Origin of the sequence: Planktothrix serta PCC 8927 (genome assembly GCF_900010725.2) — a bacterium.
GTDB classification, from domain to species: domain Bacteria; phylum Cyanobacteriota; class Cyanobacteriia; order Cyanobacteriales; family Microcoleaceae; genus Planktothrix; species Planktothrix serta.
This window is the reverse complement of the sequence record NZ_LR734877.1, coordinates 389,156-430,011: the sequence shown is the minus strand read 5'-3', so window position 1 is coordinate 430,011 and position 40,856 is coordinate 389,156. Positions and strand designations below refer to the sequence as shown.

The following is a 40,856-nucleotide window of genomic DNA, read 5'->3' as shown; positions in this document are numbered from 1 at the left end:
AAGGGAACAGGGAACAGGGAACAGGGAACAGGGAATAGGGAATAGGGAATAGGGAATAGGGAATAGGGAATAGGAGGGAATAGAAAAAAGTTATTACCCACCCGATCAAGTATTTGTAGCAAACATTAAAGGATTTCATATTAATAGAATTAAGCACCCTAAGTTTTTTTCCCTAATGCAATCATCATTGAACCTGCGACTACAAAAAAGGCTCCTGTTATCGCAAAAAGGGTTAAATTTTCAGGTTTAATTAATAGGGGAAATAATACCGCAATAATATCAACAGAAATTAAGGTAATAATGGGAGCTAAGGCTAAAACCGCACTCACCCTGGACGCTTCCCAATGTTCTAAAGATTCCGCAAAACAACCGTAAGCAATTAATGTATTGAGTCCACAAAATAGTAAAATTAAGAGTTGAAAGGGGCTGAGGGTAAAAATTGCTGTGGGTGTTGCTATCGGTAAATATAAAATTGTGCAGCTTCCATAAATAAAAGCCATAACTTGAGAGGAGGAAAGTTGTTGCAATAGTTGTTTTTGAACTAAGGCATAAATCGCCCAACAAATAGCCGCCGCTCCTAAAATAAAGCTCCCTAATAAATATTGATTAGAAGCCGTGACTAAATTCCGTAATTGTTCATGGAAGAACAAACTAAATCCTAATGTGAGAACCCCCAAACCTAACCATTGCAATCGTGTATAATGTTCTTTAAAGATAACTAACGCCCCTAACCCCATTAAAACGGGAGACAGTTGAATTAAAACTTCGGCATTTGTGGGGGAAGTTAAGGCTAATCCTTGTAAAAATAGCACATAGTTAGCGGCTAAAAATATTGTGGCAATTCCTAATAGACCCCAAGGCATTAAACGCCACTTTTGAACATCAGGGAGTTGTTGACGAGTTGTTAAATATCCTCCTAACAAAACAAAAGCAATTAAAAATCGATACCAGGTCACAGTATAAACATCTAAAGCTTGTAAAATAATGGCTAATCCTAATGGTAGAATTCCCCATAAAAATGTTGTTAATAGAGCTAACCCTAACCCTAACCGCCATCGCCCTGAAGTTGAATGAAGTGGCATTGTATAAATTTGAAAGAAGCCCCTATCATTATAATATAAAAAACAACGAGAATCAGATACACCCAAAAACTAAGTTTTTCTAACCATACCCGCGCCATTTTTTTAACTGTAGATGTCACCACAAAGACACGAAGACACTAAGGAAGAGATAAAGGAAGTATTTAAGCTTGATAAACAAAATCATATCCCCTTAATCATCTTTTTTCCTTTCTTTGTGTCTTTGTGTCTTTGTGGTAACAATTCCAGAAGCCAAACACCCTACAGTAAAGTTAATAATTCTGCTTCAGATAACAGGGTAATTCCTAAATCTTGAGCTTTTTTGAGTTTAGATCCCGCTTCTTCTCCTACAACAACATAATCAGTTTTTTTACTCACTGAATCTGTTACCTTTCCACCAGCATTTTGAATTAATTTTTTGGCTTCATCCCGTTTTAAACTGGGTAAAGTTCCTGTAATTACAAAGGTTTTACCTGTCAAGGATTGAGATTGATTAGTTATATTATAATCTATTTTTTCGGAATTGGCAAGCTGTAATTCTGCTGTTTTTAATCGTTCAATTAATTCTTGATTTGCGGGAAGATTAAACCATTGATAAACAGAATAGGCAATTTCTGGCCCAATTCCATAAACCCCTTCAATTTCTGAAGCGGATGCTTGGGTTAACTGTTCAACGCTCTTGAATTTTTGCGTAATTAATTCTGCGTTAACACTGCCAACATGACGAATACCTAACCCATATAATACCCGTGACCAGGGTTGTTTTTTAGAAGTTGCGATCGCCTTGACAATTTTAGTGGCTGACTTCTCTCCCATGCGGTCTAAAGTCATTAATTTGTCAATAGTTAATTCATATAAATCTGCTACAGAATTAACTAATTTTTTGCTAACTAATTGTTGCACTAATTTATCCCCAATACCATTAATATCTAACGCATCTCTGGAACACCAATGAATCAAAGATCCTTGTAAAATTGCCGGACAAGACTCATTAATACATCGCGTCACCGCTTCTCCCACAGGCTGTACAACGGGTTGACCGCATTCGGGACAATGGGTAGGCATTTCAAAGCGTTTAGCGTCCTTGGGGCGCAATTCTAATAAGACTCTCAGCACTTCGGGAATAATTTCCCCGGCTTTGCGTACAATTACAGTATCACCGAGATGCAAATCTAACTCAGTAATGCGATCGCGGTTATGTAAAGTTGCTCGTTGAACCGTAGTTCCAGCGAGTAAAATCGGGTTAAGTTCTGCAACGGGTGTTAACGCCCCAGTTCTCCCCACTTGTACGGTGACAGATTTTACTTGCGTCGGGGCTTCTTCTGCGGGATATTTATAAGCGATCGCCCACCGGGGAAATTTCTGAGTAAATCCTAATTTTTCCTGTAGGGATAGAGGATTAATTTTAATTACGACTCCATCGGTCATATAGGGTAAATTATGGCGTTTTTGATCCCAATATTCACAATATTTAATTACATCTTCTAAGTTAGAACAAAGTTGACGATTTGGATTAACTTTAAACCCCATTGTTTGCAATAATTCTAAATTATCCCATTGGGTTTTAGAGGGAATAATTTCTACATTATCTCCTGAAGAAATATGTAAAGTATAAGCAAAAAAATCAAGCTTCCGTTGGGCGACAATTTTAGAGTCTAATTGTCTTAAAGTTCCGGCTGCTGCATTTCTAGGGTTAGCAAATAATGATCCTCTTTCTTTTTGTCGTTCTTGATTAATAATTTCAAAAGTGGTTAAAGATAAAAAGGCTTCTCCCCGCACTTCAACGATAGGAGGAGGATTTTCTAACTCTAATTTTAACGGAATAGAACGAATTGTTTTAACATTTTGAGTAATTTCTTCCCCAGTTATTCCATCTCCTCGTGTTGCGCCTCGCACTAATATTCCATTTTCATAAGTTAATGCTAAGGCTGAACCATCTATTTTTAATTCACAAACATAAGTCGGTAATTCTGAGGAATTTGTGGCTATTTTTTGCCCTCGATCTTGCCAAGTTTTTAACTCATTAAAATTAAAAGCATTATCTAAACTATACAGAGGAATATTATGTTTAACGGATTGAAATTGGGTTGCTGCTTTTTCTCCGACCCGTTGCGTCGGACTATCAGAAGTAATTAATTGCGGATATTGTTGTTCTAAATCTTGCAATTCTCGATACAATTGATCATAAACAGAATCCTCCATTGTCGGAGCATCCAAAACATAATATTCATAACTGGCTTTTTGCAATAATTTTCTTAATTCTTCAACTCGTTGCTGAATTTCTGGGGTAAGATTTTTCATAGTTAACTCCTCAAACTTTTTCAAATATAGCAACCGCCACAGTTAGGACATAGACTGATACTTACACCTAGACAGTTAACTCTTTTCCTCCCTGTTCCCTGTTCCCTGCTATAATAGAGATCAAAAGGAAGGTCAATTGATTAACCTCCCTTTGTCAATTAAGAATTATCCTTTTTCCTGTCTAGTCTCAATTTCTACAAATTTAAGTTTGTTAGTTCACTAAAAACTAACTGTTTTTGCTCATTGACAGTCCCGTCTTTATTCTGATCCGTTCGACTTCCACCATTGTTTTCAGTGGGAAATTGATTAATTCCTTGTAAAATTCGAGACTCATTTTCCACTTGAAATACATTAGCGTAGAGGTTAGCAACAACCTGCTTTCCTTCTTGGGTGAGTTCCAAATATTTGAGAGCCGCCGGAATATAAGGAAATACACCATTCCAATAAAATTTAGCGTAATTTCGGCGTAAATCACCAGGGGTTTTATACCCTAAAACTTTGTTTGTTCCCACTTCTTCAAACTCATAAAATAAGGAACTAATCTTTTTCAAATAACGCGGATCACTGAGTTGACCAATCAAATCAGCGGCTCTTGCTAGTCCTGAATAGTTTTGTCGATCTTGGTGAGTTTCATCGGCGGGAACTGGAAAACGAGTTAATTCAATATTGCGTTTAATTTGTTCCGCATCGATTAAATTATGACCCCCAAATCGTTCATCAATCACTAATTTTCCGCGATCAACATGATAAGGTGTTAAACTGGCTGAAGTGGCTCCAACAGAAATCGAAACAATGCCATCTCCAATTCCGGTTGCATATAAACCAATAGCTTCTTGATCCTGACGACAAACCCCTTTAACATAGCCAATATCATGACACAGTAAGGAAATAATAAAATGTAACCAGTCTTCTGTCGTCACCCCCCCTTCTCGAATATGTTTTCCGCGTAAAATTTCCTGCCCCACTAACGTCACTAACATGGTATGCTCAACGTTGTGGTAAAGGGCATCACAATTCGCTATATTTTCCAGAGCCATTGTTCCAGCCCAAGCGATAATTTCAGGGTAGTTTGGTTTAAACCCTCCGTAAGTGCGACGATATCCCGCTTGCAATTGTTGAACAAAGGCATCAATTAGAATGGCTGTGGCATTAAACATAATTATCCGTGGGATAAAGAATTAGAGATGTCAATTCGGGTGCAAAAGAGTGCAAGATTTGGGGTAGTTGATTGGCAAGCCCAGAGTTTTGCAGTAAATTTTATTGAGAGTCTCAAGGTTGATCCTATTATATTCGACTTATCCCTGATCTTGGCATCGGTGAGTTTACGGAATTAGAGTCATGAGCGCTGTTCAATTTCGCCATCTCAAAGGTTCAGACAGAGGAGAATAAATTGGTAAAATTTTAAACAAACCCAATTCATTGTTAACTAATTATGACCTCCGCATTTGATCCCGACTTAATTTTCTTATTATACGACCAAACCCTTCCTGGGGACACCTTAACCAATGATACAACCGGGGGGAGTAGTACCGTTACGGGGGGAAGTGATGGAAGTAGTACCGTGACCGGAAACGAAATTCCCCAAGTGAGTGATACCTTGGGAGATAGTTTGAATGGAACCGATGCAGCCGATATTATGCGAGGCAATATAGGAGATGATAGTTTGTATGGTCGGGGGGGAGGCGATACCATTTTTGGTGATGATGGAGAAGATTTGATTGATGGTGAAACCGGAAATGATTATATTAATGGTAATCAAAGTCGGGATTCTATTTTAGGGAGTGAAGGAAATGATACCCTGTTTGGAGGGAAGGATAGTGATACCTTATATGGAGGGAATGGACAAGATTTTTTATCAGGAAATAATGATAATGACCTGTTGATAGCAGGTAGTGATTTGATCGGAACTGATGATAATAATAACACCCTGTACGGCGGAGCGGGTGATGATTGTATCGTTGGGGGAAATAGAGATGATTTGTTATCGGGAGATCGAGGTCAAGATATTTTAGTCGGCGGTGAAGGACAAGATGGATTTTTAATTTCTGTTAATTCTGGGAGTGCTAATCAAGCTTTTGTTGATGTCATATTAGATTATAATGAAAATGATGATTTCTTTTTTCTACCGTCAGACTTAACTTATGGTCAATTAGAATTTGAAACAGGAAGTGTTAATGAAATTAACGGTTTATTGATTCGCACGGATGATGTCAATAATCCCACTTATTTAGGGTTTATTTCTGGTTTTACAGGAAACTTAACATCTGGAGATTTTAAATCTCTCTCTTAGTTAAAATTTGAGGGAATAATCGGATAGAATAAGGATTTCATAGAGAGTATTCAATAGCATAATGTACGGGTTTCTCAACCTTAATAAATCTGCGGGTTTAACCTCCCATGACTGTGTGGCGCGAGTGCGTCGAATCTTACGATTAAAACGAGTCGGACACGCCGGAACTCTTGACCCAGCAGCAACGGGAGTGTTACCTTTGGCTCTGGGAAAAGCCACTCGTTTATTACAATTTCTCCCTTCTAAAAAAGCCTATCAAGCCAGAATTCGATTTGGTGTTACGACCGCAACTGATGACTTAGAAGGGGAAATATTAACGAGTCAACCTGTACCCGATTTACAGCTAGAACAAATTCAAGAAATTCTTCCTCAATTTAGGGGTAAAATTGAACAGATTCCTCCGCTTTATAGTGCTATTCATGTTCAAGGAAAACGATTATATGAGTTAGCTAGAAAAGGAGAAAAAATAGAGGTTCCGAGTCGGACAGTAGAAATTTTTGATCTGAAAGTTTTAAACTGGTATCCGGGGGAATTTCCAGAGTTAGAAATTGCGATCGCCTGTGGTTCAGGAACTTATATTCGCTCTATCGCTAGAGATTTAGGCGCTATACTGAATTCGGGTGGAACCTTAGCTAATTTAATCAGAACAGAAAGCAGTGGTTTTTGTTTAGAAAATAGTTTAACCTTAGAAACCTTAGAAACCCAAGTTCAACAACAAACTTTTTCCCCCTTATCTCCTACCCTACCTCTAAATCATTTAACAGCAATTACCCTGATACCGGAATTAGCAAAACGTTGGTCTCAAGGACAATCAATTGCTGTAGATTCTGAAATAATAGAACCTCATCCTGTTAGTGTGTATGATCAAGAAAACCAACTTTTAGGAATTGGAAAATTTACCGAAACTCCCGATCAAATTCTCCTCAAACCTCAAGTTGTTCTTACGGGAAATTAACCCACTTTATAATATGAAAATTCTATTAATTGCCCTAATTCGAGGCTACAGATTCTTAATTTCTCCCCTGTTTCCTCCCGTTTGTCGCTTTCATCCCACCTGTTCCCAATATGCTATTGAAGCCATCGAACGATTTGGAATCATTCAAGGGAGTTGGTTAGCGGTACGACGCATATTAAGATGTCATCCCTATCATCCAGGAGGGTATGATCCCGTTCCTCCCAAACCCGAAGATTAGGCCGTTAATGAGCCAAAAAAAACGGGGTAGACTAGCTACCCCTAGAACTAAATTATAGCAAGTTCAGACTTAGAATAGTTCAAAGTCGCTAGCTGTTAGAGTAGGATTATTGACAAATGTAGCTACTTCTTGGGCGGCTCCACCAGTGACGAAGTATAACTTGCCGTTTTCGGAGTCATAAATCAGTCCAGTAGTGGTACCGACGTTAGCAGTATTGAAGTTAGCAATCACTTGGAATTCACCAGCTTCTACACTGACGCCTAGAGATGCGAACTCAGTAGTAGATAAGGCGATCTTGTCACTTCCCGATGTGAAATCAACTACTACGTCAGCATTGTCACTGCCAACTTGAGTAAAGGCAAATTTGTCACTTCCGGCTCCACCGGTTAAGTTATCATTGCCTTTGTCTCCAGTAATGAAATCATTATCGTCTCCACCATTAATCACATCATTTCCTTGGCCACCATAGATGGTGTCGTTTCCGGCTCCACCATAAAGTTGGTCATTGCCTTCTTCGCCCCAGATGACATCATTGCCGTCTCCACCATCAATGACATCATCTCCGTTTCCACCCGCAAGGATGTCATTACCCGTACCACCGGAAACCGTGTCGTTTCCGTCATCACCATTGATGGAATCATCTCCATCACCACCATAGAGCAGGTCATTGTTAGCACCACCATAGATTAGGTCATTGCCACCTAAACCATAGATTGTGTCGTTTCCGGCGTTACCGTAAAGTTCATCGTTGCCACTGCTACCATAAATCAGGTCAGGGCCATCGAACCCATAAATGACAACAGGATTTGCGGCTCCAGCAGAGAGAATATCTCCTGAACCCTTACCTTGAATAATTTTGGTATCAGCTGTACCTGAAATAATATTGGCTTGACCTTCTACACCATTGAGGGCAACCCCGCCTCCGGCTAGTGGTACTGTTGTTACATCTGGAGATGTTACTATTTGAGACATTCAAGTTCTCCTCACGTGAGTTTAATAATGTTAGCGTTTTGATTTTTCTGGGATTCTACAATAGGAACTTCGTTACTGGTCGTCTTAGAGATGATTAAACTCCAACTCACCAGTGATTCCAGTTGAGTCATGAACACCACGTTTAGTTTATCCTAAAAGGAATAAACAATCTAGTGTATCCTAACCTAAAAAAGGACATTGCTGGTAATAGGGCAAACTCCATCTCTATAGATACAAAAAACGATTGAGCATCACCCACTGGAAACCCTTGTAGTGAAGCCAACCTCTCGTCAGTAATGAGTAAAAAAATATCGTATCAGCTTAACAGAAGTGTCAAGAAAATAGCAAGAGATTGAGAAATTTTTGTCTGGGGGTTAAAGGGACAGAAAAGAACTATAACATCATCTCACATCTTTTGGATCGTCTGTTCTAGGGAATAAACCCCTAAAAAACTAGCGATCGCTTGATGTGAAAACCACCAACCTATGGCCAGATGGTAGAAAATGAGCCCTGGATGCTAGTGATCCCTGACACACCCTCGTTTAGAGCGATCTTCTTGACACTGACCCCAAACTAGAGCCGAAACGAACGCGAGAACAATCTAGCTATCATTGACTCACCCCAATCCTTAGAAGTTCCCAGAAAATTATTTTTATATTGGAGAAAATCGAATCCCTGGATCTGAATCGGCTAAAATGCTTGGAGTTAAACGAATCAAGAGCAATTGATCACAGAAGTTGATTGTCCTCATCAAGTCCAGTAGATTCGGCAACTCTTTTGAGGATAATTCGCTCTTAATCATCGAAAATTTTGGGTAGAAACCCCTAACTTCTAGGACGGCTTTACATTAATTTGAACTGGGATTAGAATAATTAAAGCCACGATGACCTTAATTGACGGGTGAGATTCCCAGTGGTGGGACGCTCTAGTTAAAGGGCGTTTAACCGAAATGGTTGAACCGGTGTTGAAAACCTAGTTCTAGCCCCCACAAGCAGAAACAATTAAGCGAGTGAGTGAAAAACGACTTAAAAGTAGGCTCAGACCCTTCGGGGCGAGAGAGTAGAGGCAATTGGCATCGTAGGATCGCACAACACTAGAACACGCCTAAGAAGGNTAACAGGTGTTAACCCAACAAATTATACTTATTATGATGATAATAGTTGGGATAATAACAGTTCAGATGATTATTATCAAACGTATCCCGTAACAGGTATTACTTCAACGACAACTTGGGATACTGTGACAGGAACCCATTGGGATGATGTCTTACAAAATCCTCAATATCAAGAGAATTTACTTGAAGCTTTTGACGAGGAATATTATCGACAAAGCAATCCTGATGTTAATTTAGCTATCACTCAAGGAACCTTATCTTCAGGTTTACAACAGTATATTTATTCAGGAGAAACAGAAGGACGTTCACCGAATCAATACTTTGATGAATCCTACTACTTAACTACAAATCCTGATGTAGCTAATGCTGTCCAAGTTGGTGCATTCAGTTCAGGTTTTGAACATTTTGTGATGTCAGGTGCTGAGGAAGGACGAAACCCCAGCACCCAATTCAACACAGGATTTTATTTAGCACAGAATCCTGATGTTCTGCAAGCCATCAACAGTGGAGTTGTCAGCAATGCGTTTTCTCATTATACCCTGCATGGTCAGTTTGAAGGTCGGATTGCAACATCAATTTAAACTGAATTAAATTAGACACTCAATAGAAACCTGATTTCCTCAAGAAATCGGGTTTCTATTATTAACATTCAGTTAGGAATTAATCTTGAGGACTCGCGTTAAAAAGGCAAATTCATCAGCAATTTCTTCAATCATTTTATCGGTGGGTTTTCCAGCACCATGTCCGGCTTTAGTTTCAATTCTAATTAATACTGGATTTTCCCCAATATGGTTTTCCTGTAATGTCGCCGCAAATTTAAAACTATGGGCGGGAACAACTCGATCATCATGATCTGCTGTCGTAATTAAAGTTGCGGGATAAGCAATTCCTGGCTTTAAATTATGCAGAGGAGAATAGGCATATAACGCTTGAAATTCTTCGGGATTTTCCGGTGAACCATAATCAGAACACCAGGCCCAACCGATGGTAAATTTATGGAAGCGGAGCATATCTAAAACCCCGACCGCAGGTAAGGCTGCTGCAAATAAATCCGGGCGTTGAATCATACAAGCTCCCACTAATAGCCCCCCGTTACTTCCGCCAATAATTGCTAATTTCTCGGCAGAAGTATAGCGTTTTTCTATTAACCATTCGGCGGCACCAATAAAGTCATCAAAGACATTTTGTTTCTTCAGTTTCATTCCCGCTTGATGCCAATCTTCTCCATATTCTCCCCCTCCTCGTAAATTTGCGATCGCATAAATTCCACCCATTTCTAACCAGACTAAACGACTAACCGAAAAGGAGGGCGTTAGAGAAATATTAAATCCCCCATATCCATATAAAATTGTAGGGTTATTTCCGTTTAATTCTACCCCTTTTTTAGCGGTAATAAACATCGGAATTAGGGTTCCATCTTTACTCGGATAAAAAACTTGTCGAGTTTCGTAGTCGTCGGGATTAAAATCAACATTAGCTTGGCGGTAAATTGTACTTTCTCCTGTCACCAGATTGTATCGATAAATGGTATTAGGAGTGGTAAAACTGGTGTAACTGTAAAAGGTTTCGGTATCATATCGTTTCCCTCCAAAACCACCCGCCGAACCCAGTCCGGGTAATTCAATTTCTCGAACAAATGACCCATCTAAATTAAAGATTTTAATTTGACTATGGGCATCTTTTAAATAATCCGCAATCAATTGATTATTTAAAATGTTAACCCCTTCTAGGGTTTCTGGAGCTTGGGGAATAATTTCGGTGTGAGTTTGGGTATTAATATTAATCGCAATCACTCGACTGCGAGGCGCATCTAAATCCGTTGTAAACCAAAAATTTTCTCCTTCATAATCAATAAAACTATAGCTGGCTTTAAACTCAGAAATGAGTTCTATTACGGGAGAATTGGATTGAGTTAAATCTTGATAAAAAACCAGATTTTTAGATTCAGTTCCCATCCAAACGGAAATAATTAAATATTTGCCATCTTCGGTGACAAAGCCGTTAAATCCCCATTCTTTATGATCAGGACGTTCATAGATTAAGGAATCTTCAGATTGAGGCGTTCCTAAACGATGGTAATAAAGTTTTTGGAAATAATTGGTTTCTTCTAAGGGTTTTCCCTCCTGGGGTTGATCATAACGGCTATAATAGAATCCTTGATGATCGTGTGTCCAAGATGCGCCCGAAAATTTAACCCATTTTAAATGATCGGATAAATCTTCTTGGGTATTAATATCTTTAACCTTCCATTCTTGCCAATCAGAACCCGAAGTAGATAACCCATAAGCCATGAAATTTCCATCTTCACTAATTGCTATTCCTGATAACGCAATCGTTCCATCAGCAGATAGGGTATTTGGATCTAATAAAATTTTTGGTTCTGCATCTAAAGACTCTAAAACGTAGAGAACACTTTGATTTTGTAGCCCATTATTTTTAAAATAGAAATAGCGAGTTCCTTGCTTAAAAGGAATCCCATATTTTTCATAATCCCACAGTTGAGTTAGGCGATTTTTTAGGGTTTCTTTGGCTGGAATTTGATTCAAATAAGCAAATGTAACTGCATTTTGAGCTTCAACCCATGCTTTCGTTTCTTCTGAGTCTAAATCTTCTAACCATCGATAGGGGTCAGCAATGGTCACACCATGATAATTATCAACTTGATCACATTTTTGAGTTTGAGGATAGCTGAGAATTTGGTTCTGTTCAGACATGAGGTTAAACAATAAGAGTTGAACGGTAAGGTAGGATGCGTAAGCGTAGCGTCACGCATCACTAGATGCTTTATGAATCATTAAATCCCGGTCAGGGACGGGTTTTGATAAATTCTTTTTAGGGATTTAAGATAGACTCGAACCCGCCCCTACTGATTCTATTATAATTCAAAATGAGCATTAGGATTAAACTAAATTTATGATCAATCAATACATTAGTTACAGTCCAGCTTACACGATTGTTCCGACTTATGACTGTTTTAATCGCTGTAGTTATTGTAATTTCAGAACCCATATCGGTGAAAGTCCTTGGTTAACGTTAACAGAAGCAGAAAAAATGTTAAAACCGCTTCAAAATCAAGGAATTATTGAGATTTTGGTATTAAGTGGAGAAGTTCATCCGAATAGTTCTCAACGTTTGGCTTGGTTTCAACGAATTTATGAGTTATGCGAATTAGCAATATCCTTGGGGTTTTTACCTCATACCAATGTTGGGCCGTTAAGTTTTACAGAAATGACCCAATTAAAACAGGTGAATGTTTCTATGGGGTTAATGTTAGAACAAATTACCCCTAAATTATTAGAAACGGTTCATCGTTATGCCCCTAGTAAAGTCCCTGAATTGCGGTTACAACAGTTAGAATGGGCAGGAAAATTAAAAATACCCTTTACAACGGGATTATTATTAGGAATTGGAGAAACTTCGCAAGACAGGAAAAACACTTTAAATGCGATCGCAACCGTTCATCAACGATGGGGACATATTCAAGAAGTAATTTTACAACCCCACAGTTTAGGAAGTCAGCAAATAGGACAGAGAGACAGTTTTGAGTTGCAGCAATTACCGGATATTATAGCGATCGCCCGTTCTATTTTACCTCCTGATATTAGCTTACAAATTCCCCCTAATTTAGTCAACCATCCTGATATTTTATTAGCCTGTTTAGACGCAGGAGCGCGAGATCTCGGCGGAATTGGCCCCCGTGACGAAGTGAACCCCGATTATCCCCATCCTGATCATCAAACCTTACAGGCAATTTTAGACCCCAACGGCTGGCAACTGGTACGACGTCTACCTGTTTATCCTCAATATGATGCTTGGGTATTTCCCGACCTGCAAGGGATTGTGAGCAAATGGCGAAAAAAGCTTGCAATTTCACAAACACCTGTGCTATATTAAATAACTGCATGGTCGTGGCGGCATAGCCAAGCGGTAAGGCAGAGGTCTGCAAAATCTCCATCCCCGGTTCAAATCCGGGTGCCGCCTTTAAAAATAAATCTAATTGTAAATTGTCTGTTGTTTCGCCCTACGAAGCCATGCGGTATCAAGACATCATCACGATAGAACCTGGAAAGCGAGGAGGTAAACCTTGTATTCGTGGAATGCGAATCACTGTTTATGATGTGCTGTCTTACCTAGCTTCAGGTATGACCTATAAGGAAATCCTGGATGATTTTCCTTATCTCACTCAGGAAGATATTCTTGCTTGCTTAAGTTATGCGGCTGACCGAGAACGACAAACATTAATGATTCAAGCATGAACCTACTGTTTGATCAAAATCTGTCACCTCGATTGGTCAATCGTCTTGCTGATTTGTATCCTGACTCTCAACACGCTTCCTTTATTGGTTTAGATCAAGCAGACGATCGCGTACTGTGGGAGTATGCAAATCAACATGGCTTTACTGTTGTAACCAGAGACTCTGATTTTAGTGAGTTGAATGTCTTGCGAGGATTTCCACCAAAAGTGATCTGGATTCGACGAGGTAATTGCTCAACAAATCAGATTGAAGAAATTTTGCGATCGCATTATCAAGACATCATCCAGTTTTACGAAGATCCTGCTCTTGGAGTGTTAGCGCTATATTAGTATAGTTTTACCGTCCTATCCCACTGGATTTGCTCACTATGTCTGGGTTACAGTTGTAGGTTGCAGGGATAAGTTGCGATCGCCTATCCCTGACGTTAAAGCTTTTTAAGATTAACCCAATAAAGTTTGCAGCCTATAGTGCTAAGAAGGATAGAATGCGATCGTGAAATATGTGTTATGCTATCTCATAAAGCAATTGAATAGCTCGGTGTTCAACATATATTCATGGACACGTATAAGCAGGTAGCTGAACCTAATGCAGTTGCTAAGGCAAGGTTTGATAGGAACTGTGCCTTGATTTACCTTGACTTTCAAAACGCACTTGCTCCAGCCGAAAGGCGCTGTGTGCGACGCATTACTGCTTGGGCAAAAATATACTTTGTTGAGTTTTATAGAGGTAGTCCTGTCTTCTTAAGTAAATCAAATTACATTGCAAACAACGAGAACTTAAGCAGTGACGTAGGTTTGAAGCGTGAGTTTGCTGACCCATACCGCCTTCAAGCGTCAAATCCAAAAGTCAAATCGCGGCATCATGTAGATCCACTATGGGATAAGGAAACTCACGATAAGTGGGTTGAAGAGCATGAGTTAGAGGTGCGTCTATTTTGGGCACGAAAAAAATACTTAGATCTTGGTGATCCGGAAGATATAGCAAATGTCAAGGCAAATTATGAATTGTTAGGGATTGAACCTTTTTCCAATTCTGAAACAATCAGACGTGCGTATCATCAAGAAGCTAAGATTTTTCATCCGGATCAAGGTGGAAATGCTCAAAACTTTGCATTGCTCGAAAAAGTCTACAGAAATGTATTAGATAATGCAGTTAAAAATGAGAATAAGCTTTTAATGAAGCAAAAAGTGTAAATGTTTGAAGTTCATTATTTTTCTGATAATTCAGTAACTTTCTCAAGAAATCTAATTGCGCTTAGTGATCTCTTAACGGTACTAGGAATTAGGCAGAAGGCTCAGTATCAAAATATAATTAAACGCCACGAAGAGCGGCTATCCCAATTTCCTGAAGAAGCATATACCAATGATCTTGCCCCTTTTGGTCGAGAGAAAGAGATTTTTGTAAGTGGGAACAAGCGAAAGTTTATTAATCTTCGCCAATCTATTATTTGTGTTCACCAAGCAATTAATTTAGGAATAATTACTAGCCAATATGGATTCAATTTCTTGCAGTGGTACGCCTATATTGTTGAGAGTGGTATAGAGCAATGGTATGTTGAAAAGTCTGAAGAGGCTCTTCAAGATAGCTTAATTATGTTAGCAGGCTATGGAAGAATCGTCATTCGGCAAGAGGTGACTATTCTCGATAATTTATCGGATTCTGATAAAAAGACTCGACGTTTTGATCTTGTTGAGTTTGATAATCCTAGAAAAGCCGTTAGAATCCGAGAGCTTAAGAAACATACAATTACAATCAATCACGTTCGAGAGGCGATAGAAAAGCGACGCTATTTGGAACTTGCAGTTCAGAAATACCCTGGAAAGCAAGTAGACTTTATCTTTTGCAGTCCTGCTGGAATTGAAGATAGTGCCAGTAATTTTATAGACCAATTTGAGAATATCTACTATGAGGAAATGCAAGAGTTAAGCCTACGCTTATACCTGAATGCTTTAGATCATACCCCTATTGAAGGCTGGACATATTTCCAACGAAATATATTTAGTAAATTCCAAAATATTTTGCCAGAGCAAAAGCTTCTACGAGCCGCAGAAGATGTGAAGCGTCAGAAAAGAAAGTAGTTTTTTAACTTAATAAAATTCAATCATCTGCTTTATCAACTGATAAACAGACGCTCTTTGGTTACAGCCGCCACAAGTAACAGGGCAGTCTAACTATTATTAGGCTGAAAAATTATGGCTATCCGTCAGAACTAGATGGATAGCAAAATCTTTCAGCCTTGTTCTGCGAGATAAACAATAATATTGAAACCAGCATTTAGAAAAAACTCCTCTATCTGTCGGCTTGTCCAATATTCAACTTGGCGTTCATAGACAAAAGTTTTGGCTCCCATACATTGCTACTACCCTAATTTAACTTCGCTATTGAAAGATAACTCACAAATACTGCTACAACCGAGGACTTAGCCACATAAAGTAGGTAACGTGAAACCAAACATGACTCGATTGAGCGCTCGCATTGTATCCTTCAACTTAATGCGATCGCCGAACGTTCTAGTGCAGCCCAGTTGTTAGACAGTGACCTTAATATGGGCGACCATCTTGTGCGTTAAAGCCCATTCACCATTCGGCAATTGTGTTGCTTTAAGATCGTCATTTGGGAATTCCACCTCATCTCCCTCAGTGCGATCGCCAATTTCAAGATAGGTTACATTTTCCTCAGATCGATTAATCAGTTGATGGGCGATACCTGTCCCTGCCTTAAATCCATAGCAGTCACCAGGATGCAAAACGAATTCCTCTTCGCCCAGTACCAGCGTTGGGCTGCCTTCCAATACCAGGATAAATTCTTCTTGCTTTGAGTGGCTGTGAGCAAGTGCAGAAATTGCACCCGGTGAGAGATGGGTTAAATTAACTCCAAAATGAGTTAACCCAAAATACTCACCCAGTTTTCGCTTTTGTCGTCCCTTCATAAGGGAAGCATAAGGCTCTGGGTATATTGTCTTACCGAGCGGCGCTGAAATCAATTCTGCTGAAATTGGGGATTGCTTCACAACTCATCCTTCCTTACTATGTAATGGTTGAGCGGTTTATATCGTTACGTTGTGTCCTAGTTTTGCACGAAACTGTTCTAGGGGAGAAATCTTTTGACTTTTGGATAAACTCTATGGGGTTAAACGTAGGGATTCAAGTGGGATGAAAAAATCAATATATCATTTTTTCCTGTTTTTTTGTTGTTCATATCTTTTAAGGTTTGGGAACATAATTTAAAACTAAAACCTCATCTATTTTACCTCGTTTGAGAGCATTAGAGTTAATACTGCGGGTTGCAGAAAGGATTTTTATTGTTTCTTTATAATCTTTATACAAATCCAAGATAAAATCTGTGGCTGAATTACTTAACATCACATTACATCCTTTTTCGGTTAATTCATCAACCACTTGTTTTAAACGTCTTTGTTCATTTTGATTAAAGCCATTAATATCATATCCCGTGAAAGAAGCGCTATTAGAAACGGGATCATAAGGAGGATCAAAATAGACAAAATCGCCTTTTTTGGCATCTTTAACAGCTTCAGCAAAATCACGATTTAAAAAAGTTACTGTATTTTGATTAAAATAATCGTTAACTCCTCTTAATACCGCCTCGTCTAATATATTCGGATTTTTATAACGACCAAAAGGAACATTAAAATGTCCTTTAGAATTAACTCTAAATAATCCATTGTAACAAGTTTTGTTTAAATAAATAATTCGAGCAGCTTTTTCGGCTTCAGAAAATTTACTATACTCTTTTAAACGATCCCTTTCCCGCAGATCATCATAATATTCTTTGGAATTTTTCGCTTTGTGATCTTTTAAAATCTCAATGAGTTCTTCAACATCATCTTTAATCACTCGATAACAATTAATTAATTCCCAGTTACTATCATTAACAATTGCTGTTTTGGGTTGTAACTCAAATAAAAGTGCACCTCCTCCTAAAAAGGGTTCATAGTATGTAGCTTTACCTATCTTTTTAGGAAGATATTTTAGGATTTCAGGTAATAATTGTCGCTTCCCTCCTGCCCATTTTAAAAAAGGTTTAACTAGGGGATTTTTTTGCACAGTCACAGACTAATAATTCCTTAAAAATTTAGGATCATATTCTATTTTAGATCGAATTGAAATTTTAGTCAATATATTTTATTCAAAATCTGCTAGTAGCTTCAGGTCTGAAGGTTTATAATTAGAGGAAGCCAAGCGACCTGATGGTATTTTATTAGATTTGTCCAGCTTGATATCGATAAGTTGACAACCTTGATTCAACCGAGAAGAACTAAAAATTATTGATTTTGGGATTTCTACTACCTTCACCCGTGAAAATCCTACCCTGAAAAATCCGAACCTTTTGGAAGGAACTTTAGCGTATATCTCACCCGAACAAACCGGACGGATGAACTGTTCATTAGATTATCGTACTGATTTTTATTCTCTGGGTATCACCTTTTATGAATTGCTAACCGGACAGTTACCTTTTAAAACTGATGATGCGTTAGAGTTAGTCCATTGTCATATTGCTAAACAACCGATTTCTCCCCATGAAATTCAGCCGGAAATTCCGATCATTCTTTCAGATATTATCATGAAATTAAAGGCAGAAATAACAATCAATTCTATTCATTTAGAACCCCTAACTTTAGATGCAGTATTGTTTATTTAGAAAACGATCGCGCCACGGGTGCGTTTACCCATGATCGCTTAGAAATATTAAAACTTTTATCCGCCCAGGCTGCGATCGCCATTGAAAATGCTAGACTCTATGCAAATTTAGCAGAATCTCATCGAACTCTGGAAACAAAAGTCGAGGAACGTACCGCCGAGTTAGCGATCGCTAAACAAAAAGCAGAAGCCGCCGCCGAAGTGAAAAGCACCTTTTTGGCGAATATGAGCCACGAATTGCGATCGCCTTTGAACGCAATTTTGGGTTTTGCTCAACTGCTTCTGAAAAGCTCAACTTTAGTCCCAGAACATCAAGAAAAGATTCGGATCATTCTTCGCAGTGGAAAACTTCCAGTTTGATAAAATTCTAGCATTGCTGGGTACTCCTAATTTTAAATAGACTAAGAAAGTGCTATTATAAGAGAATAATTCCCTGATCAAACACTTGATTTTCTGTGTCAATTGCCTGAATAACCATTCGATCTGGATAAATCTCAATGGCAGTAAATCCTAATATTGAGGCGGCGGTTGCTGTCCACTCTGAACTTCCGACAGGGCGAATTGCTGCACCTCCATTTCCACTTGTTAAATACGTTGTTTCATCAATTGGTTTTGTGCGTTCATAATCATGTTCATGACCATTCATATAAAGTTGCACCCCATATTTTTTAAACAACGGGGTTAATCGATTCATCAATTCTGGGTTAACCCCATAAACCCCAGAAGAATAAATGGGATAATGACTATAAACGATTTTCCAAGCAGATTGACTATGTTGCAGTTGGTTTTCTAACCAAGGCATTTGTTTTTCCCAGTCAGCATTTTCATTAGCATCTAAAACAAAAAATTGCACCGGGTTATATTGAAAAGTATAGTAACGACCTTTCATATTAAATAAAGGATAAGTGACTTGGCGATCGCCATTTTCTGTTCTAATATCGTGATTCCCTAAACAAGCATAAAATTTAACTCCTTGTTGGAGTAAGGGTTGATAGGGTTTCTCAAAAACTTGATTAATTTTCTCAATTTCGCCGTTTATATAAATATTATCTCCCAATAAAGTTACCACTTGAAAAGGATGGTTTTGATGATAGCGAAACATGGCATTAGCGACATCATATTGTCCCTTTTCTCCTGTTCCTGCATCTCCAATGGTGACAAAACGAAATAGCGGTTTAGGGTCAGAAATCTCTGCGATCGCCGGATCTACCCCCAAAATTTTTTGATGCGGAGGCTCGGAAACGGTCAAAAAACCCTTCTTGATTTCCCACCCAACAACACTAGAAGCACTCAGACCCATTAACAATAGAAATTGACGGCGATTCAATGACATAGGAAGGAAAAAATTAACCGATTATATGATTATGTAGAATAGTACATTTTAGGGTGCTAGACAATCATTTATCGGCTGTGCGGCACACCCGCGTTTGCCAGAATCCAAGTCTTAAGTGCTATAGCGACTGCTATAATCGCTAAAATTTTAGCCTGAAGTTGACAGCGATGGATGGTAGTTCACTCCTACTTTTGGTGACAAAATTAAAAACAGGGAACTTTAGAATTTCCTAATCGTCTATTTTTAGGTTTTGATGATTGACTATATCAAACTTTAATAATAATAATCCCTCTTTAGAAAGATGCCATATCTCCGTGTAAGTACGGAGAATAAAAACGTGATTTTTGTACAAAATCCCTCACCATTCTGTAACGAGATGTAAACAAAAATGAATAAAATTAACCTAATTGTTGAGACTTGTTTAGAGACAGGCTATCTAACCGTAGATGCCGAAGAACGATTGCGTAAGCTTTTGCAAACAACTAAATATGGGATAGAGGATTTTCAAGCTTTTTTAAAGTTACAAGAAGCTGTAATTGAAGGATTAGTTCGTCAAGAATCGCGCGAATTAATCCTGCATAATAGTGCTATTTGTAATTTATTAATTTCTTAGCAATTAACCTCAATTTTCATCGAATCAGATCACCCTAGAGGTTAGAGGAAAGGGTACAAAATGAAATTCAAAGCTTACTGTTAACTGATGTTCCCCCTTTTCTATTAAAAACTCAACAACAAGATTGCACCTCTCCTCTTTTAACACCTAATGCGATCAGATCGTTCTAGATTTAAGATTTAGATTTAGATTTAACGTTCCGACTACTAAAATAGGTTTTAAAAATATCATGGGCAATGGGAGCCGCAGAAACCGCACCATATCCTCCCCCTTCCACTACAACAGCGATGGCAATTTCAGGTTTATTTGCAGGCCCAAACCCAACATACATCGCATTATCGGGCTGTCCAGGGATTTCAACTGTTCCCGTTTTTCCACCCGTTAAAGGAATAGTCCCGTCATTTAATCCCCGTCCTGTTCCTTTTTTGACCACATCAATTAATCCGGCGCGAATTAAATTCAGGGTGGATGCAGAAATTTGAGTTTTAATCGGTTTGGTTTCAGATATATTCGTTTGAGACATTAATAAATGAGGTTGAACTCGCCACCCATTATTTGCTACCGTAGAAATCATTACCGCCAATTCTAAGGGCGTTACTAAGACTAAACCTTGACCAATTGCCATCGTAACTGTATCCCCCAAATACCAAGGTTCTCCATATAATTTTTCCTTCTCTTTGGGGGTAGGAATTTGCCCATAATTTGCCCCATCCAACCCCAATAAATCCAGATTAATCGTTCCTGCAATTCCCAATTCTTTTCCCCATTTGGCAATATTTTCTGCTCCAGTTTTCACCCCAACCTGATAAAAAAAGGTATTACTACTAAAAGCTAAAGCATCTTTAAATCCAATCACACCATAACCTTTTCCATGTTCATGAAACGCAATTCCACCAATTTTAATCGCTGAAGAAGTTGCGAGTTTAGATGTAATTGAAAATTTCCCCGATTCAATTCCGGCGGTTGTCGTCACAATTTTAAAGGTACTCCCCGGAGGATATCCTTGTAACGCTCGATTTAATAAAGGTTGTTCCGTGCTTTGTAGTTGTTTCCATTCTTGACTTGTGACTTGATCTGTAAATACATTCGGATCAAAAGTCGGCCCACTGGTTAAGGCTAAAATCCCTCCGGTTTTAACATCTAAAACTACAACTGCACCTCGACGATTTGCTAAAGCTTTTTCTGCCGTTTTTTGTAAGGCTAAATCTAAGGTTAAGCGAATAGATTCACCTTGTTGGGGAGGTTGAACTCCTAACTCTTGAATTTCCTGACCCTTAGCATCCACTTCAATTAATCGATTTCCCCAAATTCCCTCTATTTTAGAATTTGCTAATTTTTCAACTCCTGTTTTTCCGACCATCATTCCCATCGGATAATCGGGATTTTGTTTTAATTCCTCTGATGTTGCTTCACCAATATAACCTAAAATATGAGCCGCTAAATTTCCATTCGGATAACTCCGTCGAGATTCTCCCCGAACTTCAACACCGCGTAAATTTTCCACTTTCTCCGCTAAACTAATAAACATTTGAGCAGAAAGATTCGGACTAACTCGAACGGGAATTCGAGATCGATATCCGGTTTTTTCTAATTTTTCAATAATTTCAGCAGCCGGAATATTTAAAATAGATTGGAGTTGTTCAACGGTTATTTTCCATTCTTCAGGAGATTGTTCTTGGGGCCATAAATATACCGAACGAGATAATTGACTTCCGGCTAAAAAATACCCGTTTCGATCTAAAATTAACCCTCGTTTAGCCGGAACAGGAATCAGACGTAAACGATTATTTTCAGCCCGAATTCGATGATATTCTCCCTGGAGTAATTGCAGCCGAGCCAGTTGAATCCCTAACCCACTAAAAAAACAACCGATTAATAATAATAAAATCACACCTTGGTGAAGGCGGCGACGTCGAAGGGTTAGATTTTGGGGTTCTGGGGTGACAGCATAATGGGATTGAGCCGGAAACAGGGATTCGTTAGCCATAGTTGAGAAATTTTTAGATAAAACTTCATTATTCTTAATTCTTCATTCCTGTTTTTTGCTTTAAAATCAGAATAAACCGCTACGTTTTAATTGGGGTCAGACGAATGAGTAGCAGTCATCATCTCGTTTTTCCTCCCCAGAGTTACTCTTGGGAATGCCTTACCACCTCTGAGGTTTTAACTCAACAGAACCCTCTAAACCGTGATTTCAATAGAGGGGATGATTTGCTGGTGTTTCTAGCATTACAAGCTCTACAACGACAAGTTCCTCCCCGTTTGAAATGTTTTGATGATTTTGCTCCCGAAATTCAACGAGAAATTTCTAACTATTTTGGCAGTTATCAACAAACTTGCTTTCGGGTTGATCAATTGTTACTGAATCTTCAAAACCCGAATTCTATTACTCAATATTGTCAGCAAAGTTCCCTGGGTAAAAAACTTCCCAATGCTTTATATGTTCATTATTCAGCCTTACCTGAACTCAATATTGTGTTAAGACTCTATGAACAATTAAGCCGTTTTTATTTACCTCCCTTAAAACCCTTTACCCTAATTAAATTTCATACGAATCAACCTGTTATTTCTTATTTATTTTATCCTGACTTTGATCTGAATCCCCATCCTGCCTTAACAGCCAGTTTTCAAGTGAATGTCAAAACGGGAAACGTTAATATTATGGATTATTCTAATAGTAATAATCCTCCGATTTTACATCGAAAAGAAACCTTTATTACTCCCAATTATCCCCATTATCAAAAATTTACCCAACTCACCGAAACAGAAGAATCCCTAGGATTATTAACACCTCGAAAAACTTCATCCTATTCAGAATTTCTCAACTCAGAAACTCGTCTCTATCGAACCATTGGAACTCAAAAAGGTTGGCAACAACACTTAGACAAACATGGGGTAGAAATTCAAGATCATCGGGTGATAAAATTTTCAGAACTTACGGAGAATTTAACCCCCCTAAATTCTGAGGATTCTTTACAGTTTTTACCCAAAATTGAACGTCATCGAGCCGCAATTCCGCGTAAAAATTTATCTCGTCCCGTTCGTTTAGCTTTGGAAGCCGAATTGTTTCAGGAACACGCCACTTTTTTTGATTATGGCTGTGGATATGGGGGAGATATTCAACGGTTAGCTGAACAGGGATATACGAGTACCGGATGGGACCCTTATTATTCTCCCCAGACTCCTCGCGTTGAATCAAATATTGTTAATATAGGCTATGTGATTAACGTGATTGAATGTCAAATAGAACGACGGGAAGCGTTAATTCAAGCTTGGAATTTAGCTCAATCCGTGTTAATTGTAGCAGCACAAGTGTTAGTTGATACCCAAGAAAAAGGAATTATGGTTTATGGAGATGGGGTAATTACTAACCGCAATACCTTTCAAAAATATTATCAACAGGAAGAACTCAAAGTTTATATTGATCAGGTGTTGAATGTTGATGCAATTCCTTTAGATTTAGGGGTTTATATTGTTTTTCGGGATGAGATGGAAGCCGAAAAATTTCGCGCTTCTCGCTTCCGATCTCGGTTAACTTCTCCCCAGGTGCGTTTAAACGTTAAACGGTTTGAAGATTATCAAGAATTACTGCAACCCTTAATTGAATTTGTTAGCGATCGCGGTCGTTTACCTGTAGATTATGAACTTCCAGAAGCAGACCCAATTAAACAGGAATTTAGCAGCTTAAAACGAGCGTTTAAAGTGATTTTACAAGTCACAAATCCCGATGAATGGGATGCGATCGCCCATAAACGTCGTCAAGATTTACTGGTGTATATTGCCTTAAGTCGATTTGGTCGTCGTCCTAAACTATTTCAACTTTCAGAACAAATGAAAAATGATATAAAAGGTTTATTCGGCAGTTATATAAAATCTTGTAATTTGGCAGATTTAATGTTATATACTCTTGGTGATCCTAAAATTATTGCTAACCATTGCCAAAATAGTGCAGTAGGTCAAAAACGAACCAATTCCCTCTGGATTCATATTTCAGCGCTGGAAAAACTTTCTCCCTTACTGCGGCTCTATGAGGGATGTGCTAGTCAAACTTTGGGGCGTCCTGAAGGTGCAAACTTAATTAAGTTTCATATCAAAACTCCCAAAATTTCCTATTTATTTTCTCCAGATTTTGATATCGAAACCCATCCCACCCTGAGTAGCTGTATGCAAATTGATCTGCGGGATCTTCATGTCAGCTATCAAACTTATGATGGCCCTAATCCCCCAATTTTGCATCGGAAACACACCTTTGTCACCCCGGAGTATCCTCACTATCAACAGTTGGTGAAACTGAGTGAGCAAGAAGAAAAATGGGGACTATTAGATAACTTTAAGTTGATTCAAACGCGCCTGAATTGGTTAAAATGTTTAGAAGACCATTGTGCAGAAATCAGGGGTTATCGTGTCTACTGGCGTACCGATGCTGATCCTTATCGGGTTAAATTATTGCGTTCTGCTCGTCGGACTCGAAAGAAATTACAGTCCTCTGACCCATAAGGATGTTTTTCAGTTTTTCATCAGTACAAACTTCAGTTTCTAGTTAGGGTAACACGAATTAAGTAAAATATTAAACAATGGACATTAAACAATTACTAGAAAAGTATAATCACGGGGAAAGGGATTTTCGGGGCGCTATCTTAATTGGAGTACAACTTAAGGGCGTTGATTTAAGTAGTGTAGATTTAAGCGGTGCAAATCTAATTAATGCTGACTTACAAGAAGCAGATTTAAGCGAAGCAGATTTAACTGGAGTTAACTTAATTAATGCTAATTTGAGTGGTGCTGATTTAAGTGGGTCAGATCTCAGCCGAGCTTATCTCAATGGTGCTAAATTAGTCGGTGCTTATCTCAATCGCGCTCATTTAATTAATACCTATTTAAGTGGAGCAAATTTAATTTATACAAAACTGATTGGGGCTAATTTAACAGGAGCTAATCTCACCAATGTTAAATTAATTAACGCCAATCTTACCCGTGCAATTTTGACCAATTCTAACCTCACAGGTGTTAATTTAATTGGTGCGGATCTCAAAGGTGCAACGCTCTTAAATGCGGATCTCAAAGGTGCAAATTTAAGCGGAACCTTAATTGATGAAACCACCGAACTGAGTGAGAAATGGCGACTGGTTCAGGATATTGTGACTCAAGGAGGTATTGAACGAGATTTGAGTTATACAGATTTGAAAGAAACTAACTTAATTGGAGCCAATTTAACCGCAGCTAATTTAACCCATGCTGATTTAAGTGGTTCTAATTTAAGTGGAATTTATCTTACCAATGCTATTGTAGAAAATGCTAAATTCTTAGGTGTGGTGGGACTTTCCCCAGAAGCTAAACTTAACCTAAAACAACGAGGAGCCATATTAGATTAGCCATTCCGTAGGGTGCGTAAGCCTAGCGCACGCACCCCCTAGCCTAATATGATAACAACGCCAAACTTTATTAGCTGGTAGAATCTGCTAAAATCTCTAAAAACTCACCAGCACTTACAATAGGAATTGTGATTTTTTCTCTAATATTCAGAAGATCCGTATCACCTGAAATAATAAAATCAGCAGCCACTAATTTAGGGCTTGCTGAAAAAAGGGGAAAAGCCAGAACAGGGGGAGGAGAAGACAAGAAAAAATGAATCAGGTGCAAGGAATGGGTGTAAAATAGCCCAAAAACCTTGCAGGAGTCGGGGAAAATGTACCGTAAAGACGAACAACCAAGGACACCAGCAGAAGAATTCAAACTGCCATTTGAGGGAAAACTCTCAGAAGAGAATCGCTGGGTAATCATGGCCCAATGGATACCGNACACCCATTCCTTGCACCTGATTCATTTTTTCTTGTCTTCTCCTCCCCCTGTTCTGGCTTTTCCCCTTTTTTCAGCAAGCCCTATGTATTTTAGCTTTCTTGACTCTAATTGTTTCAAAAAAGTCCGATTATTTCCATATCCAGCATCTACTAATACGACTCCCGGTTTAGACCCTCGGCTTAGGCATTTGTCGATTAACTTCAATGCTAGGTCTGGCTTTTTAACGAAATCTGAATCTTGCTTTCCTCCTGGTAATGAACTCGCGTGTTGATACAATTCCACATCTAAAGGCAGACTTTTTACCCCATCATATAAGTGGGTCGTTACCAACACGATTCCATTATCGGTTTTGCCGATTTCTCCTATGTATTGTCTTCCAATCCCCGCCGTTTCCTTACCACTTTTTCGGTGTCCTGAATCATCAATTATTAAAGTAAATCCTTTCCTGACCTTTGTTTGACTGCATTGTTGCATGATTTGCAGTCGTCGCTCGTTGACTTTCTCTGCGTCCCAGGTTGCTTCTGTCAAAAAATGATGCAATTGGTGATAAACCACACCTACTGCGTTATTTGACATCTGAGTTAAGTTTTTTCGTTCACTTTCGCCCAATAATCCGCCTAAATAGTGCCTAAATCCTCTTTTTTGAGATGGATTGCTCAACACCGGATCGAACCTAGCACACCATTTCTCAAAGCATGGTGGCATAGCAGATGGAGTGGTTTCTTTCATCGAAGCCTCTCAACGTAGAATACTTACCCTGTTGTAATTATAGCCGTTTTATTTCTCTTTTTTGTTTAAGTCCCGCTAGTTAATCATTCGTTTCCTTTTCTGTTACTTATTCAGCAAGCCCTAGTTAATTGAATAAATGCGTCTTGTTTAGATTTACCCAGATGATAATCTGAAGCATTACAAATGCTAATGTGTCCCCCCTGCCGGGTCACTATTTTCCAATATTCATACGGAATATTATTAATAATGTAAGGGTGATGACTTGTGGCAATAAATTGTAAGGTTTTATTTTCGTGAATAAGGTCATCAGTCAATATGTCAATACAATTTATCCCTAAGCTATTCTCAAATTCATCAATCAATATTACCGAACCTTCATTGGCAAGAAAAATTTCACTAATATGAATAATTGTGCGTAACATACCAGAAGACATCCTATCTTCTCTAATCCATTTGTGGACAGCTTTTTGTTTGATATAAATAACAGGAACATTGTCAGAGATTTTTTTTAGTACATCATCTGTTTCAAGTGATTCAATCTTGATATTTTCTACTTGTGGGAAAATTTCAATAAATGTCGATCTAATTTTATCAAAAATATCTAAGTTATTTTCATAAGTCAGATACATTTTAGTCCTAATATCTTCATCACTATTTACTATATTCTCTAAAGTTTTATACTTGCTTTTAAGAGAATGCAAAGATTTTTCCTGAATTCTAAGGGGGAAACCACCGTGTCTTGTGTGGTCACGATATTCTATTTTATTTAAGGCATCAAAGGCTTTCTTAATAATAGGTTCTTCTTTAAAAATATATATTATTGATTGATGGGAAGAAAGTTTGGGCATGGGGCTATTTCTAAACTTTATTTCTTCTTGGTTTCGCTCACTTAAAACTTCATTTTTTGAACTGAGTTTCTCATAAATTAATGGTGGTTTTTCTTTGTCATCTTGGTTTTCTTTTTCAGCATAATCAAAATTTAGTTGATTTTTTTCAACAGTAGCAAAGCTACCTTCCCAAACAAATTCAGTCCCATCTACGGTAGAAAATATGATTTCCCATTCAAACCCATTTATAGCTTTTCCATTTGCAATACGTCTTAAATCGATAATGGCACGTAGAATTTGGGTTTTACCTGCACCTGATATACCAACTAAAAGGATTAAATTTGATGAAAACTTGATTTCATTAAAATCCCAACCCAAAAAGTTATTCTTTACTCGCAATGAAATAATCTTCATAAATTTTAAAATTTTTGCTTAGATCTCTAAGTAACTTTAAACAAACCTATATTAAGCGAAAATTGCTGATGTTTGCAAACTTACCTAATCAGGTAATTTTTTTTACCGGGAAAACACAACTATATCTAAAACGCTTGTTCAATCGCTCGATGTGCTAATTCAATTTGTTCGACCGCATCAAGATAAGTTAAAATGGCTGCATCCCAGGATAACCGTTTTTGCATTCGGTTTAAGATCATTTTTCCAAACTCATGCACAGTATCAAAGCGTTGCAATCTGAGAATTCGCTCTGCAACTTGACAAAAATCAGGCTGGGGATTTTCAATCACTTCAACATCTGATAAAAGTAGCGATAAAATCTCGCTTCCCATATCAACCTTGACGGTCATTCCTACGGCCGTAATTCGACCCCAAAATCCATTCCATTTCCGTTGAGGAATTCTCTCTTTCGGTACTAAAGGAATTTTAATCATCACCCAAGTTCCAATGGCGGGAGTGAATTCTTGTTGAGTTGTTTTAATATCATCGGGTTTGTCGGTTAGGGATTGATTTTCTGCGGAAGTTGGGGATTGTGAATCGGGTTCTGCTTTCATATCAATGGGGTTAAAAATTGTCTGTTCTTTGAGCAAAATTTTAGCTTGTTTGGGGGTTTTTATCGCTACACGCCCTTTTCGGTAAGTTCTGCCACAACCTAACCCCACAATCGCTGCCACAATATTCTCAGTCAGTTGCATTTGTTTTCCATTCAAATTCAGATTAAACCTCGCTAATGGAAAATTTTCCATTGAAGGGTGTTGAGGGTTCTGGGATGAAACTGTAATTTCTGAGTCGGAAGTTCGTGGCGTAGTTTGACAAGCGTAACAATTTCTGAGTTTGCGGGCGAGGGGTTCTACAATCATGCCTTCTCGAATTTTCTGCACCGTTGTCTGTTGGCGCTGACGGTTTTCTGCAATCAAGATAAATAATTCCTCGTCTTCGCTTTCAAAGTGACAGACTTGAACCGGAGCTTTTTCCCATCCCAACGCCAGCAAGGTTCGCCAACGCCGATGACCGCTAATAATCGTTCCATCGGTTTTGATCAGTAAGGGACGAACATATAAGGTTTGTTTGTGAATGGCGATCGCTTAAATAATTAAGATGTGCGTGTTCTCCTGTAGAAATTATAAATAAGCGATTTTCTTGCTGTGCTTTTGTAAAAACTGTTGAATGATTTCCTCGATTTATTAATAATATTTCTGCTAACTTTGCCCAAATATTAACATAGATTGAAGAAATATTCACGGGGGTTAAAACCCCCTGAGTCGGTTTTCATCTCAGGTCTTTTGTCTTTTTATTCCTGTTCCCTGTTCCCTGTTCCCTGTTCCCTGTTCCCTATTCCCTGTTCCCTGCTATAAAAAGAATCTCGACGTTGAATAAATTCAAATCCTCCATCTTCGGTTAATTGCATAATATTTCCTCTCCAGTTAATTTTTCGGGGTAGAAATAGGGTGATAATAATCTGAATCGGGAGTAAAATTTGAACCAGGATTAAAACAATAATCTGGGCTTTTGGGGTTGCATTTCGCAGATAGTTTTGATTAAAATAGGTTAAGATTGCATAATTTAAACTAAAGTAAATCAGGCTATAAATTAAAGCAGAGACAGAGGGAAACAATAAACTGTACAGGAAAACGATAAACGGGAACATTGTGGGCAAAAATGCCATTAAATAAAAAACGATTAATTCTGGAATAGAGGAAGATTTTAAAATCGAGGCTTGGGGGAAAATAAACCAGCGTGTGATCAGGTTAAAATAGTGGGTAGAATCTTGAATTTGGGTACTAATTCCATGACAAACGGGAGTTTGAGCGAGTTGATAACCCTGTTGGCGAAAATGTTGAGCGATCGCATAATCATCAACAATAAATTTATCTAAATCCGTAAATCCATTGACTTTTTCTAACACCTCTCGTTTGATTACAAAAAACATCCCATTAATCGTAAAGGGATTAATTAGATAAGTATAGGGAATATAGGTGAGTAAGTTATTCCCATTCACGACACTGGACACTAACGTTGACCAAAAATTAGAAAAATTTACATAATAGGGTAAACCAAAAGCAACGCCAATCTCCGGTTTTTCTAAATAGGGAAGACACTGATCAAAAGCTTGATTGGGTAACAGGGTATCATCGTCTAAAACGGCAATAATATTACCTGTTGCTTCCTTCAGTCCAGCAATCAGTTTAAACATTTTGGGACTAATTTGATTGGGAGATGGAGGTAGAGAAATTAATTTAACGCTAACATCGGGATAGGTTTCTATCAGTTGACGACATCCCAACTGTGCAACCGGATCATTTTGATCAATTAACCAAATAAATTCTAGTTGATAGGATGTTTTTAAGGCTAAATTGTGACTCAGACAGTCCCATAAGGTCGGATCACCGCTTAAAATCGGTTGCAGGATCGAAATTTGATCAGATTCACTGGGGAGGACAGATTCAGACTCAAGTTTTGCCCTTTGAAAAAACTGTTGAATTAAAATCCATTTAATCACCCGTTCTGCTAAAATTACTAGCCCTAAAATTAGGATTAAGTTATTGATCATTTTTCTTCAGCTATTAATTAATTTAAGTCGTAGGGGCGGGGTTATCCCGCCCATTCCCGTCAACCGTCAACCGTCAACATTCAACCGTCAACATTCAACCCTTTAATATTCTAAAACAATTCCCCCAACGGAAAACCCGGCGGAGGTTCCTAATAGCAGAATGCGATCGCCTCGATGAATTTTATCCTGTTGAATGGCTTCATGGAGGGTCATCGGAATTGAGGCGGCGATTGTATTTCCGTGATTAGGTGCGATCACCATCCATTTTTCTTGAGGAATATTTAATCCTTTGCGAATTAAACCCATTGCCATTAAACTCGCTTGATGGGGAATCACGAGATCAATATCCGCTAAAGTTAATCCCGCAGGTTGTAATAATCGTTCTAGAAATCCGGGTAAAATTTTAGAGGCTAAACGGTAAATTGCCCGACCTTGCATTTTAAATAAAAACCGATCAATATTATCAGAATATTCACGGGGATGATAGCGATTTCCTCCAGCTAAACATTCCGATAAATCTGCACCTTGACTATAGGTTTCTTGGCGAGAACAGATAATTTTTGATCCCTCCTGGGGGTCGGTTTTGCCAATAATTGCGGCGGCGGCACCATCCCCAAATAAGGTACTCGTTTCTCGATCTTTCCAATCCACTGCTAGGGCAATTTCTGTGGCGACTAATAACACCCGTGAGTACCGTCCCGCATCTACTAAATAGGAGAGAGTATCTAACCCGACAACAAAACTTAAACAAGTTGAATTAATATCAAAAGCTGGTATTCCTGAAGACTCCCCTCCTAATTGTTTTTGAACTAAAGCCGCAGTACAAGGAATAGACTGCTCAGGAACACTACTGGTACAAACAATACAATCAATATCACTTAAGGCTAATCCCGCAGCCTCTAAAGCCATTGTAGCCGCCATTGCGCCCATTTGAGAAGCTGTTTCATCTTGGACAAAATGACGGACTTTGACCCCAGATTTTTTTTCAATCCAAGCCGCTTCAATGCCTAATTGTTGTCCTAATTGTTGGGCTGTAACTTGATTTTTAGGCAAGTATTTTCCGGTTGATAATAGTTTTACCTGTCTAGGTTTTACTGAGTTATCAGGTAATCGGGAATTATCAAAGTTTTTTGTACTGAAATGGGGAGAATTATTGAGGGGGGTGCGGCTAATCACCATATTCTTATTTACTCTGGTAATATTTCTAAATCCTAACATTATTTTTTTGATTTTGAGAACAATTTAAAGATTCAATTTAGATTTTCCCAGATCACTCCTGATCATCCTCGATCTGAGGCCTAGAAATTTGGATTGCGGTGGATTGATCCGATCTAATCTTTTGCTCCCATCCTGCTTAATTATATTGCCCAAAATTCGCTCCAGTCTCTACCGGAAGAAGGTAAAATATCTTCACTTTTAACCTAGTAGCCCCTATCTGATTACAAACGGCTGTTTTCGGGACGCCTCCAATCCCGTGCATTGACAACAAGACCGTTTTGCCCACGAGATCTAAAATTACTCTAGGAGTTGTCTTCTGAGATGAAAAGCAGATTCGCATAGAATCGGCTTTTCAGTAGTAGGGGGCAGGAAAACCCAAAATTCTGAAAATTAGCTCATAAAACCGAGAGGATATGCTAGAATCAAACTATAGAGTTGTTTAGTTTTTTAGACTAATTACTCAACACAGAATAGAGGCATTTTGAAGGGTGCGGGAAATACTCAGGTGTACAACTCAAAATTGTTCCGACTTTGTTGTCCCATCCCCGACGATCCTCTCCAGTTGATCCTTGATTCTGAATGTCAATCAATAGAAATCAACACCCATTGACAGGATCACAATTGAGAATCAAGCTGGAATTCAATGTTAATTTATTAGGTTAAATCTGATATGGTACCCAGAGAGTTTTTAAAGAGTGTAGCCACGAGAGTTGGGATTTCCGACAATGAACTGGAAGTGATGGCACGGGCAATTCAAGGCGAACCCATGACCGCGATTTCTAAGCAATTAGGCGTTCGCAAGGATGCGTTGCAAAAACGCTTAGGAGAAGTGTATAGGAAGTTAAACATTACGGGTGCTGGCCCTGGAAAGTTAGCCAAACTTCAACAACGCTTACTGGCGGAATATCAATCGGAAGGCAATCAGTCCGGTGGACAACTCAATGGCCAATCCGGTCGCAAAAAGCGGTCTATGGGTGGCGTTGACTCTCAAGGTTTCAGCAGTAACGTTCAAATTGATTGGGGAAACGCACCGAAAGTGGGGCTGTTTTATGGCCATTCAGAAGCCCTGACTACGTTAAAACAGGGATTAGTCACAGAACGCGCTCACCTGATGATGATGCAGGGGATCGGTGGGATTGGAAAAACCGCCCTAGGGGTGAAATTAGTCCAGGAAATTGCCCCGGACTTTGACCAAGTGATTTGGCGATCGCTGCGAGACAAACCTTCGCCGAGTGAATTTATTGCCTCAGCCTTTCCCGCTTCTTCTAAAACGCCTTTGGATTGGGATGACTCCGAACAAATCGCCGAATTGCTTAAAACCTTATCCGATTCTCGATGTTTGTTAGTGATTGATGAGGTAGAACATATCTCAGAATTGGGACATAAAGATATCGCCTTCAAAAGTTATGAATCCTTGTTTCAACAAATTAGCGAATCTTCCCATCGCAGTAGCGTTTTATTAATCGGTTGGGAATTTCCCGATTCGTGGCAAAAATTCGCCTCCAAACCCGTTGTGCAGTTAACGGGGTTATCGGAACAAGACGCCCAACAAATGGTGCTATCCGGTCAAGATACCTTCTATTTGGATAGTAAATTCCTCTCGGAGTTGATTCATTTATGTGGTGGCAACCCCTTAATTTTAAAATTATGGGCGGCTAAAATTCCTGACTTGACTGTGGGAAATCTCACCAAATTAATCAAGCAAAATACCTTAGTTTTAGAAGAACTGGTGCGTCAGCATCTACGCTCAGATCAGGAATTATCAGAGCTGGAAATTCGGTTAGTCTGTTGGTTGGCTGTGAGTCCAAAACCCGCAACCTTGAGTGAGTTAGCAACGGATTTGATCCTCTCAGAACAATCGGCAGAAGTGCAAATGTCCTTAGACTTTTTAACCGAGCGATCGCTGTTAGAAACGACCTCCAGCCACCCCATTGCTTATACCGTCAATACTAATTTCCGCAAAGAAATTTGGTATCAGTTGATGGGCAAATCCTTTAATGAACTGGGTTATAAACACTATTTAGAAGGAGAATTCCAATCTGCTAAAACCCATTTATTGCAAGCTGTTCGCTATCATCCCACCTTAAGTGCAGGTCATTATAATTTGGGTTCTACTTATGAGAAACTCGAACAGTTTGAACCCGCTAAAAAACATTATCAAATTCTAGTCGATGTTGACAATAACCGGGCAGCACAAGCGGCGGTTAATAATTTAGCCCGATTGGAAATTTTAGATGGCAAAACCAATGAAGCCATTGATAAACTAGAAAAAACCTTAGTTCAGGTGAAGGATAAAGGAGTCAGAGCCACTTTACATAAAAATTTAGGCTGGGCTTATTTCCTGCAAAATAATCCGAAACAAGCTGAAGTCGAGTTACGTCAATCCTTAGAATTAAAAGAATCTAACGCCGTAGCTTACTATATTTTAGCTCAAGTTTTAGAAGCCCAAAACCGCAATAAACAAGCCTTAGTTTTTTGGAAAACCGCTTTAGAACAAGACGAAACCGATCAACAATCTAACGGTGTTACCTGGCGTTTACCGGAATTACTCACCTGGCGAATGATGGCTCGTCAACGGTTACAATAAAGATAGTTAGGAAGCGAGGACGCGGGTACTTTTCCCCTTGTCCTCCTCTCCCCTACTCTTTAATTAGGCGGAACAATGGGGTCATGATCACCATTTTTATAAATTCGAGACAGAATTAAAAAAGGTTGGCAAGTATCAGATATTTTAACAATAGAATTTACACCCCCACTTAGACCCGCAGTTAGACCCGCAGTTTCAGAAAATTCGGGTAAGAAAATACCCCCTTTAACCACACCAGATAATAGAAGAGTCAACATAAATTTCTAGTCTCCACTAAAGTCAAATACAGCAAAAAAATGTTCAGCACAAACTGTTCTGTTACTTTGAGCAGATCTGTATAGACTACGCGCAGCAGAAATTGAGGAAAAATCCGGTAAATATAGAATTATGCCTAGAAATTGTCTGCTGGTAAAAGGGGAGACAAGATCAGGAATGGATAAAGTTGAAAGATCAGTGGTTATTGGGTAGCAGATTGAAAATAGCAGAGCAAACTCATAAATAAGTTTGAGTCTGATAAATCTATTATACTGCAATTTTCTCTACACTCGATAAATCCATCGGATCAGATTTGCTTAATTCCGGTTCTGTGTTTTTCAGGTGATCTTCTAATAACTTCAAGTTGCGAATATTAGATTTATAGAACGCATCAAAGATGTCCCCAATTAAAGGAACTGTTCCTAATATTCCTTCAAACATTATATTAAAAACCATCCAACCTAAAACTGAAGTGGGTAGCTTAAACCGAGTGGCTAAAAAAATTAAATAACCTGAAAAAGCAGTATCAATTACATCCCCAAAACCCGGAATTAAACCAATAATCGGATCTAAACCAATCCGAAAACCTAGGCCCGGAATCCGAATCGAAGTATCCATTAAACGGCTGAGTTTACGGATACGGTTTAAAGTGGCTAAACGTTGTGTTGTATTCATAATTTCATCTTGACAAGCCCACAAATAAATGTCTTATATCTTGGGATATAATTTTTACCCCAAATGAATACCCCTATCTTTTGAAAGATTCACTTTTACCACTTCTCCTCTACCTTCTTAAATACAGTTAAACTTTGAAAAGAGGTAAAATCATGACCGCAGAACAAACTCAACAAAAACAACCCGATGCTAATCAGGAAATTCAAGAAAAAGACAAGGCATTTTTACAAAAAGTCATGGTTGAGGGAGGTCTTTCTGATCTCTATGATGCCAGAGATATTACAGAAGTTGTCTTTCGGGTGATGCGCGATGTGATGAGTACAGAAACCGCCGATCACGTTGCTGAAGAATTGCATAAAGAAGTGATACCAACTTCCAATAAAAGGCTACAAATGGAAATTGCTGAGTTGTGGCAAGATACAAATCCTATTGTCGGTTTTTTAAGCCGTATTCGTCCGCCATTGAAAGGGCCTGGTTTATCAGGAATTGATTCTGAAAAATTCCTGATTCGTGTTGCTAATGAAGGCGGTTTACCGCCAACAACGAATGCAGAAACCGTAATTAAAGCCGTATTTTCTGCTACAAAAGCCGAACTTTCTAAAGAACGGATTCAAGAAATTACAGGGTGGCTTCCGGGGGATATTCAACAAATTTGGAAGCAAGCCTAGGGGTGGGATGTAGGGGAGAAATACAAAATCCTCCCCATCTATTACCTAGAAAGATAGATTTATTTTCCTAGGTAAATCCCACCTTATGTAGAGGTCAATTGATTTTTGCTGAAACAGAATAAAACTAAGGATTGCGAGAACGTGTGATAGTTTAACCTTGCTTGATTGAAATCAAGATTATAATTAAAAAAGGAGTCAATTATGACTGGACAAATGTGTTGGATACCCCGGCTTGGAAGTAATGGAACAACAGTTCTACATCTGCGACTTGATGCCAATAAGCCTTGGGTTCCTTATTATTTAATGGCTAACTTCTCTATTCCTGATTATACGATTCCCGGTGGTTCTAAAGGGTGGGCAACCTATCAAAAATTATTCAAAGCAGGTTGGACATTAGAACCAACTCCCCAACCCAATTTCCAAGATCAACAAACACCAAAAGCAGCTTAAGGATGTTAAATCTTGATAAATTTATCAACAGGCTACGCCTGGGGGCGAGAGAGGTTTCCCCCAGTTTTTCCCTTGTTAAAATAGCTTAGAGTTTTGTTCTTTTTAGCCCAAAGTTTATTGTTTTAATAATATGAAAAATTTCCTGAAAAAAATATATTTAAAATGGAAATTCTTCTGGGGCAATTTGATTTATTTAACCTACACCCCTCAAGCTATCTTATATTCTTATAAACGCGATCGCGCTGACCGTAATATTCCCCCCCTACAACCCCATTCCTCAAAAACAGGAGAAACACCAGGGAAATTATTAAGAGCAGAAAATACAGAAACAGGCACAATATTTTATTTTGAAAAAGCAGAGTTAGAGCTTACATTTTTAACCGATGATTTCGTTAGAATCACTTGGAAACCCAGCGTTTTACCCTATCCCTATGGCATTGAACGTCAGGAATGGGAAACCATTAACCCCCTTTTAAATCAACTTGAAAATGCTTGGACAGTTACCTCCCCAAACACAACATTAACGATCCAGGTTCAAGATCAAGGTCATCTGAAATTTTTCGATCATCAACACCAATTAATCCGCGAAGAATATCCTCCAGAAAAATTAGAAGAACAATGGATACATCGAGCTAATTTACGCTCGGAAGAACATATTTATGGTTTAGGAGAACGTGCATTTCCCTTAAATTTACGATTAGCCAAAGAAGTTACAAAAAAAGGGAAACCCACCGCAGAGCCGAAAAAATTTAGAATGTGGAATTTTGACGCAGCCGGACAATATAGCCCCGGTTCTGACCCCATATATTTATGTATTCCCCTATATTTAGGATTACATGAACAAGGCAGTTATTTAATTTTTTATGAAAATCCTTATGAAGCTATTTTTCAATTTTCAGACACAGCAATAGCCAATTTTAGCGGCGGTGCATTGCGCTATTATTTCACCCTTGGTTCTGTTCCTAAATTAATCAAAAATTACACTGAATTAACCGGACATTCTCCCCTTCCTCCCCGTTGGGCATTAGGCTATCATCATTCTCGTTGGGGGTTTGGAACTGAAACCCAAGTTAGAGAAACCTATCGCCATTTTGAAAAAAATGATCTGCCATTAAGTGCCATTCATCTTGATATTGATGTCATGGTAGATTATCAAGCGTTTACGATTGATCCTAAACGATTTCCTGACTTACAACGCTTTATTCAAGAACTCGAAGTACATGGGGTAAAATTTATTAGTATTCTCAACCCCGGAGTTAAATATACTCGCCATAATCAAATGTTTTTACAGGGGCAAATTCTTCATGCTTTTTGTAAATATCCCAATGGTGAATTAGTAATAGCTCCTGTATGGCCGGGATGGACAGTTTTTCCTGATTTTACTCATCCAATGGTACGCCGTTGGTGGACACGACAATATTTATATTTATTAGAAGTTGGAGTTGGTGGGTTTTGGCATGATATGAACGAACCTGCGGCTTTTATTGCTTGGGGAGATCGTTCATTACCAAAAGTAACTCGTCATTTTGTTGAAGGTCGAGGCGGAGATCATCGAGAAATTCATAACGTTTATGGAATGTTACAAACCTCCGCCGCTTTTGAAAGTTTACGTCAATCTCGACCCCATCAACGCCCTTTTATTGTATCTCGTGCAGGGTGGGCAGGTTTACAACGTTATGCGTGGGTTTGGACGGGGGATATTGAGTCGAGTTGGGCGGCTTTACGTCAAACTATTTCAACCGTTATTGGGTTAGGATTATCCGGTATTCCCTATAGTGGTTCAGACACCGGAGGTTTTCAAGGAAACCCTAGCGCAGAATTGTATTTACGTTGGTTTCAAATGTCGAGTTTTATGATGTTTTATCGGACTCATTCTTCTAATAACGTGGAACATCGAACCCCTTGGATATATGGAGAACCAACGTTAAATATTTTACGCGAATTCTTGAAATTACGTTATCGATTAATTCCCTATATTTATACCTTAACTTGGGAAACCCATCAAAAAGGATATCCCCCAGTGCGTCCGATATTTTGGCTTGATCCAACGGATAGTAATTTATGGGGTATTGATGATGCGTTTTTATTAGGGAATGCTTTAATGATCTGTCCGATTTATGAATCTGGAATGCGATCGCGCAGTGTCTATTTACCTCAAGGAGAATGGTATCATTTTTGGGATGATCAACAATTAACAGGTTCCCAAACCGTTGAATTCGATGCTCCTTTAGAACGAATTCCGCTATTAATAAAAGCCGGAAGTATTATTCCAATGGAAGAGGGAAAAACATTAATCTTACATCTCTATCCAACCCGTGATAAAACCGCTCAAGGAATATTATATAGTGATGAGGGAGATGGATATGAAACCTCAAGAATCGATCAATTTCAACTTCAACCCAGTTTCACCTCAGCAACAACCAATCAACTACTTCCTAACTTACTAGCCGAAACTGAGCCAAATACTATTGAGTCTTCAGGAGATGGGATGAAGGAAAACGGAAATTCAATGACATTGACTTGGGAACAACAAGGGGATTATCCCTTTTCATATCATCAAATTCAGTTACAATTACATGGATTTAATTTACAAAAAGCCTGGATTGATGAAATTGAAATGACTTGTGAATATAATAGTATAATTTGCGATCGCCCTTTTCAACAAGCTCGTCTAATCGCTACCCTCTAAAAAGTAGGGTGCGTAAGCGCAGCGCACGCACCAACTAAAAATGTTAACTTTTACTCAGATAAAATAGGAATCAATCGTTGCTCAATTTCATCAATATAGTCTGTTAATCCTGTATGAATACCCCTTTCTTTGAGAAGTTCCAAACTCGTCTCTTTCCAACACTTCTGTTCACGTTCTATCTCGCCTCCTGTTAACTTTTCGAGAACAACTTTAGGATTTCTAATTCGATCAGGTTCATCAAATAACTTATATCGTAATCTGTGTGATTCTTTACAAGGATCAAAGGTCAATTTTTGTGTTATATCTTCTAACATTTGTTCTTCCTTTTGAACCAAAGGAATAAACCCATTTAGAACCCATGCTTCCCGCATTCGGTCGGCTGTACCAATAACAATTTCTAATTGATCTTTCTGTTCTGAACGCGCTTGCTTGATATGTTCCTTTCGTTCCGGTTGATTGTCTAAATCACGAATAAAAATAACAGCTTTAATATTCCTATTTTGTTTATATTGTAGAAAATTGATTAATGTCAAAACTTTATAAGCTGATTGACCATCCGTTTTTAATTTTCCATTGGATCGGATTTTGGGGAACTTAAATTGAGCAGAAAGACGTTGAGTTATATCAATGATATTTGTCCAGCAAGAATGCTCTGTACCCGCTTCTAAACCACTCCATCGGAATAAATATTGAAGCTGTTCATCTTCTAACCATTCAATTTTATCTACTAAAATGCGCTCGGCTAATTGAGTAGCAGTTCGTGCATCGGCACTACTTTCTACAATCACAATAAATTCAATCATTTCTTTCTCCTGCAACCACCCAATCTTCTCCCTCAGCATCCCAGAATTCTCCAGTAGTTAAAGTTTGTTTTGCCCATTCTACATCAGGATGTTCATCCAACCTTTTACAACAAGTAAAACCAGAATTCGCATTACTTAATACATGGACTTGAGAAGGAGTCAGTTCATCCACAATATAAGGTGAATGGGTTGAAAAAATAATTTGCAGATAGTTGTTGTCTTGAATAATTTCCTTAAAAACAGTCATTAATTCTCGTTGAGCTTTGGGGTGTAGTCCCTGTTCAATATCATCAAGTAACACTAAATTAGGTTGTTTAGGACTCATCAGAACAGTCAATAATCCCAGAGTGAGCATTGTTCCCTCACTAATAGCATGGCCTGGAATTCGTTCACCTGTATTCATATCTAGGACAACTTCTTGCCCTGCTATTTCCTGACTTTCTTCGTATGAAATAGATTTTCCATCGACTTCGATTAAGCGTAGACGATTGACTTTAACCTTAGCTCGTCTTACCCCTACCTCCCTAACACCAGGAACAATTCTTTTCAACATTTCTTGTAAAGATTGGAATTTATCTGGTGCTTCATTACGAAGATAATCTAAGGTTGGTGCTAACCCTGAACCATCGAACTCAACTCGCGGCGTAATGGCATCACTATAAGCTGCTTGAGCAAGATTTGTGGCTACTAGCTTTAGGTGAACCGAGTATCTTAAAGCTTGGGGTATAGGTTCTGTAGCATTACTTAATGAGCTATTCCATCCTTTCACATTTCCCTGATTTTGATCAACCTTCCATGATGCTGTTGGAACCCAGGGAGGATTACCTTCTTTTTCCCAATGATAGGATGCTTCCCAGTTTTTTGGGTTATTATATCCCCAGAAACCACTTCCAATAACAGACATATTATTTTGACCCGTTGTTGTCAGAAATTCAGGGGATCTTTCATTCTGAAAAATATTCGCAAATGATGAATAATCATAACCAGCAAGCCGACTCAGATAATGTAATGCTTGCAAAACTGATGTCTTACCAGAACTATTCTGTCCTACAAGTGCGTGTAGGCGTGAATCATCTAAACTCAGTTGTGTTGAACGATGACTTTTAAAGTTACGAAGTTCTACCCTTTCTAACATTTCATTATTAATATTTATGTATACAATTTAATTATTGATTTTATCAGTTAGTTAAAAAAAAGCAACCCGCCATTAAATCAACACTTCGGACAGTTGGCGATCGCCAACGGTAGAATAAGGGTTCNCCAAAAAAACTGATTTACCCTTCTAACTTCATTCGCTAGTTAATCATTCGTTTCCTTTTCTGTTACTTATTCAGCAAGCCCTA

General features: G+C 38.5%; 35 protein-coding genes, 1 tRNA gene and 2 pseudogenes. 19 read left to right on the top strand and 19 right to left on the bottom strand.

Going from position 1 to position 40,856, the window contains the following annotated elements:
• Positions 1-158: 158 nt before the first annotated feature.
• The 3 genes from PL8927_RS18540 to PL8927_RS18530 form a co-directional block, all read right to left on the bottom strand.
• Positions 159-1,082, bottom strand: a complete 924-nt coding sequence (locus PL8927_RS18540) for a DMT family transporter (RefSeq protein WP_083624560.1) — start codon at positions 1,080-1,082, stop codon at positions 159-161.
• Between the two features lie 258 nt (positions 1,083-1,340).
• On the bottom strand, positions 1,341-3,380 hold the full coding sequence (gene ligA / locus PL8927_RS18535; RefSeq protein ID WP_083624558.1) for an NAD-dependent DNA ligase LigA: 2,040 nt from the start codon (positions 3,378-3,380) through the stop codon (positions 1,341-1,343).
• 194 nt (positions 3,381-3,574) lie between these two features.
• Positions 3,575-4,537: an Npun_R2479 family HD domain-containing metalloprotein gene (locus tag PL8927_RS18530; RefSeq protein ID WP_083624556.1), complete on the bottom strand. Its 963-nt coding sequence runs from the start codon at positions 4,535-4,537 to the stop codon at positions 3,575-3,577.
• A 275-nt stretch (positions 4,538-4,812) separates the two neighbouring features.
• Between PL8927_RS18530 and PL8927_RS18525 the strand changes: the two genes are divergently transcribed.
• From PL8927_RS18525 to yidD, 3 genes are all read left to right on the top strand, one after another.
• Positions 4,813-5,670, top strand: coding sequence for a calcium-binding protein (locus PL8927_RS18525; RefSeq protein WP_083624553.1), 858 nt, complete (start codon positions 4,813-4,815; stop codon positions 5,668-5,670).
• A 61-nt stretch (positions 5,671-5,731) separates the two neighbouring features.
• The gene (gene truB, locus PL8927_RS18520; protein WP_083624550.1) at positions 5,732-6,625 is read left to right on the top strand and encodes a tRNA pseudouridine(55) synthase TruB; all 894 of its coding nucleotides are present in this window, start codon (positions 5,732-5,734) and stop codon (positions 6,623-6,625) included.
• A gap of 13 nt (positions 6,626-6,638) precedes the next feature.
• Positions 6,639-6,863, top strand: a complete 225-nt coding sequence (gene yidD / locus PL8927_RS18515) for a membrane protein insertion efficiency factor YidD (protein WP_083624549.1) — start codon at positions 6,639-6,641, stop codon at positions 6,861-6,863.
• Between the two features lie 69 nt (positions 6,864-6,932).
• Here yidD and PL8927_RS28870 read toward each other — a convergent pair whose 3' ends face one another.
• Positions 6,933-7,835, bottom strand: a complete 903-nt coding sequence (locus tag PL8927_RS28870; RefSeq protein WP_083624547.1) for a calcium-binding protein — start codon at positions 7,833-7,835, stop codon at positions 6,933-6,935.
• 1,239 nt (positions 7,836-9,074) lie between these two features.
• On the opposite strand from PL8927_RS28870, the gene PL8927_RS18505 reads away from it, so the two are divergent.
• The gene (locus tag PL8927_RS18505; protein WP_083624545.1) at positions 9,075-9,530 is read left to right on the top strand and encodes a hypothetical protein; all 456 of its coding nucleotides are present in this window, start codon (positions 9,075-9,077) and stop codon (positions 9,528-9,530) included.
• A gap of 72 nt (positions 9,531-9,602) precedes the next feature.
• Here PL8927_RS18505 and PL8927_RS18500 read toward each other — a convergent pair whose 3' ends face one another.
• Complete coding sequence (locus PL8927_RS18500; RefSeq protein WP_083624542.1) at positions 9,603-11,663, bottom strand: prolyl oligopeptidase family serine peptidase; 2,061 nt, start codon at positions 11,661-11,663, stop codon at positions 9,603-9,605.
• 199 nt (positions 11,664-11,862) lie between these two features.
• On the opposite strand from PL8927_RS18500, the gene cofG reads away from it, so the two are divergent.
• From cofG to PL8927_RS18470, 6 genes are all read left to right on the top strand, one after another.
• Complete coding sequence (cofG, locus tag PL8927_RS18495; RefSeq protein ID WP_083624540.1) at positions 11,863-12,843, top strand: 7,8-didemethyl-8-hydroxy-5-deazariboflavin synthase subunit CofG; 981 nt, start codon at positions 11,863-11,865, stop codon at positions 12,841-12,843.
• A 16-nt stretch (positions 12,844-12,859) separates the two neighbouring features.
• Positions 12,860-12,930: transfer RNA gene (locus tag PL8927_RS18490), tRNA-Cys, on the top strand.
• A gap of 50 nt (positions 12,931-12,980) precedes the next feature.
• Positions 12,981-13,205 (top strand): DUF433 domain-containing protein, encoded by a 225-nt coding sequence (locus tag PL8927_RS18485; protein WP_083624538.1) that lies wholly within the window; start codon positions 12,981-12,983, stop codon positions 13,203-13,205.
• A complete protein-coding gene (locus tag PL8927_RS18480; RefSeq protein ID WP_083624535.1) occupies positions 13,202-13,534 on the top strand; it encodes a DUF5615 family PIN-like protein in 333 nt (110 codons plus the stop codon). The genes PL8927_RS18485 and PL8927_RS18480 overlap by 4 nt, the downstream gene beginning before the upstream one ends.
• A 225-nt stretch (positions 13,535-13,759) precedes the next feature.
• Positions 13,760-14,398, top strand: a complete 639-nt coding sequence (locus PL8927_RS18475) for a J domain-containing protein (RefSeq protein WP_083624532.1) — start codon at positions 13,760-13,762, stop codon at positions 14,396-14,398.
• A complete protein-coding gene (locus PL8927_RS18470; RefSeq protein ID WP_083624530.1) occupies positions 14,399-15,283 on the top strand; it encodes a hypothetical protein in 885 nt (294 codons plus the stop codon).
• Positions 15,284-15,732: 449 nt separating this feature from the next.
• Here PL8927_RS18470 and PL8927_RS18465 read toward each other — a convergent pair whose 3' ends face one another.
• Complete coding sequence (locus PL8927_RS18465) at positions 15,733-16,215, bottom strand: cupin domain-containing protein (protein WP_156093239.1); 483 nt, start codon at positions 16,213-16,215, stop codon at positions 15,733-15,735.
• 193 nt (positions 16,216-16,408) lie between these two features.
• Positions 16,409-17,275, bottom strand: a complete 867-nt coding sequence (locus PL8927_RS18460) for a DNA adenine methylase (protein WP_197047469.1) — start codon at positions 17,273-17,275, stop codon at positions 16,409-16,411.
• A 199-nt stretch (positions 17,276-17,474) separates the two neighbouring features.
• Between PL8927_RS18460 and PL8927_RS18455 the strand changes: the two are divergent.
• Both PL8927_RS18455 and PL8927_RS28865 read left to right on the top strand, forming a co-directional pair.
• A pseudogene (locus PL8927_RS18455) lies at positions 17,475-17,804 on the top strand (serine/threonine protein kinase); the annotation flags it as partial.
• Positions 17,805-18,064: 260 nt separating this feature from the next.
• Entirely contained in the window at positions 18,065-18,223 is a 159-nt protein-coding gene (locus PL8927_RS28865; RefSeq protein WP_269322025.1) for a sensor histidine kinase, read from the top strand.
• Positions 18,224-18,278: 55 nt separating this feature from the next.
• On the opposite strand, the gene PL8927_RS18445 is transcribed toward PL8927_RS28865, so the two are convergent.
• Entirely contained in the window at positions 18,279-19,196 is a 918-nt protein-coding gene (locus tag PL8927_RS18445; RefSeq protein ID WP_083624524.1) for a metallophosphoesterase family protein, read from the bottom strand.
• Positions 19,197-19,584: 388 nt separating this feature from the next.
• On the opposite strand from PL8927_RS18445, the gene PL8927_RS18440 reads away from it, so the two are divergent.
• Positions 19,585-19,809: a hypothetical protein gene (locus tag PL8927_RS18440; RefSeq protein ID WP_083624521.1), complete on the top strand. Its 225-nt coding sequence runs from the start codon at positions 19,585-19,587 to the stop codon at positions 19,807-19,809.
• A gap of 172 nt (positions 19,810-19,981) precedes the next feature.
• Here PL8927_RS18440 and mrdA read toward each other — a convergent pair whose 3' ends face one another.
• Positions 19,982-21,796 carry a penicillin-binding protein 2 gene (mrdA, locus tag PL8927_RS18435; RefSeq protein ID WP_083624519.1) on the bottom strand — a complete coding sequence of 605 codons (1,815 nt, stop codon included), beginning with the start codon at positions 21,794-21,796 and terminating at the stop codon, positions 19,982-19,984.
• 104 nt (positions 21,797-21,900) lie between these two features.
• On the opposite strand from mrdA, the gene PL8927_RS18430 reads away from it, so the two are divergent.
• Together PL8927_RS18430 and PL8927_RS18425 are read left to right on the top strand one after the other, a co-directional pair.
• Complete coding sequence (locus tag PL8927_RS18430) at positions 21,901-24,306, top strand: DNA phosphorothioation-associated putative methyltransferase (RefSeq protein WP_083624516.1); 2,406 nt, start codon at positions 21,901-21,903, stop codon at positions 24,304-24,306.
• Positions 24,307-24,383: 77 nt separating this feature from the next.
• The gene (locus PL8927_RS18425) at positions 24,384-25,181 is read left to right on the top strand and encodes a pentapeptide repeat-containing protein (protein WP_083624513.1); all 798 of its coding nucleotides are present in this window, start codon (positions 24,384-24,386) and stop codon (positions 25,179-25,181) included.
• 70 nt (positions 25,182-25,251) lie between these two features.
• Here PL8927_RS18425 and PL8927_RS18420 read toward each other — a convergent pair whose 3' ends face one another.
• The 6 genes and pseudogenes from PL8927_RS18420 to PL8927_RS18395 all read right to left on the bottom strand — a co-directional run bounded on the left by PL8927_RS18420 (position 25,252) and on the right by PL8927_RS18395 (position 31,386).
• Positions 25,252-25,542, bottom strand: a complete 291-nt coding sequence (locus PL8927_RS18420; RefSeq protein ID WP_156093238.1) for a hypothetical protein — start codon at positions 25,540-25,542, stop codon at positions 25,252-25,254.
• 129 nt (positions 25,543-25,671) lie between these two features.
• Positions 25,672-26,337: pseudogene (locus tag PL8927_RS18415) on the bottom strand (IS701 family transposase); the annotation flags it as partial.
• 110 nt (positions 26,338-26,447) lie between these two features.
• Positions 26,448-27,578, bottom strand: coding sequence for an AAA family ATPase (locus PL8927_RS18410; protein ID WP_083624511.1), 1,131 nt, complete (start codon positions 27,576-27,578; stop codon positions 26,448-26,450).
• A 125-nt stretch (positions 27,579-27,703) separates the two neighbouring features.
• Complete coding sequence (locus PL8927_RS28570; protein WP_231506059.1) at positions 27,704-28,609, bottom strand: hypothetical protein; 906 nt, start codon at positions 28,607-28,609, stop codon at positions 27,704-27,706.
• Positions 28,610-28,908: 299 nt separating this feature from the next.
• Positions 28,909-30,168: a glycosyltransferase family 2 protein gene (locus tag PL8927_RS18400; RefSeq protein ID WP_231506058.1), complete on the bottom strand. Its 1,260-nt coding sequence runs from the start codon at positions 30,166-30,168 to the stop codon at positions 28,909-28,911.
• 102 nt (positions 30,169-30,270) lie between these two features.
• Complete coding sequence (locus tag PL8927_RS18395) at positions 30,271-31,386, bottom strand: beta-ketoacyl-ACP synthase III (RefSeq protein ID WP_231506057.1); 1,116 nt, start codon at positions 31,384-31,386, stop codon at positions 30,271-30,273.
• Positions 31,387-32,056: 670 nt separating this feature from the next.
• Between PL8927_RS18395 and PL8927_RS18390 the strand changes: the two genes are divergently transcribed.
• Positions 32,057-33,973 carry a tetratricopeptide repeat protein gene (locus PL8927_RS18390; protein ID WP_083624502.1) on the top strand — a complete coding sequence of 639 codons (1,917 nt, stop codon included), beginning with the start codon at positions 32,057-32,059 and terminating at the stop codon, positions 33,971-33,973.
• Between the two features lie 59 nt (positions 33,974-34,032).
• Here PL8927_RS18390 and PL8927_RS18385 read toward each other — a convergent pair whose 3' ends face one another.
• Positions 34,033-34,230, bottom strand: coding sequence for a hypothetical protein (locus PL8927_RS18385; RefSeq protein WP_083624500.1), 198 nt, complete (start codon positions 34,228-34,230; stop codon positions 34,033-34,035).
• A 265-nt stretch (positions 34,231-34,495) separates the two neighbouring features.
• Positions 34,496-34,903: a DUF4112 domain-containing protein gene (locus PL8927_RS18380; protein ID WP_083624902.1), complete on the bottom strand. Its 408-nt coding sequence runs from the start codon at positions 34,901-34,903 to the stop codon at positions 34,496-34,498.
• A gap of 152 nt (positions 34,904-35,055) precedes the next feature.
• Between PL8927_RS18380 and PL8927_RS18375 the strand changes: the two genes are divergently transcribed.
• The 3 genes from PL8927_RS18375 (at position 35,056) to PL8927_RS18365 (ending at position 38,710) form a co-directional block, all read left to right on the top strand.
• Positions 35,056-35,571: a DUF2267 domain-containing protein gene (locus PL8927_RS18375; protein WP_083624498.1), complete on the top strand. Its 516-nt coding sequence runs from the start codon at positions 35,056-35,058 to the stop codon at positions 35,569-35,571.
• A 201-nt stretch (positions 35,572-35,772) separates the two neighbouring features.
• The gene (locus tag PL8927_RS18370; RefSeq protein ID WP_083624496.1) at positions 35,773-36,021 is read left to right on the top strand and encodes a hypothetical protein; all 249 of its coding nucleotides are present in this window, start codon (positions 35,773-35,775) and stop codon (positions 36,019-36,021) included.
• A gap of 130 nt (positions 36,022-36,151) precedes the next feature.
• Positions 36,152-38,710 carry a glycoside hydrolase family 31 protein gene (locus tag PL8927_RS18365; protein ID WP_083624493.1) on the top strand — a complete coding sequence of 853 codons (2,559 nt, stop codon included), beginning with the start codon at positions 36,152-36,154 and terminating at the stop codon, positions 38,708-38,710.
• Positions 38,711-38,760: 50 nt separating this feature from the next.
• Here PL8927_RS18365 and PL8927_RS18360 read toward each other — a convergent pair whose 3' ends face one another.
• The gene (locus tag PL8927_RS18360) at positions 38,761-39,513 is read right to left on the bottom strand and encodes a hypothetical protein (protein ID WP_083624490.1); all 753 of its coding nucleotides are present in this window, start codon (positions 39,511-39,513) and stop codon (positions 38,761-38,763) included.
• Complete coding sequence (locus PL8927_RS18355) at positions 39,506-40,648, bottom strand: AAA family ATPase (protein ID WP_083624488.1); 1,143 nt, start codon at positions 40,646-40,648, stop codon at positions 39,506-39,508. Before PL8927_RS18355 ends, PL8927_RS18360 begins: the two co-directional genes overlap by 8 nt.
• Positions 40,649-40,856 lie beyond the last annotated feature (208 nt).

Bases quoted from the DNA above. Each gene is read 5' to 3' on its own strand.
- PL8927_RS18540 (WP_083624560.1), bottom strand. From the start codon at position 1,082: ATGCCACTTCATTCAACTTCAGGGCGATGGCGGTTAGGGTTAGGGTTA.
- ligA (WP_083624558.1), bottom strand. From the start codon at position 3,380: ATGAAAAATCTTACCCCAGAAATTCAGCAACGAGTTGAAGAATTAAGA.
- PL8927_RS18530 (WP_083624556.1), bottom strand. From the start codon at position 4,537: ATGTTTAATGCCACAGCCATTCTAATTGATGCCTTTGTTCAACAATTG.
- PL8927_RS18525 (WP_083624553.1), top strand. From the start codon at position 4,813: ATGACCTCCGCATTTGATCCCGACTTAATTTTCTTATTATACGACCAA.
- truB (WP_083624550.1), top strand. From the start codon at position 5,732: ATGTACGGGTTTCTCAACCTTAATAAATCTGCGGGTTTAACCTCCCAT.
- yidD (WP_083624549.1), top strand. From the start codon at position 6,639: ATGAAAATTCTATTAATTGCCCTAATTCGAGGCTACAGATTCTTAATT.
- PL8927_RS28870 (WP_083624547.1), bottom strand. From the start codon at position 7,835: ATGTCTCAAATAGTAACATCTCCAGATGTAACAACAGTACCACTAGCC.
- PL8927_RS18500 (WP_083624542.1), bottom strand. From the start codon at position 11,663: ATGTCTGAACAGAACCAAATTCTCAGCTATCCTCAAACTCAAAAATGT.
- cofG (WP_083624540.1), top strand. From the start codon at position 11,863: ATGATCAATCAATACATTAGTTACAGTCCAGCTTACACGATTGTTCCG.
- PL8927_RS18485 (WP_083624538.1), top strand. From the start codon at position 12,981: ATGCGGTATCAAGACATCATCACGATAGAACCTGGAAAGCGAGGAGGT.
- PL8927_RS18480 (WP_083624535.1), top strand. From the start codon at position 13,202: ATGAACCTACTGTTTGATCAAAATCTGTCACCTCGATTGGTCAATCGT.
- PL8927_RS18475 (WP_083624532.1), top strand. From the start codon at position 13,760: ATGGACACGTATAAGCAGGTAGCTGAACCTAATGCAGTTGCTAAGGCA.
- PL8927_RS18470 (WP_083624530.1), top strand. From the start codon at position 14,399: ATGTTTGAAGTTCATTATTTTTCTGATAATTCAGTAACTTTCTCAAGA.
- PL8927_RS18445 (WP_083624524.1), bottom strand. From the start codon at position 19,196: ATGTCATTGAATCGCCGTCAATTTCTATTGTTAATGGGTCTGAGTGCT.
- PL8927_RS18440 (WP_083624521.1), top strand. From the start codon at position 19,585: ATGAATAAAATTAACCTAATTGTTGAGACTTGTTTAGAGACAGGCTAT.
- mrdA (WP_083624519.1), bottom strand. From the start codon at position 21,796: ATGGCTAACGAATCCCTGTTTCCGGCTCAATCCCATTATGCTGTCACC.
- PL8927_RS18430 (WP_083624516.1), top strand. From the start codon at position 21,901: ATGAGTAGCAGTCATCATCTCGTTTTTCCTCCCCAGAGTTACTCTTGG.
- PL8927_RS18425 (WP_083624513.1), top strand. From the start codon at position 24,384: ATGGACATTAAACAATTACTAGAAAAGTATAATCACGGGGAAAGGGAT.
- PL8927_RS18410 (WP_083624511.1), bottom strand. From the start codon at position 27,578: ATGAAGATTATTTCATTGCGAGTAAAGAATAACTTTTTGGGTTGGGAT.
- PL8927_RS18400 (WP_231506058.1), bottom strand. From the start codon at position 30,168: ATGATCAATAACTTAATCCTAATTTTAGGGCTAGTAATTTTAGCAGAA.
- PL8927_RS18395 (WP_231506057.1), bottom strand. From the start codon at position 31,386: ATGTTAGGATTTAGAAATATTACCAGAGTAAATAAGAATATGGTGATT.
- PL8927_RS18390 (WP_083624502.1), top strand. From the start codon at position 32,057: ATGGTACCCAGAGAGTTTTTAAAGAGTGTAGCCACGAGAGTTGGGATT.
- PL8927_RS18385 (WP_083624500.1), bottom strand. From the start codon at position 34,230: ATGTTGACTCTTCTATTATCTGGTGTGGTTAAAGGGGGTATTTTCTTA.
- PL8927_RS18380 (WP_083624902.1), bottom strand. From the start codon at position 34,903: ATGAATACAACACAACGTTTAGCCACTTTAAACCGTATCCGTAAACTC.
- PL8927_RS18375 (WP_083624498.1), top strand. From the start codon at position 35,056: ATGACCGCAGAACAAACTCAACAAAAACAACCCGATGCTAATCAGGAA.
- PL8927_RS18370 (WP_083624496.1), top strand. From the start codon at position 35,773: ATGACTGGACAAATGTGTTGGATACCCCGGCTTGGAAGTAATGGAACA.
- PL8927_RS18365 (WP_083624493.1), top strand. From the start codon at position 36,152: ATGAAAAATTTCCTGAAAAAAATATATTTAAAATGGAAATTCTTCTGG.
- PL8927_RS18360 (WP_083624490.1), bottom strand. From the start codon at position 39,513: ATGATTGAATTTATTGTGATTGTAGAAAGTAGTGCCGATGCACGAACT.
- PL8927_RS18355 (WP_083624488.1), bottom strand. From the start codon at position 40,648: ATGTTAGAAAGGGTAGAACTTCGTAACTTTAAAAGTCATCGTTCAACA.